Origin of the sequence: Prescottella equi, assembly GCF_020171745.1 — a bacterium.
In the GTDB taxonomy this organism is placed as follows: domain Bacteria; phylum Actinomycetota; class Actinomycetes; order Mycobacteriales; family Mycobacteriaceae; genus Prescottella; species Prescottella equi_A.
Window position 1 is genome coordinate 1 of the sequence record NZ_JAIVAH010000016.1, and the last position, 56,890, is coordinate 56,890.

At 68.9% G+C, this 56,890-nt stretch carries 52 protein-coding genes and 1 riboswitch (1 of these 53 cut by a window edge); of the genes, 25 read left to right on the forward strand and 27 right to left on the reverse strand.

All coding sequences use genetic code 11. The annotated features are described in order from the left end of the window. Window positions 1-159 precede the first annotated feature (159 nt). The 4 genes from LCL87_RS13265 (at window position 160) to LCL87_RS13280 (ending at window position 6,819) form a co-directional block, all read left to right on the forward strand. The gene (locus tag LCL87_RS13265) at window positions 160-1,731 is read left to right on the forward strand and encodes an alpha/beta hydrolase (protein ID WP_225020300.1); all 1,572 of its coding nucleotides are present in this window, start codon (window positions 160-162) and stop codon (window positions 1,729-1,731) included. A gap of 67 nt (window positions 1,732-1,798) precedes the next feature. Further along, window positions 1,799-3,139: a type I glutamate--ammonia ligase gene (gene glnA / locus LCL87_RS13270; protein ID WP_225020301.1), complete on the forward strand. Its 1,341-nt coding sequence runs from the start codon at window positions 1,799-1,801 to the stop codon at window positions 3,137-3,139. 97 nt (window positions 3,140-3,236) lie between these two features. Next, the gene (locus LCL87_RS13275) at window positions 3,237-6,251 is read left to right on the forward strand and encodes a bifunctional [glutamine synthetase] adenylyltransferase/[glutamine synthetase]-adenylyl-L-tyrosine phosphorylase (RefSeq protein WP_225020302.1); all 3,015 of its coding nucleotides are present in this window, start codon (window positions 3,237-3,239) and stop codon (window positions 6,249-6,251) included. 64 nt (window positions 6,252-6,315) lie between these two features. Next, on the forward strand, window positions 6,316-6,819 hold the full coding sequence (locus LCL87_RS13280) for a hypothetical protein (RefSeq protein WP_225020303.1): 504 nt from the start codon (window positions 6,316-6,318) through the stop codon (window positions 6,817-6,819). A gap of 159 nt (window positions 6,820-6,978) precedes the next feature. On the opposite strand, the gene LCL87_RS13285 is transcribed toward LCL87_RS13280, so the two are convergent. The 7 genes from LCL87_RS13285 to LCL87_RS13320 form a co-directional block, all read right to left on the reverse strand. Continuing rightward, complete coding sequence (locus LCL87_RS13285) at window positions 6,979-8,289, reverse strand: HNH endonuclease signature motif containing protein (protein ID WP_225020304.1); 1,311 nt, start codon at window positions 8,287-8,289, stop codon at window positions 6,979-6,981. 394 nt (window positions 8,290-8,683) lie between these two features. Beyond that, complete coding sequence (locus LCL87_RS13295) at window positions 8,684-9,394, reverse strand: hypothetical protein (protein ID WP_225020305.1); 711 nt, start codon at window positions 9,392-9,394, stop codon at window positions 8,684-8,686. Continuing rightward, complete coding sequence (locus LCL87_RS13300; protein ID WP_225020306.1) at window positions 9,391-10,026, reverse strand: hypothetical protein; 636 nt, start codon at window positions 10,024-10,026, stop codon at window positions 9,391-9,393. The genes LCL87_RS13295 and LCL87_RS13300 overlap by 4 nt, the downstream gene beginning before the upstream one ends. Beyond that, entirely contained in the window at window positions 10,023-10,808 is a 786-nt protein-coding gene (locus tag LCL87_RS13305) for an ABC transporter ATP-binding protein (RefSeq protein ID WP_225020307.1), read from the reverse strand. The genes LCL87_RS13300 and LCL87_RS13305 overlap by 4 nt, the downstream gene beginning before the upstream one ends. Further along, entirely contained in the window at window positions 10,801-11,862 is a 1,062-nt protein-coding gene (locus tag LCL87_RS13310; protein ID WP_225020308.1) for a FecCD family ABC transporter permease, read from the reverse strand. Before LCL87_RS13310 ends, LCL87_RS13305 begins: the two co-directional genes overlap by 8 nt. Beyond that, window positions 11,843-13,000: an ABC transporter substrate-binding protein gene (locus tag LCL87_RS13315; protein ID WP_225020309.1), complete on the reverse strand. Its 1,158-nt coding sequence runs from the start codon at window positions 12,998-13,000 to the stop codon at window positions 11,843-11,845. The genes LCL87_RS13310 and LCL87_RS13315 overlap by 20 nt, the downstream gene beginning before the upstream one ends. A gap of 186 nt (window positions 13,001-13,186) precedes the next feature. Next, complete coding sequence (locus LCL87_RS13320; protein WP_225020311.1) at window positions 13,187-13,873, reverse strand: GntR family transcriptional regulator; 687 nt, start codon at window positions 13,871-13,873, stop codon at window positions 13,187-13,189. A gap of 119 nt (window positions 13,874-13,992) precedes the next feature. On the opposite strand from LCL87_RS13320, the gene LCL87_RS13325 reads away from it, so the two are divergent. The 5 genes from LCL87_RS13325 to LCL87_RS13345 all read left to right on the forward strand — a co-directional run bounded on the left by LCL87_RS13325 (window position 13,993) and on the right by LCL87_RS13345 (window position 18,205). Continuing rightward, window positions 13,993-14,895, forward strand: a complete 903-nt coding sequence (locus LCL87_RS13325; RefSeq protein ID WP_225020313.1) for a rhodanese-like domain-containing protein — start codon at window positions 13,993-13,995, stop codon at window positions 14,893-14,895. Between the two features lie 59 nt (window positions 14,896-14,954). Then, window positions 14,955-15,803, forward strand: a complete 849-nt coding sequence (thiM, locus tag LCL87_RS13330; RefSeq protein WP_225020315.1) for a hydroxyethylthiazole kinase — start codon at window positions 14,955-14,957, stop codon at window positions 15,801-15,803. After that, a complete protein-coding gene (locus LCL87_RS13335; protein ID WP_225020317.1) occupies window positions 15,800-16,909 on the forward strand; it encodes an LLM class flavin-dependent oxidoreductase in 1,110 nt (369 codons plus the stop codon). Before thiM ends, LCL87_RS13335 begins: the two co-directional genes overlap by 4 nt. A 115-nt stretch (window positions 16,910-17,024) precedes the next feature. Next, a complete protein-coding gene (locus LCL87_RS13340) occupies window positions 17,025-17,327 on the forward strand; it encodes an antibiotic biosynthesis monooxygenase (RefSeq protein ID WP_225020318.1) in 303 nt (100 codons plus the stop codon). Window positions 17,328-17,704: 377 nt separating this feature from the next. Beyond that, window positions 17,705-18,205, forward strand: coding sequence for a C40 family peptidase (locus LCL87_RS13345; RefSeq protein WP_225020320.1), 501 nt, complete (start codon window positions 17,705-17,707; stop codon window positions 18,203-18,205). A 75-nt stretch (window positions 18,206-18,280) separates the two neighbouring features. Here LCL87_RS13345 and LCL87_RS13350 read toward each other — a convergent pair whose 3' ends face one another. Together LCL87_RS13350 and glnA (LCL87_RS13355) are read right to left on the reverse strand one after the other, a co-directional pair. Continuing rightward, window positions 18,281-19,318: a beta-ketoacyl-ACP synthase III gene (locus LCL87_RS13350; RefSeq protein WP_225020322.1), complete on the reverse strand. Its 1,038-nt coding sequence runs from the start codon at window positions 19,316-19,318 to the stop codon at window positions 18,281-18,283. Between the two features lie 180 nt (window positions 19,319-19,498). Then, window positions 19,499-20,935, reverse strand: coding sequence for a type I glutamate--ammonia ligase (glnA, locus tag LCL87_RS13355; protein ID WP_225020324.1), 1,437 nt, complete (start codon window positions 20,933-20,935; stop codon window positions 19,499-19,501). 251 nt (window positions 20,936-21,186) lie between these two features. Between glnA (LCL87_RS13355) and LCL87_RS13360 the strand changes: the two genes are divergently transcribed. Then, the gene (locus LCL87_RS13360) at window positions 21,187-21,660 is read left to right on the forward strand and encodes an RDD family protein (protein WP_225020326.1); all 474 of its coding nucleotides are present in this window, start codon (window positions 21,187-21,189) and stop codon (window positions 21,658-21,660) included. A gap of 101 nt (window positions 21,661-21,761) precedes the next feature. On the opposite strand, the gene LCL87_RS13365 is transcribed toward LCL87_RS13360, so the two are convergent. From LCL87_RS13365 to sucB, 5 genes are all read right to left on the reverse strand, one after another. Continuing rightward, window positions 21,762-22,517 (reverse strand): DUF4191 domain-containing protein, encoded by a 756-nt coding sequence (locus tag LCL87_RS13365; RefSeq protein ID WP_225020328.1) that lies wholly within the window; start codon window positions 22,515-22,517, stop codon window positions 21,762-21,764. Between the two features lie 60 nt (window positions 22,518-22,577). Next, entirely contained in the window at window positions 22,578-23,594 is a 1,017-nt protein-coding gene (gene lipA, locus LCL87_RS13370; RefSeq protein ID WP_225020330.1) for a lipoyl synthase, read from the reverse strand. A gap of 52 nt (window positions 23,595-23,646) precedes the next feature. Then, a complete protein-coding gene (gene lipB, locus LCL87_RS13375; RefSeq protein WP_225020333.1) occupies window positions 23,647-24,420 on the reverse strand; it encodes a lipoyl(octanoyl) transferase LipB in 774 nt (257 codons plus the stop codon). A gap of 56 nt (window positions 24,421-24,476) precedes the next feature. Continuing rightward, a complete protein-coding gene (locus LCL87_RS13380; protein WP_225020335.1) occupies window positions 24,477-25,367 on the reverse strand; it encodes a TIGR01777 family oxidoreductase in 891 nt (296 codons plus the stop codon). Window positions 25,368-25,475: 108 nt separating this feature from the next. Continuing rightward, the gene (sucB, locus tag LCL87_RS13385) at window positions 25,476-27,218 is read right to left on the reverse strand and encodes a 2-oxoglutarate dehydrogenase, E2 component, dihydrolipoamide succinyltransferase (RefSeq protein ID WP_225020337.1); all 1,743 of its coding nucleotides are present in this window, start codon (window positions 27,216-27,218) and stop codon (window positions 25,476-25,478) included. 305 nt (window positions 27,219-27,523) lie between these two features. Between sucB and LCL87_RS13390 the strand changes: the two genes are divergently transcribed. Continuing rightward, on the forward strand, window positions 27,524-27,886 hold the full coding sequence (locus LCL87_RS13390; protein WP_225020339.1) for an oxidoreductase: 363 nt from the start codon (window positions 27,524-27,526) through the stop codon (window positions 27,884-27,886). Window positions 27,887-27,953: 67 nt separating this feature from the next. On the opposite strand, the gene LCL87_RS13395 is transcribed toward LCL87_RS13390, so the two are convergent. Further along, window positions 27,954-29,480, reverse strand: coding sequence for a leucyl aminopeptidase (locus tag LCL87_RS13395; protein WP_225020340.1), 1,527 nt, complete (start codon window positions 29,478-29,480; stop codon window positions 27,954-27,956). A gap of 102 nt (window positions 29,481-29,582) precedes the next feature. Here LCL87_RS13395 and gcvT point away from each other — a divergent pair, with 102 nt between their 5' ends. The 4 genes from gcvT (at window position 29,583) to LCL87_RS13415 (ending at window position 33,546) form a co-directional block, all read left to right on the forward strand. Next, window positions 29,583-30,683, forward strand: a complete 1,101-nt coding sequence (gene gcvT, locus LCL87_RS13400) for a glycine cleavage system aminomethyltransferase GcvT (RefSeq protein ID WP_225020342.1) — start codon at window positions 29,583-29,585, stop codon at window positions 30,681-30,683. 53 nt (window positions 30,684-30,736) lie between these two features. After that, window positions 30,737-31,840: a branched-chain amino acid aminotransferase gene (locus LCL87_RS13405; protein ID WP_225020344.1), complete on the forward strand. Its 1,104-nt coding sequence runs from the start codon at window positions 30,737-30,739 to the stop codon at window positions 31,838-31,840. A gap of 97 nt (window positions 31,841-31,937) precedes the next feature. After that, entirely contained in the window at window positions 31,938-32,141 is a 204-nt protein-coding gene (locus tag LCL87_RS13410) for a hypothetical protein (protein WP_225020346.1), read from the forward strand. A 79-nt stretch (window positions 32,142-32,220) separates the two neighbouring features. Beyond that, window positions 32,221-33,546, forward strand: a complete 1,326-nt coding sequence (locus LCL87_RS13415) for a lipase family protein (protein WP_225020348.1) — start codon at window positions 32,221-32,223, stop codon at window positions 33,544-33,546. 21 nt (window positions 33,547-33,567) lie between these two features. Here the strand turns inward: LCL87_RS13415 and LCL87_RS13420 are convergent, their stop codons facing one another. From LCL87_RS13420 to LCL87_RS13435, 4 genes are all read right to left on the reverse strand, one after another. After that, on the reverse strand, window positions 33,568-34,329 hold the full coding sequence (locus tag LCL87_RS13420; RefSeq protein WP_225020350.1) for an adenosylcobinamide-GDP ribazoletransferase: 762 nt from the start codon (window positions 34,327-34,329) through the stop codon (window positions 33,568-33,570). A gap of 2 nt (window positions 34,330-34,331) precedes the next feature. Then, the gene (gene cobT / locus LCL87_RS13425; protein WP_225020352.1) at window positions 34,332-35,447 is read right to left on the reverse strand and encodes a nicotinate-nucleotide--dimethylbenzimidazole phosphoribosyltransferase; all 1,116 of its coding nucleotides are present in this window, start codon (window positions 35,445-35,447) and stop codon (window positions 34,332-34,334) included. Further along, on the reverse strand, window positions 35,444-36,040 hold the full coding sequence (cobU, locus tag LCL87_RS13430; protein WP_225020354.1) for a bifunctional adenosylcobinamide kinase/adenosylcobinamide-phosphate guanylyltransferase: 597 nt from the start codon (window positions 36,038-36,040) through the stop codon (window positions 35,444-35,446). Before cobU ends, cobT begins: the two co-directional genes overlap by 4 nt. A gap of 70 nt (window positions 36,041-36,110) precedes the next feature. After that, the gene (locus LCL87_RS13435; RefSeq protein ID WP_225020356.1) at window positions 36,111-36,791 is read right to left on the reverse strand and encodes a DUF3043 domain-containing protein; all 681 of its coding nucleotides are present in this window, start codon (window positions 36,789-36,791) and stop codon (window positions 36,111-36,113) included. 108 nt (window positions 36,792-36,899) lie between these two features. On the opposite strand from LCL87_RS13435, the gene LCL87_RS13440 reads away from it, so the two are divergent. The 3 genes from LCL87_RS13440 (at window position 36,900) to LCL87_RS13450 (ending at window position 39,501) form a co-directional block, all read left to right on the forward strand. Further along, on the forward strand, window positions 36,900-37,988 hold the full coding sequence (locus LCL87_RS13440; RefSeq protein WP_225020358.1) for a glycerate kinase family protein: 1,089 nt from the start codon (window positions 36,900-36,902) through the stop codon (window positions 37,986-37,988). Between the two features lie 59 nt (window positions 37,989-38,047). Further along, the gene (locus tag LCL87_RS13445; protein ID WP_225020360.1) at window positions 38,048-38,398 is read left to right on the forward strand and encodes a HesB/IscA family protein; all 351 of its coding nucleotides are present in this window, start codon (window positions 38,048-38,050) and stop codon (window positions 38,396-38,398) included. A 128-nt stretch (window positions 38,399-38,526) separates the two neighbouring features. Further along, complete coding sequence (locus tag LCL87_RS13450; protein ID WP_225020362.1) at window positions 38,527-39,501, forward strand: carbohydrate kinase family protein; 975 nt, start codon at window positions 38,527-38,529, stop codon at window positions 39,499-39,501. 73 nt (window positions 39,502-39,574) lie between these two features. Here the strand turns inward: LCL87_RS13450 and asnB are convergent, their stop codons facing one another. Next, window positions 39,575-41,500, reverse strand: coding sequence for an asparagine synthase (glutamine-hydrolyzing) (asnB, locus tag LCL87_RS13455; RefSeq protein WP_225020363.1), 1,926 nt, complete (start codon window positions 41,498-41,500; stop codon window positions 39,575-39,577). A gap of 301 nt (window positions 41,501-41,801) precedes the next feature. Here asnB and ctaC point away from each other — a divergent pair, with 301 nt between their 5' ends. Then, complete coding sequence (gene ctaC / locus LCL87_RS13460; RefSeq protein ID WP_225020365.1) at window positions 41,802-42,866, forward strand: aa3-type cytochrome oxidase subunit II; 1,065 nt, start codon at window positions 41,802-41,804, stop codon at window positions 42,864-42,866. A gap of 35 nt (window positions 42,867-42,901) precedes the next feature. Next, on the forward strand, window positions 42,902-43,318 hold the full coding sequence (locus LCL87_RS13465; protein WP_005512476.1) for a cytochrome c oxidase subunit 4: 417 nt from the start codon (window positions 42,902-42,904) through the stop codon (window positions 43,316-43,318). Between the two features lie 77 nt (window positions 43,319-43,395). Here LCL87_RS13465 and LCL87_RS13470 read toward each other — a convergent pair whose 3' ends face one another. The 5 genes from LCL87_RS13470 to ctaE form a co-directional block, all read right to left on the reverse strand. Continuing rightward, window positions 43,396-44,847, reverse strand: coding sequence for a carotenoid oxygenase family protein (locus tag LCL87_RS13470; protein ID WP_225020367.1), 1,452 nt, complete (start codon window positions 44,845-44,847; stop codon window positions 43,396-43,398). 166 nt (window positions 44,848-45,013) lie between these two features. Then, window positions 45,014-46,660, reverse strand: a complete 1,647-nt coding sequence (gene qcrB / locus LCL87_RS13475) for a cytochrome bc1 complex cytochrome b subunit (RefSeq protein WP_510850759.1) — start codon at window positions 46,658-46,660, stop codon at window positions 45,014-45,016. Beyond that, entirely contained in the window at window positions 46,657-47,793 is a 1,137-nt protein-coding gene (gene qcrA / locus LCL87_RS13480; protein WP_225020369.1) for a cytochrome bc1 complex Rieske iron-sulfur subunit, read from the reverse strand. The genes qcrB and qcrA overlap by 4 nt, the downstream gene beginning before the upstream one ends. Then, window positions 47,790-48,653: a cytochrome bc1 complex diheme cytochrome c subunit gene (gene qcrC / locus LCL87_RS13485; RefSeq protein WP_225020371.1), complete on the reverse strand. Its 864-nt coding sequence runs from the start codon at window positions 48,651-48,653 to the stop codon at window positions 47,790-47,792. The genes qcrA and qcrC overlap by 4 nt, the downstream gene beginning before the upstream one ends. Before the next feature lie 63 nt (window positions 48,654-48,716). Then, window positions 48,717-49,328, reverse strand: a complete 612-nt coding sequence (ctaE, locus tag LCL87_RS13490) for an aa3-type cytochrome oxidase subunit III (protein WP_022596569.1) — start codon at window positions 49,326-49,328, stop codon at window positions 48,717-48,719. Window positions 49,329-49,454: 126 nt separating this feature from the next. Between ctaE and LCL87_RS13495 the strand changes: the two genes are divergently transcribed. Both LCL87_RS13495 and trpD read left to right on the forward strand, forming a co-directional pair. Further along, window positions 49,455-49,898, forward strand: a complete 444-nt coding sequence (locus LCL87_RS13495) for a hypothetical protein (protein WP_225020373.1) — start codon at window positions 49,455-49,457, stop codon at window positions 49,896-49,898. Window positions 49,899-49,977: 79 nt separating this feature from the next. Next, a complete protein-coding gene (gene trpD, locus LCL87_RS13500) occupies window positions 49,978-51,069 on the forward strand; it encodes an anthranilate phosphoribosyltransferase (protein ID WP_225020375.1) in 1,092 nt (363 codons plus the stop codon). A gap of 15 nt (window positions 51,070-51,084) precedes the next feature. On the opposite strand, the gene LCL87_RS13505 is transcribed toward trpD, so the two are convergent. After that, the gene (locus tag LCL87_RS13505) at window positions 51,085-51,360 is read right to left on the reverse strand and encodes an Lrp/AsnC ligand binding domain-containing protein (RefSeq protein WP_225020376.1); all 276 of its coding nucleotides are present in this window, start codon (window positions 51,358-51,360) and stop codon (window positions 51,085-51,087) included. A gap of 9 nt (window positions 51,361-51,369) precedes the next feature. After that, a complete protein-coding gene (locus tag LCL87_RS13510; protein WP_225020378.1) occupies window positions 51,370-53,103 on the reverse strand; it encodes a DEDD exonuclease domain-containing protein in 1,734 nt (577 codons plus the stop codon). 480 nt (window positions 53,104-53,583) lie between these two features. Beyond that, a riboswitch (cyclic di-AMP (ydaO/yuaA leader) is annotated at window positions 53,584-53,751 on the forward strand. 14 nt (window positions 53,752-53,765) lie between these two features. Between LCL87_RS13510 and LCL87_RS13515 the strand changes: the two genes are divergently transcribed. From LCL87_RS13515 to LCL87_RS13525, 3 genes are all read left to right on the forward strand, one after another. Beyond that, the gene (locus LCL87_RS13515; protein WP_225020380.1) at window positions 53,766-54,374 is read left to right on the forward strand and encodes a C40 family peptidase; all 609 of its coding nucleotides are present in this window, start codon (window positions 53,766-53,768) and stop codon (window positions 54,372-54,374) included. 268 nt (window positions 54,375-54,642) lie between these two features. Further along, the gene (locus LCL87_RS13520) at window positions 54,643-55,668 is read left to right on the forward strand and encodes an NlpC/P60 family protein (protein WP_225020382.1); all 1,026 of its coding nucleotides are present in this window, start codon (window positions 54,643-54,645) and stop codon (window positions 55,666-55,668) included. 180 nt (window positions 55,669-55,848) lie between these two features. Further along, window positions 55,849-56,890, forward strand: partial view of a hypothetical protein gene (locus tag LCL87_RS13525; RefSeq protein WP_510850761.1) — the 5' portion only. It continues 245 nt past the right edge of the window; the window shows 1,042 of its 1,287 coding nt (coding positions 1-1,042); its start codon is at window positions 55,849-55,851; its stop codon lies off the right edge, out of view.

Here is a 56,890-nt window from a genome sequence, read left to right on the forward strand (position 1 = left end):
CGGTGTGGTGGAAGGCGCTGCTCGCGCTGGTCGTCTCGCTGGCGTTGATCATCGGCGTCAACTTCGCCACTTGTCGCGACGGGTCGCCGCGCCCGGTCGCGACAAGTGCGCAAAACGCGGGTCAACTGGGGGTTCAGGGTGGCGTGGCACGATCGAGGTATGCAGTCCAGACCCCGCTTACTCACGGCCGCTGCGATTGGGACGGTGGCCGTTCTGGCGGCCGGTTGCAGCTCAGCGGACAGATCGGACACCATCGTCGGGACCCCTGTGGCCGAGGCTGTCGCGGGGGCGGGGGAGGTGCCCGCCGGGCTCGAGACGTTCTACACGCAGCAGATCACGTGGGGCTCGTGCGACGGGTTCGCGACCGGCGGGGACGAATTGAGCCCGTCGCTCGAGTGCGCGAAGGTCACCGTGCCGCTCGACTACGCCGCGCCGGCCGGCGACACCGCGCAGATCGCGATCTCCCGGGCCCCGGCGACCGGCGCCCGGCTCGGTTCGATCCTCGTCAATCCGGGAGGCCCGGGGGCGTCGGGTCTGAGTTCGGCGTCGATTCCCGAGGGCACCGAGCTCGCCGAGCGATTCGACATGATCGGCTTCGACCCGCGCGGAGTCGGGGCGTCGACCCCGCAGGTGCGGTGCCAGACGCCGCAGGAGATCGACGCCGAACGGCGCGACCCGGACGTCGACATGAGCCCGGCCGGCATCGCGTACGTGGAGGGCAAGAACCGGACGTACGCGGCCCGCTGTGCGGAGCGGTCGGGGCTGCCGATGCTCGCGCACGTCGGGACGCGGGAGGTGGTGCGCGACATGGACGTCATCCGGTCGGTCCTCGGCGACGCGAAACTGAACTATCTCGGGTTCTCGTACGGCACCCGGATCGGCACCCAGTACGCCGAGACGTTCCCACGGAACGTGCGGGCGATGGTGCTCGACGGTGCCCTCGACCCCGAGCAGGATCCGGTCGAGGAGGTCGTGCTGCAGGGCGCGGGCTTCCAGCAGGCGTTCGACGCGTTCGCCGCCGAGTGCGCGCAGACGTCGAACTGCCCGCTCGGCACCGACCCAAGTGGTGCGAACGCGCGCTTCCGGGCCCTCGTGGATCCGTTGGTCGCGCGGCCGGCCGCCACCACCGACCCGCGGGGGCTCAGCTATTCGGACGCGATCACCGGGGTCACGCAGGCGCTCTACTCGCCGAGCCTGTGGAGTTCGCTGCGAGGCGGGCTGTCGAGCCTCGCCGACGGGAACGGCGACACCCTGCTGCTGCTCGCGGACCTCTACGAGGGGCGGGCCGACGACGGCAGCTACTCGAACATCAACGACGCCTTCAACGCGATCCGCTGCGTCGACGACCCGCCGCTCACCGACCGGGCCGTGGCGGGTGAGGCCGACATGCGGTACCGGGAGGCGGCACCGTTCCTCGACGACGGCCGCGGCACCGGCAACGCTCCGCTCGACGCGTGCGCGTTCTGGCCCGTGCCGAACACCGGTGCGCCGCACACCATCGACCCGGCGTCGATCGAGGGGCTGCCGACGCTCGTGGTGGTGTCGACGACACAGGACCCCGCGACGCCGTACCAGGCGGGCGTGGACCTGGCCAAGCAATTGGACGCCGCGCTCGTCACGTACCGCGGTGCGCAGCACACCGCGTCGTTCGACGGCGTCGCGTGTATCGACGATCCGCTCACCCGATACTTCGTCGATCTCACCGTCCCGGACCCCGACCTGACGTGCTGAGCTGCGCCGACGAGACCGATTTCACGATGTAACACAGATTTAACGCGATGTGCTTACGCTCGCGAGCATGGATCGCCAAAAGGAGTTCGTGCTACGCACCCTCGAAGAGCGAGATATTCGGTTCGTGCGACTGTGGTTCACCGACGTTCTCGGCTACCTCAAGTCGGTGGCGATCGCGCCCGCCGAACTGGAGGGTGCGTTCGAGGAGGGCATCGGGTTCGACGGCTCCGCGATCGAGGGTTTCTCGCGGGTCTCGGAGGCTGACACCGTCGCCAAGCCGGACGCTTCGACGTTCCAGATCCTGCCGTGGGCGCACAAGGACGGCGCCCAGCATTCCGCGCGCATGTTCTGTGACATCGCGATGCCCGACGGCACGCCGTCGTGGGCCGATCCGCGGCACGTGCTGCGGCGCCAGCTGGCGAAGGCCAGCGACCTCGGCTTCTCGTGCTACGTGCACCCCGAGATCGAGTTCTTCCTGCTGGAGAACGGCCCGATCGACGGAAGCCCGCCGATCCCGGCCGACAGCGGCGGCTACTTCGATCAGGCCGTGCACGACCGGGCCCCCAACTTCCGTCGCCACGCGATCGACGCGCTCGAGTCGATGGGCATCTCGGTGGAGTTCAGTCACCACGAGGCCGCGCCGGGTCAGCAGGAGATCGACCTGCGCTACGCGGACGCGCTCTCGATGGCCGACAACGTGATGACGTTCCGGTACGTCGTCAAGGAGGTCGCGATCGACGAGGGCGTGCGGGCGTCGTTCATGCCCAAGCCGTTCGGCGATCAGGCCGGCTCCGCGATGCACACCCACATGAGCCTGTTCGAGGGTGACACCAACGCCTTCCACAACCCGGACGATCCGAACCAGTTGTCGGCGACCGGCAAGGCGTTCATCGCCGGCATCCTCGAGCACGCCAACGAGATCAGCGCCGTCACCAATCAGTGGGTGAACTCGTACAAGCGTCTCGTCCACGGCGGCGAGGCGCCGACGGCCGCGACGTGGGGTCCGTCCAACCGGTCCGCACTGATCCGAGTCCCGATGTACACGCCCAACAAGGCGTCGTCGCGACGGGTCGAGATCCGCAGCCCCGACTCGGCGTGCAACCCGTACCTGACGTTCGCGGTCCTGCTCGCCGCCGGTCTGCGCGGCATCGAGAAGGGCTACGAACTGCCCGCAGAGGCCGAGGACGACGTGTGGGCGCTGACCGGCGCCGAGCGTCGCGCGATGGGCTACAAGCCGCTGCCCGGCAGTCTGGCAGAAGCCCTGGCCGAGATGGAGAAGTCCGAGCTGGTCGCCGAGGCGCTCGGTGAGCACGTGTTCGACTTCTTCCTCCGCAACAAGCGTCGTGAGTGGGAGGAGTACCGCAGCCAGGTCACTCCGTTCGAGCTGAAGGCCTACCTCGGCCTGTAGGGCCGATCCGACCAGGAACATCCCGAGAGGTGACGCGCGTGCCCCGTCCGGCCAGTCCATGTTCTGCTGGTGACGACGTCTGGATCGGGGTGATCCGGTGAAGCCCCCGTACGCCCGATCGGCCGTTCCTGGGGTGGGCAGGCTCGGCCTCGTCGAGCCCACCGCGCCGGACGAGCTCAAGGCCATCGGCTGGTCGAAACTCGACTCCGTCGAGCTGCTCTGGTCGCTGTCGCGGGCCGCGAACGCCGACCTCGCCCTGCGGACGCTGGTGCGGATGCAGGAGGGGCTCGGCGACGCGTGGGCCGAACTCGACAGCGCGCTGCACACCGACAAGGGGTTGCGTGGCAGGCTGCTCGGGCTGATCGGTGCATCCAGTGCGTTCGGCGACCACCTGGTCGCGGACCCGTCGTCCTGGAAGCTGCTCGCGGGCGACATGACGCTGCCGTCCAAGGACGAGCTGACGCGTCGGCTGCTCGCGAGCGTCGGGGCCGTGCCGGAGACGGGGCCGAACGAGTCGGCGATGCTGTACCGCGCCGCCCTCACCGGGCCCGAAGCGATTGCAGCGCTGCGCAAGTGCTACCGCGACCAGATGATGGTGCTGGCCGCGGCCGACCTCGCCGCCACCGTCGAGAACGAGCCCGTAGTCCCGTATCAGACCGTGGGACACCAGCTTTCCGACATGGCCGACGCCGCACTCACCGCGGCGCTCGCGGTGGCCGTCGCAGCGGTGTGCCCGGACGAGCCGTGCCCGGCGCGCATCGCCGTCATCGCGATGGGCAAGTGCGGTGCGCGCGAACTGAACTATGTGAGCGACGTCGACGTCGTGTTCGTCGCCGAACCGTCCAATGCGGTCTCGAGCCGGATCGCCGGCGAGATGATGCGCGTCGGCTCGGCCGCGTTTTTCGAGGTCGACGCGGCCCTCCGGCCCGAGGGCAAGCGGGGCGAGCTCGTCCGCACGCTGGACTCGCACATCGCGTACTACAAGCGCTGGGCCAAGACGTGGGAGTTCCAGGCGCTGCTCAAGGCCCGGCCGATGACCGGCGACCTCGACCTGGGGCGGCAGTACACCGATGCCCTGGGCCCGATGGTGTGGACGGCGTCCGAGCGTGAGGACTTCGTGCCCGAGGTGCAGGCGATGCGCCGGCGCGTCGAGAATTCCGTCCCGCCCGAGCTGCGCGAGCGGGAACTCAAGCTGGGGCGCGGCAGCCTACGCGATGTCGAATTCGCCGTCCAGCTCCTGCAATTGGTGCACGGCCGGGCCGACACCTCGCTCCGGGTCAAGAGCACCGTCGACGCCCTGACCGCCCTCGCGGCCGGCGGATACGTCGGCCGCGACGACGCCGCGAACCTGACGGCGTCGTACGAGTTCCTGCGCCTGCTCGAGCACCGCCTGCAGTTGCAGAGGCTCAAGCGCACCCACACGCTGCCGCCGCCGGACGACGAGGAGGCGCTGCGCTGGCTCGCCCGCGCCGCCCACATGCGTCCCGACGGGCGCAACGACGCACTCGGTGTGCTGAACGCGGAGATCAAGCGCAACTCGCACCGGGTGCGCCGCCTGCACGCCAAGCTGTTCTACCGCCCGCTGCTCGAGTCGGTGGCGCGGATCGACAAGGAGGCGCTGCGGCTGGGCCCGGACGCAGCGGTCCGGCAGTTGGCGGCCCTCGGCTACTCGGCGCCGCAGAATGCCCTCGGGCACCTCACCGCGCTCACCAGCGGGGCGTCCCGCAAGGGCCGCATCCAGGCGCTGCTGCTGCCGACACTGCTCGAATGGCTCGGCGACACACCGGACCCCGATGCCGGACTGCTCGCGTACCGGCGGCTCTCGGACGCACTGGTCGACGCCACGTGGTTCCTGCGACTGCTGCGCGACGAGGCGTCGGTGGCGCAGCGCCTGATGACGGTGCTCGGCTCGTCGGCATACATCCCGGACCTCCTCATCAAGGCCCCCGACGTGATCCGGCTGTTCGCGGACGGCCCGTCCGGTCCGCGGCTGCTCGAGCCGCAGCCAGAGGACGTCGCCCGCGGCATCCTCTCGTCGTCGGCGCGATACGTCGATCCGGTGCGCGCCGTCGGCGCCGCCCGGTCGCTGCGCCGGTACGAACTGGCCCGCGTCGCGAGCGCCGACATCCTCGGCATGCTCGACGTCCCGCAGGTGTGCAAGGCGCTGTCGTCGGTTTGGGCCGCGGTGCTCAACGCGTCGCTGGCCGCGGTGATCCGCGCCAACGAGGCCGAGGCGGGCGAGCCCGCGCCGGCACGGTTCGCGGTGATCGGCATGGGCCGGCTCGGCGGCGGCGAACTCGGCTACGGCTCGGACGCCGACGTGCTGTTCGTGTGTGAGCCCCACGAGGGCGTCGACGAGACGCGAGCGGTCAAGTGGGCCAACCTGATCGGTGATCGGGTGCGGACCCTGCTCGGCGCGCCGAGTACCGACCCGCCGCTCGAGGTGGACATCGGACTGCGGCCCGAGGGTCGCAGCGGGCCGTTGGTGCGGACGCTGACGTCGTACGAGGCGTACTACGCGCAGTGGGCGCAGGCCTGGGAGGTCCAGGCGCTGCTGCGGGCGCACGCCGTGGCCGGTGACGCCGACCTGGGGCTGCGATTCCTGCACATGATCGACAAGACCCGCTACCCGGAGGGTGGCGTGTCGGATGCGGCGGTCCGGGAGATCCGGCGGATCAAGGCCCGCGTCGACTCCGAGCGGCTGCCGCGCGGCGCCGACCCGGCCACGCACACCAAGCTCGGCCGCGGCGGCCTCGCCGACATCGAGTGGACCGTGCAGCTCATCCAGTTGCGGCACGCCCACGAGATCCCGGCGCTGCACAACACGTCGACGCTCGAGACGCTCGACGCGATCGGTGCGGCGGAGTTGTTGAGCGAGACCGACATCGAACTGCTGCGCGACGCCTGGCTGCTCGCCACCAAGGCGCGCAACGCGCTGGTGTTGGTGCGCGGCAAGCCCACCGATCAGCTGCCCGGCCCGGGCAAGGTGCTCGCCGCCGTCGCGCAGGTGGCCGGCTGGCCGGGTGGCGACGCGAACGAGTTTCTCGACAACTACCTGCGCGTCACGCGTCGGGCGAAGGCCGTGGTGCAGCGGGTGTTCGGGGGAGAGTAGTTCGGGGACAAGGGGTTCGGGGACGCACACCCACCGGGCCCGTGTTCGAGGGAGAATGGTCGGCATGTCCACGCAACTCGACGTTGTCGATCAGGGGGCGTCGCTGACGTTCACCTTTGCCGATCTGATGAAGTACCACGGCCCGAACGCGCCCGGCGGTGTCGCGCACGCGCTCCAGGTCCTGGGGCGCGCGCTGCCGCTGCTCGACGACGGCCGCCCGGTCGAGCGTCGTGAGGTGGAGATCGCCACGGCGCACGGGGGACCGGGCGTACGGGACGCGTTCGAGATGGTGCTGCGTGCAACCACCGGCGACCGTTACGTCGTGGATCCCGCACTGGCACGGCCGGAGCGGGGAAACACGCTCGCCAACTATGTCTTCCGGCTCACCTACCGGGGTCGCACCGTGACACTTCAGGTGCGTGACGGCTTCGTGGCGGACGAGTTCATCGAACTGGTGAACAAGAGCGGGCGCACCGATGCCGACGAGGTGCGCTTGGTCGTGCTCAAGCAGGAAATGACCGACCGGTTGCTGGCAGTGCCGGCCACCGAGGTCTACGACGTCGACTGAGGAAGCCCCCGGTCTGAACTGCTCCCTGGAAGTTCAGCCCTGCAGCGCGCTGCACGACTCGGGACTCAGGACGAGCGCGTCGCGACTATGCGCGATTTGGTGTCGAACCGAGAACCACCCCGCGGTGACCGGCACCCAGTTCGAGTGCCGGCTGCAGCGTCACGCGGCGTGTGGTCCCGCCCGATTGTGGGCGGGAATGGGCTTCTTGTAGGGATCGACGGTGCTCGGTGGTGTGAACCAAGGGGTTCGATCGGCGCCGATCTTGACTCGCCAGTGTGAGTGGTGCAGCAACCCGTGGTGGAAGCGGCACAACAGCACGAGGTTGTCGAGGTCGGTGGGTCCGCCGTCTGCCCAATGAATCACGTGGTGGCCTTCGCAGTGGGCGGGTGGTGCTCCGCAGCCGGGGAAGGCGCAGCCGTGATCGCGGGCGACCAACGCCCGACGCTGCTTCTTGGACACGGTTCTGCTCGTGCGTCCGAGGTCGATGGGCACGCCGTCGCTCATGACGATCGGCGTCAGGTGGCAGTCGCAGGCCAGTCGTCGCGCGGTCGCGATGGAGATCGGTCCCATGTGTGGCATGCGTGCGGTGTCTTTGTCGCCGAACAGGTCCTGATCGTCACCCGCATCGTCGCCCGAACCCGTCCACTCGTGGGCGGCTTCGCTGCGGGCAAGGTCGGCGGCGTTCACATGCAGGGACAGGTGGGGTCGTTCGCCGCCCTCGATCGGCGCGTCGCCGGAGTCGAGGTAGCGGCGCAGGATTTCGGCGAACGCATCGGCCCGCTGCCGCGCCGGGGTGCGGGAGCCTGCAGGGTCGTCGATCGGGTTTCGTGGCTTGGTCAACGCCGACAGCGCGGTCAGGAGCATCTCTCCGGTGACGGCGTCGAGATCCCCCTTCACGGCGACGCGCCCGTTGAGTGTCTTGGATGCGTGGAACTCGTTGCGTTCGGTGTCTTCGCTCGGAGGTAGTTCGTCGGATTCGAAGATCCGCTCGAGCTTGCTGATGCAGGTCTGGACGGTTGCGGTGGTGGCGGTGGGTCCGGTGGCGCTGTCCAGCAACACTTTCCGGCACGAGTCCAGTGCCTCGTTCGGCATACCGCGGGGCGGGGTTTCGCAGAACTTGCCGATAAGGGCGGCGTGCTCGGCGGAGATAGTGCCGGCGTTGTAGGCGTCGGCGATCTCGGGTTGCCGGCCGAGCATGCGCCCCAACGTGAGGATTCGTCCCGCGGTCGACACTTCCAGGAGTGTGTTGGCGGCGAGCCATTGTTTGACGCTGCGGAATCCGAGGGTGTCGAACGAGACTGCGCGCTCGTCGATTTCGGCGATTGTGGCTGCACGTAGTGCTTCGAGTTGTTCGATCGCGTGGCAGATGTCGAGGCCTGTCTGCAGCAGCAGGATTTCGGTCAGCGTGTGCACGTCTTCGGGTTGTGGCGCGCTGACTGCGACGAGCGAATTGAGTCCCCCCGGATTCATGACACTAGTTTAGTTCGAATATATGTTCGAGTCAATGGGTCTCTCGTGCGTCAGGCCTTCTGGCAGGCTTTCGGCTTTGTATGCGGAGCTCGATGATCCGGGTCTCGACGTCGGCTGCGGTTCGGGTCGGGATCGTGTGTGGGCGGGAGGCCCGATCGTGCAACCCGGCATCGCCCCGGCCTCGTAGCGGGCCACCCAAGTGGAGACGCATTTGCGGGAAATCCCCGTTGCGCTGGCGGTATGCGCTTTGGGTCAGCCGTCCCGATAGCGCTCGACGATGAGCACTCTGCAGAGATGTGTGGTGCGGGTGCCGGACCGGGAAATGAGAACCTCCGAGTGGGGTGTGCCGTGGAGAAGACGCACCCGACTCGGAGGTTCTCTTCACTTCAGGCCGTCACGCCCGCTTCCGATCAGGACACACGCTCTGGTTTCCGGTGTTGTCCAACCAGCGCAGCAGCGCGTAGAGGAAGCGCGTCGATCCCGGCATGAAGTTGTTGCCGTGGTGGTACGTCGGGTCCAGGGTGGTCGCGATGATCCGGCCCGGCGTAGAGACGGTGTCCTCGAACAGCATCATCCCGGCGTCGCGGAGGTCGCCGTTCTCGTCGGGCTCCTCCGACACCAGCAGCGGTACGACGTCGGCGTCGGTGTGCAGCAGGCCGTGGTGGTGCCAGATCACCGACTTCGTCGAAAGGTATTCCCACGCCTCGTGTTCGGGACTGCGGGTGCGGATCAGCGGATCCTCGCCCTCGAGCCACCACCAGAAGTTGGTGGGGCGCGCCGTCCACGTCACTCCGGGCAGCCAGGTGTGCGCCGCATTCTCACCGAGGACCACGAGCGTCCCGCCGCGTTCGGCGACCGCGAGGATCTGCGCGGTGTGTCGGCGGAGCAACTCGGGATGCAGGCGGTCGGCGAGGACAACGGTGTCGAACGCGTCGAGGTCGCCGTCGGCGAGGTCCGCGAGGTACAGGAACTCGGGCTGGTGCGCGATCACCGCCGGGTCCTTCAGCGTCTGCAGATGGAAGTGCGATCCGCCGTGCACCAGTGCGAGTCGACGTCGGGAGCGGGGTGCGCGATCGGTGCGGGCGAAGGGTTCGATGGTGGTCATGCCTGTGCCTCCTGCTGGGCCAGCCACGTGAGCAGCTGCGGGAAGATACGCGCGGAGGTGTTCGGATCCTCCTGGTAGACGGCGAGATCGATGCCGCCGTGCACCAGCACCTGACCGGCGCCGAGTGGGTACACGTAGTCGACGGGCAGCGCGTGTCGGCCGATGCAGTTGGTCACGACGGCGCCGTCGGGCAGCTTCTGGCTGTAGCCGCGGCCGTAGAAGCCGGACACCCCGCGTCGGAAGCTGACGTCGGCGGGATCGACACCCTCCCACACCGGATGCGGGTCACCGGCGGCGATCGCCAGATCCTTGGGGCCCGAGTACTGCAGCTTGCGCCACTGGCCGAGGCCGGGCAGGAAGTCGGTGAGCGGGTGACCCATGATCGCGATGCGCCCGCCGGCGGTGACGAAGTCGGTGAGCAGATCGCGTCGGCGTTCGAGGAAGATCTGGTCGCAGTTGCCGTTGACCAGCAGGCCGCGGACGCCGTCCAGGTTCAGGGTGTCGAGGTCGTACAGGTCGACGGGCTGCACGCGCCGGGCGGCGGTGGTGCCGCCGGACATGCCGGTGTTCGTGCCCATCACCAGGTGTAGAACAGGTGGAAGTGACTGCGGCGCAGTCGTGTCGAGATTCATCGTGAAACCTTCTGAAGGGTGGCCGCGGGTTCGGCGGCCGCGAATGTGTCGTAACGGGTGTAGAGCACGGTGCGAGGAGCGCCGCGGTCGTCGACGGTGGCGCTCACCACCTCGATGCCGTACAGATCGGTGAGCATGTCGTCGGTGACGAGATCGGCGACGGGGCCGAGCCGGATGTCCTCGGGCGAGCGCATCACGATCGCGCGTCCGCCCAGATGTAGCGCGTGATCCGGGTGGTGCGTCGTGAGGAGGATGCCCATGCCGTCCGAGGCGAGATCGCGCAGCAGCTCGAGCACTCGCGCCTGGTTGCGCAGGTCCAGCGCCGAGACCGGCTCGTCGAGGATCATGAACGCGGCGTCCGACGCCAGCGCTCGCGCGATGAGCACGAGTTGCCGCTGGCCGCCGGACAGTTCGGCGAAGCTACGGGTGGCCAGGTCGGTGATGCCGACCCGGTCGAGGACCTCGCGGGTGCGGGAGATGTCGGCCCTGCCGGGCACCGAGAACGCCGAGACCTTCTTCGCCCGGCCCATCAGGACCATGTCGAACACCGAGTACGCGAAGCTCGACAGGCTGGCCTGCGGGACATAGCCGATCGCGGTGTCCCGCTCCACCCGTCCCTCGCGCAGCGGCGTCAGCCCGGCGATGCACCGCAGCAGCGTCGTCTTGCCCTGGCCGTTGGGGCCGAGGATCGACGTGATGCCGCCGTCGATGCGCAGGTTCGCGTGCCGGAACACCCAGTCCCGGTGCGGGTAGTGGAAACCGGCGTCCTGAATCTCAAGCATCGATGAAGGCCTGTCTACGCGAATTCCGGAGCAGCAGAACGAACACCGGGGCACCGATGATCGCGGTGAGGATGCCGAGCGGGATCTCGCCGGAACTGACGGTGCGGGAGAGCGTGTCGATGATCGTCAGGTACGCGGCACCGAGCACGAACGTGGTCGGCATCGAGATCCGGTGGTCGGGGCCCACCCACAGCCGGGCGATGTGCGGAACCACCAGGCCCACCCAGCCGATCACGCCCGACACGGCAACCGCACCGGCGGTCATGAGCGCCACCATCGTCAGCAGCAGCGCCCGTAGCCGTCCGGGGTTGACCCCGAGCGAGGCGGCGTCGTCGTCGCCGAGCGAGAGGATGTTGATCCGCCAGCGCAGCCCGATGATGACGGCGGAGCCCGCGAGGATCGGGATCGCCGCGATCAGCACCTTCGCCATGTCGGCGGTGGCGAGGGAACCCATGAGCCAGAACACGATCGACGGGAGTGTCGTGTACGGGTCGGCGACGTACGTGATGAACGACACCAGTGCCGAGAAGAACGCACTCGTGACGACGCCGCCGAGCACGATCATCAGGAGCGCGCCGCCCGACCGGCTCCGGCCGATCAACAGCACCATGCCGAGCGCGGCGAGACCGAACAGGAATGCGCCGCCGACCAGGAACGTCGAGCCCAGCCCGAACATCAGTGCCAGCACACCGCCGAACGACGCACCCGAGGACACGCCCAGGATCTGGGGGCTCACCAGCGGATTGCGGAACGCGGCCTGCAGCGCGGCACCACCGAGGGCAAGGCCACCGCCGACGAGCATCCCCAGCAAGACCCGTGGAAGCCGCACGCCCAGAACGACGTTGGATTCGGCCTCGGTCCACGTTCGGGGGAGCGAGATCACCTCGTTGATCAGGATGCGGGCCACCTCGTTGACCGGGACCGTGTAGCGGCCCACGGACAGCGAGATCAGCCCGACCGCGACGATCCCGACGGTGAGTACGACCGGCACCAGCAGCCGCGACGACCGCCGCGTCGGCTGCTCGGTCGCGGTCTCAAGCGCGGAAGGCGTCATAGCCTGCGCTGCCCGAGTTGGCCGACATCTGGAGAATGCGGTCGACGTCCGCATCGGTGACGTCGTACGCGTACAGCGTGCGGTACGTCTCCCGGATGCGCTGGCGCAGTCCGTGGTTCACGTCCGGGAAGAACACCGAGTTCACCCACAGCCACATCAGGTTCGACTCGTTGCATGGCGGATCCCACGAGAAGCCGCCGATCGGGGCCTTGTAGACCCGCTTGTTCTTCACCGCGGACAGCGACGCCCACTTGGGGTCGGCATAGACGTCGGCGGGGGTCGTCGGCTCGAAGTTGCCGAGGATCAACACCTCCGGGTCCCAGCCGAGCACCTGCTCTCGGGTGACACCGAGGCTCGAGCCGCTACCCGCGCCGGACGCGACGTTCTTGCCGCCGGCGAGCTTGATCCAGAAGTCCATGTAACTGTTGTCGGCGCCGACCTTGATCTCCGGCGCGTTGTACAGGTACATCACCTTCGGGGCGGTCGACGCGTGCGCCGCGGCGGTCTTCTCGACCAGCGCGCGGTCGTCGGCCATCTTCGCGAGCACCGCGTCGGCCTCGGCCTTCTTGCCCAGCAGTTCACCGAAGATCTGGATCCAGGCCTCGAGATCCTCCTGCGTGCCGTACTTGAGCAGGATCACCTTCAGGCCGGCGTTGCGCAGCGGCGCGACGATGTCGTCGCCCTTGTCGCCCCACTGGATCACGACGTCCGGGTTCAGGCTGAGGATGTGCTCGACGTTCGGCACGAAGTCGTTGCCCGCCACCACCGGGGTGTCGAGGAACTGCGGGAACATCGTGCCCAGCATGCCCTTCGAGGCCATCGAGATCGCGACCTGGTTGACGCCGACGTTGCGGGCGGTGGACTGGTCCGAACCGATGATCATCGATGGCACCGGGATGATGGCCGACGCGATCCGGCCGACCGGGGTGTCGAACGTGACGGTGTTCCGGTACTGGTCGACGATCGTGATGGGTCCACCGGTGGCGGCGTCCGCGGCCGTCTCGGTGACGGTCTCGCGGCTCGAGCACGCGGTGATGCCGAGAGCGCCGAGGGCGAGCGCTGCGACCCCCATCGAGCGCATGAGGTCTCGGCGCGTGAGCGCGGCGGTGAAATTCGGGGAAGTGGGAGGGGTCGACATGGGGCTCCGAAGGCAAAAGTTGTTGGCTCGGTGGCCGTTCGGGGAACGGCGGCAACCCTCCGGGATCGGAAGGTTAGGCGAGCATACAATAACTAATGTAAGCCTTACCTGAGTGCCCTTTGTCTGGTTCTGAAACGACGAGGTCCGCGGACGAAACGCCCGCGGACCTGTGGGGGAGTGTCGGCCTCAGCCGTTCGCGAAGAGGTGGATCCGCTGTTCGCGGCTGCGCTCGAGGTGGGTACGCATGTGCTCGCGGGCGGCCCGCTCGTCCCGGGTGCGGATCGCCTCGAGGATGTTGCTGTGCTCGGCGTTGAGCAGGTCGGGTTCGCCGTAGTTCGACGGCGGCCCGCTGTCGTAGATCCGCAGCTGGGTCGTCAGCCGGACCAGCAGCGTCATGATCGTCGTGTTGTGGGCGGCCTGCCACAGCGCCTCGTGGAAGCGGAAGTTGTCGGTGCGAACCTCGTTGTCGTCCTTGGCGCCGCAGCACGAGTTGTGCAACCGGTCGAGGCGGGCCATGTCGAGGTCGGTGTGCCGGATGGCGGCGGCGCCGGCGGCCTCCGATTCGAGCGCTACGCGGGCGGCGTAGATCTCGATGACGTCCTCCGGGGTGCCGGAGCGGACCCGGAAGCCGCGCGCGGCGCGTTCGAGCAGGCCGTCGTGCGCGAGCCAGTTCAGAGCCTCGCGGATCGGCGTGCGGGAGGCGCCGTACTTCTCGCTCAGCTGTGTCTCGTGCAGTGCGGCACCCTGCGGGAACTTGCCGGCGAGGATGTCGGCGCGCAGGTGCAGGTACTGCCTGGACGTCTGATCGGAGCGGCCGGCGGCGTCGGTGGGTATGAGCGCGCCGAGTTCCGTCAGGTCGTCCCCGTGTGTCATCGGTGCCCCATCTGTCGTTTCTGCCTCGGACTCGCTGATTATGCCACCGACGCCAGTCGGATACTTGCGTATACGCACGTCGTCATTTAAGTTCGTGGGCGCTGATCGTCGTAGTGAGGATGTACAAGTTGTCGAGCGTTGCGTGGCCCCTGATCCAGGCGGAGGAACTCGCCGCCCTTCTCGGGGAGGAACCGGAGCCCGTTGTGCTGGACGTCACGGTCCTGCTCGCGCCGGCCCGCTTCGACGGCGACTACCGGCCCGAGTCGGGGGTGTCCGGGTGGCGGGAGGCGCACGTGCCGGGGTCTCGGCACCTCGATCTGTTTGCCGCGCTCTCGGACACCGGCAGCACCCTGCACTTCTCCCGGCCTCGCGTCGAACGGCTCGTGGAGGATCTCGCCGAGTTGGGCATCGCCCCGGACACCGACGTCGTCCTGTACGACCAGGGATCGATGACGTGGGCAGCGCGAGTTTGGTGGCTGCTCCGCAGCATCGGATTCGACGCACGCGTCCTCGACGGTGGCCTCGCCCGATGGCGGACGCTCGATCTTCCGGTCGCGACCGGGGACGACGCACCGGACCGGCCGGCCGCGGCGCCCCTCGCCGTGACGGGATACCGCCCGGCGTGGGCGGATCGCGACGATGCGATCGCGATCGTCGAGGGGCAGGCGCAAGGCACCCTGGTCTGCGCACTCGCGCCGGCGCAGTTCTCCGGCGCCGAGAAGACCCGCTACTCGCGCCGCGGCCACATTCCCGGCAGTCGCAACCTGTCGGCGAAGAGCCTGCTCGACGACACCGGCCGACTCCGGTCGGTCGACGAACTCCGTGCCCTCGCGTCCTCGGCGCTCGCCGGCGCCGACGATCCGGTGGTCCTCTACTGCGGCGGGGGCATCTCGGCGTGCCTCTCGGCGCTCGGTCTGGTGCTCGCCGGCCGCGACGACATCAGGATCTACGACGGATCCCTCGAGGAGTGGACTGCCGACCCGGCACTACCGCTCGTGACCCTGCCCGGCGGTGAACTGTGACCCGATGTCGTAGGTCCTGACGCCGTCCGCCCGAACTCGCTCTTCTCCCAAGGATTTCCATGACCCGCACCGTCACCGGCGACGACCTCGCCGGCGCTCTGGACGCGCTGCGCACCCAGGTGCCGCTCGTCCACTCGCTCACCAACATCGTGTCCGCGAACTTCCTCACCAACGTGGTGCTCGCGGCCGGGGCCAGCAACGCCCACATCGACAACGCCCACGAGGCAGCGGGATTCGCCCGCATCGCCGGCGGTGTGCTGGTCAACCTCGGCACCCCCGACGACGGCACCGCAACGGCGTTCACGCTCGCGGCCGAGGCCGCCCACGACGCCGGCACCCCGTGGGTGCTCGACCCGGTCGGCGTAGGCGGGCTGCCGTGGCGCAGCGGGCTCGCGGTCGACCTGCTGAAGCATCGGCCCACCGCGATCCGCGGCAACGCGTCCGAGATCATCGCGCTCGCCGGACTCGGCGGCGACACCCGCGGCGTCGACAGCTCCGACGACCCCGCGGCGGCGGTGCCCGCGGCCGTCGCCCTGCTCGAGCACGCCGAGGTGGTCTCGGCGTCCGGCCCGGTGGACCACCTGGTGGGCCGAGACGCGCACGGCGCCGTCGTCGGGGTCCGGATCGGCGGCGGCAGTGACCTGCTGCCACGGGTGACCTCGACCGGGTGCTCGCTCGGTGGCCTGGTCGCGGCCTACCTCGCGGTGGCGCCGACCCCGCTCGTCGGGCTGGCCGCCGCGCACGCGCACGTCGCGGTCGCGTCGGAGATCGCGGCCGAGAAGTCCTCGGGCCCCGGCTCGTTCGCGGTCGAGTACCTCGACGCGCTGGCCGCCGTCGACGCGGAGACGCTCGCCGAGCGTGCCCGCATCGAGTCGATCGACCTGGCGATCGTGGGTGGAATCCGATGAGCATCAAGACTTTCTGGTACCTCACCCAGGCTGACGGCGACTTCCCGTGGAGCCCGGGCGGGCTCTACCCGGTGGACGGGGCGCGGCAGATCGAACTCGCCAAGACCATCGACGACGGCGGCTTCGACGGCGCCCTCGTCGCCACGTGGTCCAACGATCCGTTCGCCTCCGCGGCCTGGGCGGCGTCGCACACCAGCCGCATGAAGTTCCTCGTCGCGATCTACGCCAACATGATCCCCGCGCGCCTGCTCGCCGAGAAGGCGCTCACGTTCGACGCCTTCACCGGTGGCCGCCTCATGATCAACTCGGTGAACGGACGCGACAACATCCTCACCAAGTACGACATGAACGTCGAACACGACCGCCGCTACGAACTGGGGGAACAGTACTGGGCGGACTTCCGGCGGTACTACCGTGAGGGCACCGAGTCGAACTTCCCGAACACGCCGCTGCGTATCGACGGGCCGGCCGACCACGACGTTCCACTGTGGGGTACCGGCGACTCCCCGGCCGGCCTGGCGAACTCGGGCAAGGTGCTCGATGCGTACCTGGTGATGCTCCGCGAGACGTCGTTCATCGAGGACAAGTTCGCCGGTGCGCGGGCTGCCGCGGCCGCCGCAGGACGCGAGTTCACCGATTTCGGCGCGCTGTCCGGCGTGATCGTCCGCCCGACCCGGGACGAGGCGATGGACCGGTTCCGGTCGCTGTTCGAGAAGGCCGGGATCGACCAGATCGCCGACGTCCTCGACAAGGCGGTGCGCCGCCGCACCGGCGGGCAGCAGGACCTGGCGACCTTCACCGCCCGCGACGCGCAGCGCCAGGGCTGGGTCGACACCATCGTCGCCGGCAAGATCCCGGAACCGAACGATCTCTACCTCGGTGACGGCCTGTACGCCGGCATCACCGCGTGGTCGCCGCTCGATATCTTCGCGACGGGGTCGTCCGCCGTCTACTACGTCGGCGCACCCGACGAGATCACCGACCACGTCCGGGTGCTGAAGCAGCGGACGGGGCTGACGTCGCTGATCCTGGCCGGTTGGCCGCTGATCGACGAGGCGAAGCAGGTGGCCGAGCACCTGATTCCGCGGTTCGCCGACCTCGACTGAGACAACCCGCGAGCGGGCGTCGTGACCTCCTTGTCGCGGCGCCCGCTCCTCGTTGACTCGGCCTGCACGCGCGAGAACAGTGAGTGGTACCGGGAACGATCTTCGGAGGTGCCGAATGGTTCGCGCAGCACTGTTGGTACGAGTGGAGGCGAAACGCGGCAAGGAGGCTGCCGTCGCCGAGTTCCTCGAGAGTGCGCTGTCGCTGGTGCAGGAGGAACCGGACACCACCGCGTGGTTCGCGCTGCGCTTCGGCCCGGCGACGTTCGGCATCTTCGACGCCTTCCCCGACGACACCGGGCGCCAGGCGCACCTTGCCGGCAAGGTCGCGCAGGCTCTCATGGCGCGTGCCGACGAACTGTTCGTCGCGCACCCCACCATCACGAAGGTCGACGTGCTGGCGAGTAAGTTGCCGGGCTGAGGCATCGCCCGGAACCCGTCACGATCGTCGGTGGCCTAGACGAAAACGTGACCATCGGGCCGTTACTTCGAGCCCGATCCAGTGGCCGAGGGCCGGGTCACAGTGTCCGAGTTGTCGTGTGGATCACGAACCGCGCAGTCGCGACGATCTAGGTGACGATGCTCGGCTGTCATGAATAACTGCTGTTCAGCGCCATTTTCCTGACCGAACCGCAGTCCCGCGCCGAGTCGAACCACGTATACCCGCATACCCGAACAGGTACCCCTGCGCGTACTTCTACGGATGTATCGAATCCATAACGACGGAACTCTGGGTTGTGCCCGAACACCGATGCCAGACCAAGTGTCGGACCACAGCAAGACTCGGAGGACCCTCGAATGGCCCTGAAGAACACCCGCCTGACCCGTACCACCCGCGGCCTGCTGCTCGGCGCTGTCGCCGCCGGCGCCGTCATGATCCCCGCCGCTCCCGCCATGGCGCAGCCGTTCACGGCGCCCAGCTGGGGCAGCAGCTCCATCGAGGCCACCCCGGTCGCGAGCTCGAATCAGGCCGTCGCGAACGCCGCCCAGTCCAAGGTCGGCTCGCCGTACGTGTGGGGCGCCACCGGCCCCAGCTCCTTCGACTGCTCCGGTCTGGTCCAGTGGGCCTACAAGCAGGCCGGAAAGTCCGTTCCGCGCACCAGCTACGACCAGGTCGGCGGCGGCACCTCGGTGTCCAAGGCCAACCTGCAGCCCGGTGACGTCGTCGCCTTCTACGGCGCCGAGCACGTCGGCATCTACATCGGCAACGGCAGTGTCGTCCACGCCCCCACCGAGGGCGAGAACGTGAAGATCTCGCCGCTGGACTCGATGACCTTCTCCGGCGCGAGCCGCTACTGAGCCTCCGGCTCCGCACCAGTGCAAACGAGCCCGTCACCCCGAAAGGGGTGACGGGCTCGTTGCTGTAGTCGCTACCTACGTGATCGCGGGTAGCTGAACGACCTGCCCGGCATAGGCGAGTCCAGCACCGAAGCCGAGCAGCAGCGCGGTGTCACCGGGGCGGGCCTCGCCGGAGCGGAGCAGCTGATCCATCGCCATCGGGATCGACGCGGCGCTGGTGTTGCCGCTATCGGCGATGTCCCGTGCCACGGCGACGGTATCCGGGAGTCCCAGTGTCCGGATCAGGGCATCGGTGATGCGACTGTTGGCCTGGTGCGGCACGAAGGCGTCCAGATCGTCCGCTGCGACGCCGGCCTTCTCCAGGGCATCGCGGCATGCCTTCTCGAGGAACGTGATCGCCCAACGGAAGACGGCCTGACCGTCCATCCGGATGTACGGGCGCTCCGTGCTGCCACCTTCGGCTTCGGCGGCCGCGACCTCGGCGAAGTACTGCATGAAGTCCTTGTCCTGCTTGATCGCCGCGGTCTGGCTTCCGTCCGAACCCCACGCGACCGGACCGATCCCCTCGGAATCGGACGGACCCACGACAACTGCACCGGCACCGTCCGCGAAGATGAACGCGCACGTCCGGTCGGTCGGATCGAGCAGGTCGGACAGTCTCTCCACCCCGATCACCAGCACGTGACGGGCCTGCCCGGCTCGGACCAGGCTCGCGGCGTTCCCGAGTGCGTAGCAGAAGCCCGCGCACCCGGCGGAGACGTCGAAGGCGGCGGTGTCCTGCATGCCGAGCTCCGTGGCCACTACCGCCCCGGCCGACGGCCCGAGCACCATCTGCGACGAGGTCGCCAGCACGACGGCGTCGATCTGCTCGGCGACCAGGCCGGCCGCGGCGAGCGCGTCGCGCGCGGCCGCCACGCTCATCGAGACGACGGTCTCGTCGGGCTCGGCCCAGCGACGCGCCCGGATGCCGGAACGGGTCCGGATCCATTCGTCGGACGAGTCGATGAGGTCGACGATCTCGGAATTCGGGACCACGCGTCGGGGCCGGTACACGCCGAGGCCCAGAAGGCCCGCGTGTGCGACGGGAGTTGCGGTGGCAATGGGGGCAGGCACGGCATCCTCTCCATGTGGAACCGATCGGACCACATGCTCAGATCTAACATCACCGGGATCGTCGTCGTCCGGTTCAGGGCCCGACACAGACGAATCGACCCGCTCGGCGATCGTTTCGGTGATCGGGGAGCGGGTCGATTCGGGAAATACTGACGCGACGGTGTCAGCGCGTCATGCGACTCAGCAGTCGTAGTACAGCGAGAACTCGTACGGGTGCGGACGCAGGTTGACCGGGGCGATCTCCTGCTCGCGCTTGATCGCGATCCAGGTCTCGATCAGGTCGGACGTGAACACGCCACCCTCGGTGAGGTAGTCGTGATCCTGCTCGAGGCGGTCGATGACGGCCGACAGGCTGGTGGGGGCCTGCGGGATGTTGCGGGCCTCCTCCGGCGGGAGCTCGTAGAGGTCCTTGTCGACCGGGGCCATCGGCTCGATCTTGTTCTTGATGCCGTCCAGGCCGGCCATCATCTGCGCCGCGAAGTTCAGGTACGGGTTGCCCGAGGAGTCCGGTGCGCGGAACTCGATGCGCTTGGCCTTCGGGTTGTTGCCGGTGATCGGGATGCGGACCGCGGCGGAGCGGTTGCGCTGGCTGTACACCAGGTTGATGGGGGCCTCGTAGCCCGGCACCAGACGGTGGTACGAGTTGATCGTCGGGTTCGTGAACGCCAGCAGCGACGGCGCGTGGTGCAGGATGCCGCCGATGTACCAGCGAGCGATGTCGGACAGGCCTGCGTAGCCGGCCTCGTCGTGGAACAGCGGCTTGCCGTCCTTCCACAGCGACTGGTGCACGTGCATGCCCGAGCCGTTGTCGCCGAACAGCGGCTTCGGCATGAAGGTGGCGGACTTGCCGTACTGCCAGCAGGTGTTCTTCACGATGTACTTGAACAGCTGCAGGTCGTCGGCAGCGGCAAGCAGGGTGTTGAACTTGTAGTTGATCTCCTGCTGACCACCGGTGCCGACCTCGTGGTGACCGCGCTCGAGCTCGAAGCCCGCGTTGGTGAGGTTCGTGGAGATCGCGTCACGCAGGTCGACGTAGTGGTCGTACGGCGCGACGGGGAAGTAACCACCCTTGGCGCGGACCTTGTAGCCCAGGTTGGGGGAGCCGTCGGCGTTGACGTCGTTGCCGGTGTTCCAGGAGCCCGAGATGGAGTCCAGCTCGTAGAACGCACCGTTCATCGCCGAGTCGTAGCGGACCGAGTCGAAGATGTAGAACTCGGCCTCGGCACCGAAGAACGCGGTGTCGGCGATGCCGGTCGACTTCAGGTACTCCTCGGCCTTGCGCGCGACGTTGCGGGGATCGCGGCTGTAGGCCTCGCGGGTGAACGGATCGTGGACGAAGAAGTCCATGTTCAGCGTGCGGGCTTTGCGGAAGGGGTCGATCCGCGCGGTGGAGACGTCGGGGAGCAGCATCATGTCGGACTCGTGGATCGACTGGAAGCCGCGGACCGAGGAACCGTCGAACGCGAGGCCGTCCTCGAACACGTCCTGGTTGAACGCGGAGGCCGGGATCGAGAAGTGCTGCTGGACGCCCGGCAGGTCGCTGAACCGGATGTCGACGTATTCGATGTCCTGCTCGGCGATGTATTTGATGACCTCATCGGCCGTGGTGAACGCCACGTTGGTGCTCCTTAAGTCGGTTACCTGCCGGTCGGGTTGCGGCGGCTTCGTCGAGGCAAGACGGTAGAGAGCCGGTGTTGCCCGTTAATCAAGCCTATGTTTCGCCAGTGTTACACGTCGGGATTCGGGGCGTGGACGGGGTGTGAATGTGACCATTCCCACCGGTCGCCCCGCTGCCGCGGGTGTGACGGACAGCACCGCGGGCGCCGGGGCCGGTCGGAACCCGCACGTCGACGCCTATCCTGGACGGCATGGCACGAATGATGGGTTCCTGGCTTTCCGGACCGTCCGCGGCGCTGCCGAAGGACCAGACCGAGGCGCAGGCGTACCGAGGCGAACTTCTCGGGCTTCCGGCCGACGGCCCCGGATCGCTGGCGACCACCGGTCGGCGCATCGGGGCCATCGTCATCGACTGGTTCATGTCCGCGGGCGTCGTCATGCTGTTCATGCAGCAGGCCCCGTGGGACTCCTACGTCTCGACCTACACGCTCGGACTGTGGTTCGTCATCGGCATCGTCTGCGTCACGCTGTTCTCCTTCACTCCGGGGCAGTACGCGATGGGACTGCAGGTGGCCCGCATCGACGGCCCCGTCCCTGTCGGATTCGTGCGCGCCCTGGCCCGCCAGGCACTGATCGTCTTCATCGCGCCGGCCGTCATCACCGACGTCGACGGCCGCGGCATGCACGACCGCGCCACCGGCACCGCGCTGGTGCGCACGCGCTGATCTCTCACCCCGTCCGGTAGAACGGGCCCGTAAACGCCGAATGTCACATCAGTTCAGTCCGACTGAACCGATGTGACATTCGGCGTTTGTGCGTGGTGAGGTCAGCGACGGCGGATGGTGCGCTGCATGCCCTTCATCCGCGCGCCGGGGGGCAGCGGACCCTTGGGCATCGCCGCACCGCTGCGGCTGCCGAGCGCGGCAAGGCGCGACTCGATGGAGTCCATGCGCTTGGTGTCGATGTTGCGAGGCAGCTTGTTGAGGTACTTGACCAGCTGCGACAGCGGGACCTGGCCCTCGTCGTTGCCGATGACGATGTCGTAGATCGGGGTGTCGCCGACGAGGCGGGCCGTCTTCTTCTTCTCCTGCGCGAGCAGACCCTTGACGCGCTGGGGCGAACCCTCGGCGACCAGGATGACGCCGGGACGGCCGATCACCCGGTGCACCGCATCGAGCTGAGCGGTGCCGGTGACGGCGTTCTTCACGCGCCACGCGCCCTGCATGTTCTCGAGCGCCCACGCGGCGGCACCGGCCTGGCCCTCGGCCTTGCCGTACACCGTCTTCTGGACTCGCTTGCCGAAGATGATGAAGGCCAGCAGCACGCCGACGAGGACGCCGATCGGCAACAGGAACCACTGGATGCCGAAGATGAGGCCGACGAGGAAGAACACCAGCGCGCTCGCGACGAGCGCACCGATCATCATCGGCAGCAGCAGCTTGTCTTCCTTGCGCTGCATCTGGAACGCCTGCCAGAGCTGAGTCCGGCGTTCCTTGGACGCCTGCTTGCGGGCCGCCTTCGCCGCAGCCTTCGCTTCCTTGCTTGGTTTGCCCGCTTTACCGGACTTACTGCCGTTCGCCATACCTCACAGGATACGACCCTCACCGCGCACTATCGCGCGCGCGGTGAGGGGGAGAGCACGTCAGGCGCGGGCGGCGAGGCGCTCGAGGACCGAGCTGGCCTCCTGGGAGGCGCTGCCCTCCTCGGCAAGGTGGGCCTGACCCTCGGGGAGTGCGCGGCCGTGGCGGGCCATCGCCTGTGCGTAGAGGCGTCCGGCGCGGTACGACGAGCGCACCAGCGGACCTGCCATGACGCCCGCGAAGCCGATCTCCTCGGCGGCCTTGGAGTGCTCGACGAACTCCTCCGGCTTGACCCAGCGTTCGACCGGATGGTGCCGCGGCGACGGGCGCAGGTACTGGGTGATCGTGATGATGTCGCAGCCGGCCTCGTGCAGGTCGACCAGCGCCTGCTGGACCTCCTCGGGGGTCTCGCCCATGCCGAGGATGAGGTTGGACTTGGTCACCAGGCCGAACTCGCGGGCCGCGGTGATCACGCCGAGCGAACGCTCGTAGCGGAACGCCGGACGGATCCGCTTGAAGATGCGCGGCACCGTCTCGAGGTTGTGCGCGAGCACCTCGGGGCGGGAGTCGAACACCTCGGCCAGCAGATCGGGCTTGCCGTTGAAGTCGGGGATCAGGTTCTCGACACCGGTGCCCGGGTTCATCGCGTGGATCTGGCGCACCGTCTCCGCGTACAGCCACGCGCCGCCGTCGGGCAGATCGTCGCGGGCGACACCGGTGATCGTCGAGTAGCGCAGGCCCATCGACTTGACGCTCTCGGCGACGCGGCGCGGCTCGTCACGATCGAGCGCGGACGGCTTGCCCGTGTCGATCTGGCAGAAGTCGCACCGCCGCGTGCACTGCTCGCCGCCGATGAGGAACGTCGCCTCCCGGTCCTCCCAGCATTCGTAGATGTTGGGGCAGCCGGCTTCCTCGCAGACCGTGTGCAGGCCTTCGTTCTTCACCAGGCCCTTGAGCTCGGTGTACTCCGGGCCCATCTTCGCGCGGGTCCGAATCCAATTGGGCTTGCGTTCGATCGGAGTTTCCGCATTTCGGGTCTCGATGCGGAGCAGCTTCCGTCCTTCTGGGGCGACAGTCACGCCGTTGATCGTACGCCTGACCGAACCGTCGCTCCGGGCTGGGCGGCAGGCCTCAACCGAACCGCACGGTGGTGAACTCGGGGGTGGCCACGGCGGTGTCGAAGGTCACGCGTTCGATGTCGTGGGCGGTCACCGGAAGCGCCCCTTCGAGCGCCGCCTGTACCGCCGCGACGACGGCGGGGGCGACGTCGTCGATGGTCACGTCGCGCCCGAGTTCACGCGACAGGGTCGTCACACCGGCGTCGGTGATGCCGCACGGGACGATGTTGTCGAAGCCGTCGAGTTCGGCGTTGCAGTTCAGGGCGAACCCGTGCATCGTGACGCCGCGCTGCACGCGCACCCCGATCGCGGCGACCTTGCGTTCGGGCAGCCAGTTGCCGGCGACCAGCGCGGCCGGAAGCCACACCCCGGACCTACCCTCGACCCGACCGCACGTCAGACCCAGGTCGGTGCACACCGCGATGAGCGCCTCCTCGATCCGGCGGACGTAGCCGACGACGTCGACCGGTTCGGCGAGCTTGACGATCGGGTAGCCGACCAGCTGACCCGGGCCGTGCCACGTGATCTTGCCGCCGCGGTCGACGTCGATCACGGGAGTGCCGTCGGCGGGACGATCCTCGGGGGCGGTGCGCCGGCCCGCGGTGTAGACCGCGGGATGCTCGAGGAGCAGCAGGGTGTCGGCGCCCCCGTCGTCGGCCCGCGCCGCCGCGAGCACCCGCTGACGATCCCACGCCTCCATGTAGTCGATGCGGCCGAGACGCTCGACGACCATCGGCTGCGAACTGAAACGGGCCGTGCCGGTGGCCGCCGGGAAAACGCTGCTCATGATCGGAGACGTTACGCCGGAGGGCCTACCCGTCGCGCCCTCGGTCCGGTGAGCGGTCAGCGGGTCAGTGCGTACGCGAGTCCGTCCTCGATCGTGCGGTGCCGGAACTCGAAACCGGCGTCCGTCAGCACCTTCGGTACGGCCCGCTGCCCGGTGAGGACGGCCTCCCGGGCGAACTCGCCGACCAACGCGGACGCCGCGAAGCCCGGCACGATCCACGGCGTCGGCCGGTGCAGGGCGCGGCCCATCGCGGACGTGAAATCCGCGTTGGTGACCGGTTCGGGCGCGCACAGGTCGACCGGGCCCCGCACGTCGTCGCCGGTGAGTACGAACCCGATCGCGGCCACCTCGTCGGGGAGGGAGATCCACGACAGGTACTGGCGCCCGCTGCCCAGGCGCCCGCCGAGACCGAGCGAGAACAGCGGACGCAGTTTGCCCAGCATGCCGCCCGTGGGGGAGAGCACGGTCGCGGTCCGCAGGTTCACGACGCGGGCGCCGGCCTCGCTCGCCCGCGCGGTGGCCGCTTCCCAGTCCCGGCACAGCGCAGCCAGGAACCCGGCGCCGGACGGCGAGCGCTCGTCGACGATCCGGTCACCGGTGTCGCCGTAGTAGCCGACAGCGCTGCCGTTCACGAGCACCGGGACGCCCGCCTCGGCGACCGCGTGGGCGAGGACGTCGGTCGTGGTGAGCCGGCTGTCCCGGAGCGCCTGCTTGTAGGCGCCCGACCAGCGTTTGTCGCCGATCCCGGCGCCGCACAGGTTCACGACTGCGTCGACGCCGCGCAGCACCCCGCCGTCGAGTTGCCCTCGGCCGGGATCCCACTGCGACTCGTCGGCGTTCGAGGGTCGTCTGCGCACCAGTCGGGTCACCTCGTGGCCGCCTGCCTGCAGTGATGTGACGAGCGCGTTCCCGATCAGTCCCGACGATCCGGCGACGACGATCCGCATGTGTTCTCCTCCTCCGACGACTCCTGCCGATACGCCGAGGGGCACCACTTCTCGTGGAAGTGGTGCCCCTCGGCGGTCATTCGTGTTGCGTTCGCGATCCGCGGGACCTTACAGGCCCAGGTCGGCCTCGAACGACGCGTCCTCGAGACGCTGCTTGATGGTGGTCAGGAAGCGACCCGCATCCGCACCGTCGACCAGACGGTGGTCGTAGGTGAGCGGCAGGTAGCACATCGAGCGGACGCCGATGGACTCGTTGCCGTTCTCGTCCTGGACCACGACCGGGCGCTTGACGATCGCGCCGGTGCCCAGCATCGCCGCCTGCGGCGGAACCAGGATCGGGGTGTCGAACAGGGCGCCCTGGCTGCCGATGTTGGTGATGGTGAAGGTGCCACCGGACAGCTCGTCCGGCTTGAGGCCACCGGTGCGGGCGCGCTTGGCGATGTCCGCGATCGCGCGGGCCAGGCCGGCCAGCGACAGGTCGCCGGCGTTGTGGATGACCGGCGAGAGCAGACCCTGCTCGGTGTCGACCGCGATGCCCAGGTGCTCGGCAGCGTGGTAGGTGATCTCCTTGGCGCCCTCGTTGTAGCTCGCGTTCACATTCGGGTGAACCTTGAGAGCCTCGACGACGGCCTTCGCGAAGAACGGCAGGAACGTCAGGTTGACGCCCTCACGCTCGGCGAAGTCGGCCTTGGCCTGTGCACGCAGCGCCGCGATCTTGGTGACGTCGACCTCGAAGGTCTGGGTCAGCTGCGCGGTGGTCTGCAGCGACTCGCGGGTCTTGACGGCCGTGATCTGACGGATCCGGTTGACCTTCTGCGTGGTGCCACGCAGGTGGGCCAGCTCGGGACGCACGCCGGCGGTGGCGGCGGCCGGTGCTGCAGCAGCGGGAGCGGCGGCGGCCGGAGCGGCAGCCGGTGCCTTCGCAGCGTCGGCGGCGGCGAGGACGTCCTGCTTGCGGATGCGGCCACCGACACCGGTGCCCGAGACCTTCGACAGGTCGACGTTGTTGTCCGCGGCGAGCTTGCGCACGAGCGGCGTCACGTACGGGGCGTTGTCGGCAGACGGAGCAGCAGCGGCCGGAGCCGGCGCAGGCGCGGGGGCAGCCGGTGCCGGGGCAGCAGCGGCCGGAGCCGGCGCGGGTGCGGGGGCCGCAGGAGCGGGAGCCGGGGCAGCGGGAGCCGGGGCAGCGGGGGCCGGGGCAGGTGCCGGAGCAGCCGGAGCCGCGGCGGCCGGAGCGCCGGAGCCGATGACTGCGAGCCGGCCGCCCACGTCGACGACGTCGTCCTCCTGTGCGCTGATCTCGAGCAGCACACCGGCGACGGGCGACGGGATCTCGGTGTCGACCTTGTCCGTCGAGACCTCGAGGAGCGGCTCGTCGACGGCGACCTCGTCACCGACGGCCTTGAGCCAGCGGGTGACGGTGCCCTCGGTGACGGACTCGCCGAGCTCGGGCATCGTGACCGGGGTGCCGGACGCGGAACCGGCGGGAGCGGCGGCAGGTGCAGCGGCGGGCGCGGGCGCGGCGGCCGGAGCCGGGGCAGCCTCGGCGGCGGGAGCCGGAGCCGGCTCGGCGGCAGCAGGCGCGGGAGCAGCGGCGGGGGCGGGAGCCTCGCCGGCCTCACCGATCACGGCCAGCTCGCCACCGATGTCGACGACATCGTCCTCCTGCGCGACGATCTTCGTCAGGACGCCGGCGGCGGGCGACGGGATCTCGGTGTCGACCTTGTCGGTGGAGACTTCGAGCAACGGCTCGTCTAGTTCGACCGTGTCCCCTTCCTGCTTGAGCCACCGCGTGACAGTTCCCTCGGTGACGGATTCACCCAGGGCTGGCATCTGGACGGAGAAGGCCATTTCTTTTGACTCCTCGACAGTTGTGTTCGGGTTGTTGAGTTTTGTCGACTTGTGGTCGAAAACCATTGTGCTCGAGAAGCACGGTTCCGGCGGCGTTGTACGACGTTTCCGAGGCGCCTCACTCCGGTGGTGTGCTGCGCTTCGGAACCGTCGTGCGGCGCCTTCCGCCCATCCTTTCATTGATGCCCAGAGCGCGTCGTGCGAGGGGCGTGTCATGTGAATTTCCTCGTCGCCGCCGCCTCCTCCTGGCAAAATCGGACAGATCGCTGCGGAGTCGTCCGCGTTGCGCCGGGAGGAGAGTTCACGTGGGGTTGTTCGACCGATTCACGCGCAGGGGTGGGGCGCGTCCGAGGGCGGGGGTCGAGTCCGACGCGCGTCAGCTGGCGGACTGGGCGGCTACGCACCGGGGCGTCGAGGCCTACATCGAGCCGGAGACCACCGTCACGGAGCTGACCGTGGTGCTCGTCGCGTACGACGGCGAATGGACCCGGCGCAAGGTCGGCGGCGAGCGCGGCGCCCGCAAGCTCGGCCAGGACCTGAAGATCCCCGTCTACGACGTGCGCAAGACCGGGTACCCGCAGCGAATGCGTGACTACGACAACCGCCGCCGGATCGAGCGCAAACGCGAACGTCAGCGCGAACTGCTCCAACGCGACCGGGACCTGTGACCCCGGCCTTGCCCGGGGATCCGTCGAACGTCGACGGATCCCCGGGCACGTGCTGCCTTGCGGTGGGCTAGCCGTTGGCGGCGATGTCCTCGATCACCGAGATCATCGTGCGGACCGGGACACCGGTGCCGCCCTTGCCGATGTACCCGAACGGGCCGCCGGTGTTGAACGCCGGGCCGGCGACGTCGAGGTGCGCCCACTGCACGTCGTCGGCGACGAACTCCTTGAGGAAGATCGCGGCCGCGAGCATGCCGCCCCAGCGGTGCGGGGTGACGTTCGCGAGGTCGGCGACCCGGGAGTTCAGGTCGGCGCGCAGCTCGGCCGGCATCGGCATCGGCCACGCGTTCTCGCCGATCTCCTGCGAGATCGTCGCGACCCGGTCACGGAAGTCGTCGGTACCCATGACGCCGGCGGTGCGGTTGCCGAGCGCCACCATCTGCGCGCCGGTCAGCGTCGCGGTGTCGATGAGGTAGTCGGGGTTGTCCTCGCACGCTCGGGCGATCGCGTCGGCCAGGATCAGGCGGCCCTCGGCGTCGGTGTTGATGACCTCGACGGTGGTGCCGCCGTACTGGGTGAGCACGTCGCCGGGACGCTGCGCCGTCGACGACGGCATGTTCTCCGCCATCGGCACCCACGCGGTGACGTCGACCGGCACGCCCAGCTTCGCGGCGAGCACGACGGTGGCGACGACGGCCGCCGCACCACCCATGTCGGAGGTCATGTTCTCCATGCCGGCGGCCGGCTTGATGGAGATGCCACCGGTGTCGAACGTGACGCCCTTGCCGACCAGCGCGACCTTCTTGACGCCGCGGCGCTTGCCGGACGAGTAGGTCATCTGCACCAGGCGCGGCGGGCGCGACGAGCCCTGGCCGACGCCGACGATGCCGCCGAATCCGGCCTTCGCGAGGGCCTTCTCGTCGAGGACCTTGACCGTGAGCCCGGCGGCGGTGCCGAGGGCCTTGGCGCGGGCGGCGAACTCGGCCGGGAACAGGTGACTCGGCGGGGTGTTGACGAGTTCGCGTGCGGTGGCGACGGCCTCGGCGATCGCGGTCGACCGGGCCAGGACGTCCTTCGTCACCTTCGTGCGCGGCGACTCGACGAGCAGTTCGACGCGGGCCAGCGGCCGCGCGCCGGCGCCCGGCGCCGACTTGGCCTTGAATTCGCTGTACGCGTAGGCGCCCAGGAAGAAGCCCTCCGCGGCGGCACCGAGATCGACGGCAGAGAGCGTGGTCGCGGCGGTCGCAACACCGGACAGCGCGCGGGCGGCAACACCGGCGGACTTGCGGACCTGCTCGCCGTCGATCTTGTCGGCGGCGCCGAGCCCGACGGCCAGCACGCTCGACACCGGCAGTGCGGCGGGGGCAGGTACCCGAGTGAGTTCCTCGGCCTTGCCGGTCGCGCCGACCGCCTGCAGGTCGTCGAGCAGCCCCGCGAGCACCGCCTCGTCCACGCCGGCGCCGACGAGCGCCTCGGGCCCGTCGGATCCGGTCGTGAGACCGATCACGAGCACGTCGGCCCGCTTTCCGATCGATCCGGCCAGTGCCAGTTCGGGGCCCAGGGGGCGAATGGGTGACGAGGTTGCGGGCACGGGCATCTCCTGCGGTGGGGAAGTCGGTAAAGGGGGTTACCGAAATCCGATGTTAGTGCCCGGATTGCGGTACGGAGGTGCGGGCGGCGTCGGCTAGCGTTGTCGCCCATGAGCGACGAGCAGCTGCTGCAGGGCCCCATCCATTCCGTTCACGTCGACCTCGGCGCCACCTTCGCCCCGTTCGGCGGGTGGGAGATGCCCGTCTCGTACGCCGGCACCGTCGCCGAGCACACCGCGGTCCGTGAGGCGGCGGGCCTGTTCGACGTCAGCCACCTCGGCAAGGCGCTCGTCAAGGGCGCCGGTGCCGCCGACTTCGTCAACGCGACGCTCACTGCCGACCTCGGCAAGATCGGCCCGGGCCAGGCCCAGTACACGCTGTGCTGCACCGAGACCGGCGGCGTCGTCGACGACCTCATCGCCTACTACGTCGCCGACGACGAGGTGTTCCTCGTCCCGAACGCCGCCAACACCGCCGACGTCGTCGCGCGCCTGCGGGCCGCGGCGCCCGCGGGACTCGAGATCACCGACCAGCACCGCGACTACGCCGTGTTCGCGGTGCAGGGTCCCAAGTCGGGCGAGGTCCTCGCCGCGCTGGGACTGCCGACCGACATCGAGTACATGGGCTTCGTCGACGCGGACTGGAATGGCGTGCCGGTGCGGGTGTGCCGCAGTGGCTACACCGGTGAGCGCGGCTTCGAACTGCTGCCGCGCTGGGCCGACGCGGAGGCGCTGTTCCGGGCGCTGATCGACGCGGTCCGCGCGCAGGGCGGCGAGGTGGCCGGTCTCGGAGCCCGCGACACACTTCGTACCGAGGCGGGCTACCCGCTGCACGGGCACGAACTCTCGCTCGACATCTCGCCGTTGCAGGCACGTTGCGGGTGGGCGATCGGCTGGGCCAAGCCGCAGTTCTGGGGCCGCGACGCGCTCACCGCGGAGAAGGCCGCCGGTCCGGCCCGCCGGATGTGGGGCATCAAGGCGCTCGACCGGGGTGTTCTGCGGCAGGGACAGACCGTGTCGAAGGACGGCGCGGCGATCGGGGAGACGACGTCGGGCACCTTCTCGCCGACGCTCAAGGTGGGGATCGCTCTGGCGTTGCTCGACACCGCGTCCGGGGTGGCGGCGGGCGACGAGATCACCGTCGACGTGCGCGGGCGTAGCCTCCGATGCGAGGTCGTCACGCCGCCGTTCGTGCCGGTCCACACCAAGTAACGCTCGGTACCAGGGAAAAAGCGGCGAAACTCCGTTAGATAGGATCACGGCTTATGACAGACGGCCTCGAATTCGCGCGCACCCAGCATCCTTCTCCCGCGACCGAAGAGGCGCGGCGTGAAATTCTGGAGGCGCCCGGGTTCGGTCGGTACTTCACCGATCACATGGTCTCGATCATGTACACCGAGGGCCGCGGCTGGCACGACGCCGAGGTGCTGCCCTACGGGCCGATCGAACTCGACCCGGCCGGCATGGTCCTGCACTACGGCCAGGCCATCTTCGAGGGCCTCAAGGCCTACCGTCAGCCGGGCGGCGGCATCTCGTCGTTCCGTCTGACCGCGAACGCCGAGCGGCTGCGCCAGTCGGCCCGCCGCCTCGCGATGCCGGAGCTTCCGGACGACCTGTTCGTCCGGTCGATCGACGCGCTGCTCGACGTCGACGAGGCGTGGGTTCCCGCCGCGGGAGGCGAGGACTCGCTGTACCTGCGCCCGTTCATGTTCTCCACCGAGGCGGGACTGGGCGTCCGCCCGGCCAAGGAGTACCGCTACCTGCTGATCGCGTCCCCGGCCGGCGCGTACTTCCCGCGCGGCGTCAAGCCGGTGAGCGTGTGGCTCTCGCGTGAGTACGTGCGGGCGGCACCGGGCGGCACCGGCGCCGCGAAGTTCGCCGGCAACTACGCCGCGTCGCTGCTCGCGCAGGCGCAGGCGTCCGACGAGGGCTGCGATCAGGTGGTGTGGCTCGACGCGATCGAGCGCAAGTACGTCGAGGAGATGGGCGGGATGAACCTGTTCTTCGTCTTCGGCTCGGGCCCCGACGCCCGCCTGGTGACCCCGTCGCTGTCGGGTTCGCTGCTGCCGGGCATCACCCGCGACTCGCTGCTGGCGCTGGCCGCCGACGCCGGCTTCTCCGTCGAGGAGCGCAAGATCAGCACCGACGAGTGGCGTGAGAAGGCTGCCTCGGGCGAGATCACCGAGGTGTTCGCGTGCGGCACCGCGGCTGTTATCACGCCGGTCGGCCGGGTCAAGTCCGCCGAGGGCGAGTTCACGATCGCCGACGGCGAGCCGGGCAAGATCACGATGGCGCTGCGCGACACCCTCACGGGCATCCAGCGCGGCACCTTCGCCGACACCCACGGCTGGATGACCAAACTGCGCTGAGTCGGCACAACGTTCGACATCGGGCCCTTCCGCTTCGGCGGGAGGGCCCGATCGCGTTCGCGCGCGGAAGCGGTGCGCCGCGAGCTAGCGTGACGGCATGTTCTGGCTCCAGGTGATCATTGCGGGTCTGCTCGTGGTCGGTGCCTACGTCGGGCTGGGTGTGCTGACCGCGATGGGTCAACTTCGTCGGGGAGGCGGTGTCCTCGCCGTGGCAACTGCGGTCCTGTTCTTCCCCGTGCACTGGGTGGCGTGGTACATGCGTGACGCACGGTCGTTCAGGCGCGCCTCGGAGCGAGGGTGATTATCGGGGAAAACACCTGACAGTCGGTTTTCGGGTGGCTACTCTGCGACCCATGCGCAGATCGAGGATCTTGGCGGCAATGGGGGCAATTTCAACTCTGGTGGCGGTGTGGGGTGGTGTTGTCACGCCTCCGGTGCTCGCGGGTGCCGCCCCGGTGCAGCCGAGTGTCGACGACTTCTACCGTGCGCCGGACGGATTCGAGTCGGCGGCGCCCGGCACCATCCTGCGCGACCGGCCCGTGCAACTGGCGTCGTACTCCGCGTTGCCGTTCAATGCGCAGGCATGGCAACTCCTTTATCGGACAACAGATCTCGCTGGCAATCCCCTGGCGAGCGTGACGACCGTGATACTGCCTGCCGGCGCACCGCCTGCCGGTGGACGCCCGTTGCTGTCGTATCAGATGGCAACGGACAGTATCGATCCCGGCTGCGCGGCCTCGGTCGCCATGCAGCCCGGATCCGGTCTCGAGGCGTTCACCACTCAGGGGCAGATGACCTTCGTCGGTCAGGCTCTGCAACAGGGCTGGGCGGTTTCGGTTCCCGATCACGAAGGTCCCACGCCGCGTGTGGGCACTCCACGAGAGCCTGGTTATATAACGCTCGACGGCATCCGCGCCGCGGAGCAGTTCGCTCCGCTCGGGCTCGCCGGGGCGCAGACTCCGGTCGGAGTGTGGGGCTACTCGGGCGGCGGACTCGCGTCCGCATGGGCCGCGCAGGTGCAGCCCACGTACGCGCCGGAGCTCAACATACGAGGATTCGCTGTGGGCTCGCTGTCGCCGGATCCTGGGGCGGTCGTCCACCGTCTCAGCGGAACGCCCTGGGCCGGGCTGCAGACAATGGTTCTCGCGTCGACACGGGAGATATTCCCCGACGCAGGACGTGAGATCGATGCACGCCTCACTCCGGAGGGCCGCGCGGCGTTGGCCGCTCCAGCTGATCAGTGCCTGGCATCGACGATCGCTACCAACCTCTTTCGCGACACCGCAGGCTACTGGACGGTCCCGTTGACGGAACTATTGCAGATGCCGGCAGTTGCCGCCGCCGTCGAGGAGACCAAGCTCGGTGGCACGGCACCTACGGCACCCGTGTATCTGTACAGCGGCGTGAACGACGAGATCGTTCCGATCGCCACCGTCGATCGCCTGGCTGAAACCTACTGTGCGGGCGGCACTCCGCTCACCTACCGCCGAGACGAGATCAGCCTGCACGCCACGCTCATCGTGACGGGCGCCGCGGACGCGCTGAACTGGCTGGGGGACAGGATCGATGGTGTGCCGAGCGCGTCGGGTTGCAACACTCAGACTCTGACCTCGACCCTGCAGGCGCCGGGTGCCGCGGAGACCTACGTGTCGACGACCCTGGGGATGGGCGACATCCTCATGGGCCGACCGATCGGGCCCCGGTAGATCGCCGGGTTCCTGCTCGGTTCAGCCGCCGAGCAGGAACCCGACAGCCGTCGCGGCGACCGTGAATTCGATCGAGGCGCCGAGGACGTCACCGTTGATGCCGGCGAAGCGGCGCACGCAGTGCCGGACCAGTAGTGCCGCCGCGGCCAGTACGACCACGATCACGACAGGTCCCTGCCACCACCGGCCGGGGACCGCCCACAGCGAGGCGACGGCCAGGATCAGTCCCCACAGCACCGCGACCCACAGCGGCTGCGAATCCGCCACCAACGCACCGAAACCGCGCGGGCTCGACGCGGGAATGCCGCGGCGACAGGCGAATACTGCGGACACCCGTCCGGCGGCGACTGCGACGGCCACCCCGATCCAGGCATCGCTCACGCCCAGCGATCCGAAGGCCAGGGCCTGCACGCCGAACGTGACGATCAACGCGGCCACGCCGAACGGCCCGGCGCCGCCGCTGCGCATCACCTCGCGGGCCCGCTCCGGCGGGCCGTAGCAGCCCAGGCCGTCGGCCGTGTCGGCGAGACCGTCGACGTGCATCCCCCGGGTGGCCAGGGCCAGTGCGCCGACCGTGAGCAGCCCCGCGAGCATTGGGTCGAGACCGGCCCACAGCAGAACCCACAGCACTCCCGCCGCGGCCGCGCCGAGCAGCGCCCCGACGACCGGCGCCGCGGCGATCGCTCGCCGGCCCTCGACGCGGGCGATGTCCTGTGGGCCGCGCACCGGCAGCACCGTCAGCCAGGACAGCGCCGTCGCCAGGCCGGTGACCGCGGCGCGCACGTTCAGTCCGATTCCGGTGCGGTGTCGGCGTCTTCGGTGTCGGATTCCGGATCGGTGTTGTTGCTCACACCGGCGGAATCGAAGGTGGCCATGTGCGCGAGCGTCGCGACTGCACCCTGGAGGATCGGCAGCGCGGCGACGGCGCCGGAGCCCTCGCCGAGACGCATGTCGAGGCCGAGGATCGGGTCGAGTCCCAGGTGCCGAAGTGCGATCGAGTGCGCCGGCTCGGTGGAGCGGTGCCCGGCCACCCACCACTCCCGCGCGCCGGGCGCGAGTGCCTCGGCGACGACGGCGGACGCGGTGACGACGAGGCCGTCGACGATCACCGGTGTCTTCCGCGCCGACGCCTGCGCCAGGAAACCGGCCATCGCGGCCAGGTCGGCGCCGGACACGGTGCGGAGCAGCCCCACCGCGTCGCGGACGTGCGGGCGGGCCCGGCGCAGGGCGTCACGGATCGCGGCGGTCTTGCGCATCCATCCGGCGTCGTCGACGCCGGTGCCGCGGCCGACGGCGGCGACGGGTTCGGTGTCGGTCATCGCGGCGATGAGGACCGTCGCGGGCGTGGTGTTCCCGATGCCCATCTCGCCGGCGATGAGCAGGTCCGCGCCCGAGTCGATCTCCTCGTCGGCGATCGCCCGACCCGCCGCGACCGCGCGCAGCGTCTCCTCGTGCGTGAGAGCGTCCTCACGGTCGATCGATCCCGACGAACGACGGATCTTGTAGGCCGAGACGACCGGATCGGTGTCGGCGTCGACGGACAGGTCGACGACCCGCACCGATGCGCCGGCGACGTCCGCGAGCACGTTCACGGCCGCGCCGCCGCCCTGGATGTTGGCGACCATCTGGGCGGTCACCTCGGGTGGGTACGCGGACACGCCGTTTCGGGCGATGCCGTGGTCCCCGGCGAACACCACCACGCGCGGACGGGCGAAGATCCGCGGCGGGCAGACGCCCTGGCAGGCCGACGCCCACACCGACAGTTCCTCGAGCCGGCCGAGCGCGCCGGTCGGCTTCGTCAGCATCGACTGGCGGGCCAGCGCCTGCTCCCGCACCCCGGCGTCCGGCGGGGTGAGTGGCTCGTAGAGGGGAGCGGACGGGCTCACGGGTTCGCTTGTCACGCTAAGCCTTTCATATCGGCACGGGTCGTTTTGAGGGTCAGGGGAAGGCCGGCGACCACGAGGATCACGTCGTCGCACACGTCGGCCAGGCGAGCGTTGAGGGCGCCGATCTCGTCGCGGAACAACCGGCCCGAGCGATGCTCGGGGATGACGCCCATGCCCACCTCGGGACTCACCAGCAGCAACCGATCCGGATACGACGCCACCGCGTCGACGAGTCCGTCGGTGCGGGCCGCGATCGTCCCGCGGGGCGCGTCCCAGGCGTCGGCGGCGTCGAGTTCCCCGGTGATCCACGTGCCCAGGTCGTCGACCAGTGTCGGGGGATGTGGGCCGGTGGCGCTCAGCAGGGCGACGAGGCTGCCGTCGTGTCCGGTCTCGACCGTCGACCACGCGTCGGGGCGTCGGCGCCGGTGCTGGTCGATGCGGGCGTCCCAGTCCCGGTCGTCCGGGTAGCGGCGCGCGGTGGCCACGTACCGGACGTGCGAGCCGGGGGCGAGGTCGTCGAGCAGGCCCTCGGCGTGCGCCGACTTGCCGGACCGGGCACCGCCGAGCACGAGGGTGCGGCGGGCGCGGGGCGAATCGGGGGAGAGCACGAGGGTAGACGCTACCAACCGCGTCGGGCCGGCCCCCGCAGTGCGAGGACCGGCCCGAGATGGCGGTGGGTCAGACGGCGTCGCCCGGCTTGACGCGGGGCGCGGGCGCGCGCATCTTGCGGATCTGCGATGCGCGGACGAAGGAATACCAGCCCAGCTTGAAGCCGCCGTCGATGCTGTCCGGGAAGCGCTCGCGCACCTTGTTGTTGATCATCCGGCCGAGGAAGTAGCCCTCGCCGGCCATGAACAGCATCATCACGAGCATCGCCAGCGTGACGTAGTTCTGGATGACCGGGCTCAGGAACATCGCCATGATCAGCACGAGGGCCAGGGGCATGAAGAGGCCGACGAGGTTGCGGCGGCTGTCGACGAGATCGCGCGTGTAGGCGCGGGCCGGGCCCTTGTCGCGCGGCAGCAGGTACTTCTCCTCGCCGGCGAGCATGCGGGCGCGGCGATCGGCGGACTCGGCGCGGCGCTCGGCGGCGGCGACCTTGCGTTCGGCCTTGTTGCCGCGATTGGCCTTGCGGCGGGCGCGGGCTTCCTTGGAGGTGAGCGGGGCGGGTGCCACGGGGCCGCGCTTCCGGGCCTCGGCCTCGCGACGCTTGGGGGTGGCGCGGCCCTTGCCCGGCGTGGATGCGCCGTTGCCGTCGGGTGTCCGGGACTCGTCAGTGGTGGTCTCCGCGGTCGACTCGATGACCTCGACGTCGCGCTTGTCGGAATTGTCGGAGTCGCCTCGGCGTAGCAGCTTCACGTCACCAGGCTATGGGATAACTGCCGTCCAGTCGAAACCGACCACCCGTCGAACCGCCAGGACGCGCCTCGAAATGCCGAGGTCGGGTGCTCGCCATACACTGCGCTGATGCGCGTGCTCATCGCCCCCGACTCGTTCGGTGAAACCCTCACTGCGGTACAGGCGGCCGAGGCGATGGCGGCCGGATGGGCGGCCGCGCGGCCCGACGACATCGTCGTGCTCGCACCGCAGTCCGATGGCGGACCAGGCTTCGCCGATGTGATTTCCGCGACTACCGGCGGGATGCGGTCCTCGAGCGTTGCGGGCCCGCTCGGGACGCCCACCGCGGCGCGCTGGGTGCTCGCCGACGGCACCGCGTACATCGAATCGGCGCAGGCGGTCGGCCTGGGACTGCTCGGCGGGCCGCCCAGCCGGGCCACGGCGCTCGCCGCGCACAGCCGCGGGGTCGGCGAACTGATCGCCGCGGCGGTCGACGCCGGTGCGCGCCGGATCGTCGTCGGCCTCGGTGGATCCTGCTGTACCGACGGCGGGCGCGGCGCAGTCGAGGCCCTCGGCGGCCTCGACCAGGCGCGGGAACGTCTCGAGGGTGTGACGCTCGTCGCCGCCACGGACGTGGAGCACCCGCTGCTCGGCGAGCACGGCGCCGCCCGCGTGTTCGGGCCGCAGAAGGGCGCCGACGAGTCGGCGATCGAACTCCTCGAGCAGCGCAACACCGCCTGGTCACGCGATTTGGAGCGCGTGTGCGGATCGGGCGTCGCCGACCGGCCCGGCGCCGGTGCAGCCGGTGGCCTCGGTGCCGCGCTGCTCGCGCTCGGCGCGGTCCGGAAGTCGGGCGCGGAGGTGGTCGCCGCCTGCACCGGTCAGGCCGACCAGCTCGCGGCGGCCGACCTCGTACTGACCGGCGAGGGCCGATTCGACCACCAGTCGTTGCGCGGCAAACTCGTCACCTCGCTCGCCGCCGCGGCCCGCCGCCTCGGGGTGCCGACCGTGGTCGTGGCCGGGCAGGTGGCGGTGGATCGCGACACCGTGCGCGGCGCGGGCATCGTCGCCGCCTTCTCGGTCGCGGAGTTCGCGGGATCCGTCGAGCGGGCCATGACCGAGGCCGCGGACCGGCTCGAGGCTCTGACGTCGTGCGTCGCCGATGGTTGGCGCGGCGCGGCGGGTGCTGCGCGGTGCGCCCCGATACATGAGGAATAGCGGAGCGCAGAGTACCGTTGAAGCGATCACGGGTTTGGCACGAGCGACAGGGAGAGCCCATGACTGTGCAGAACGAGACCGCCACTCACGGCGTCACGATGACCGAGACCGCTTCCGCGAAGGCGAAGGCGCTGCTCGACCAGGAGGGACGCGACGACCTCGCGCTGCGCATCGCCGTGCAGCCCGGTGGCTGTGCCGGCCTGCGTTACCAGCTGTTCTTCGACGACCGCAGCCTCGACGGTGACCTCGTCGTCGACTTCGGCGGCGTCAACCTCGCCGTCGATCGCATGAGCGCTCCCTACGTCGAGGGCGCTTCCATCGACTTCGTCGACACCATCGAGAAGCAGGGCTTCACGATCGACAACCCGAACGCCACCGGGTCCTGCGCCTGCGGCGACTCGTTCAACTGAGTCCCGTACAACCTTCTCGACGCACTCTGACGCGGAGTCTGCCTCACCGGCGGGCTCCGCGTCAGACTGCGTTGCGCCCCCGACTGGCGTCCTGACCGACGACGCCACCCGAGCTGAAAGGCACCCGCGTGACCATTGCGGTAACCGGTTCCATCGCCACCGACCATCTGATGCGGTTTCCGGGCCGCTTCGCCGAGCAGCTGCTCGCCGACCAGCTCGCGCACATCTCGCTGAGCTTCCTGGTCGACGACCTCGTGATCCGCCGCGGCGGCGTCGGCGGCAACATCGCATACGCGATGGGTGTGCTGGGCGGCTCGCCGCTGCTGGTCGGCGCGGCAGGTGCCGACTTCGCGGAGTACCGCACCTGGCTCGAGTCCAACGGTGTCGACTGCAGTGCGGTCCGGGTGTCGGACAGCGCGTACACCGCCCGCTTCGTCTGCACCACCGACGAGGACATGGCGCAGATCGCCTCGTTCTACCCCGGCGCGATGAGCGAGGCCCGCGAGATTGAGATCGCCGCGGTCGCCAAGGCGGCCGGCAACCTCGATCTGGTGCTGGTCGGCGCCAACGACCCCGACGCGATGCTCCGCCACACCGACGAGTGCCGCCTGCTCGGCATCCCGTTCGCCGCCGACCCGTCGCAGCAGCTCGCGCGCCTGTCCGGTGACGACGCCAAGAAGCTGATCCAGGGCGCGAAGTACCTGTTCACCAACGAGTACGAGTGGGGCCTGCTGCAGCAGAAGACGGGGCTGTCGGAGGAGGAGATCCGCGCCCAGGTCGGGCTGCGCGTCACCACGCTCGGCGCCAAGGGCGTCGAGATCGTCGACGCCGAGGGCAACTGGGTCCGCGTCGGCGTCGTGCCCGAGCGCGGCAAGGTCGACCCGACCGGTGTCGGCGACGCGTTCCGTGCCGGCTTCCTGCTGGCGCACTCGGCCGGGCTCAGCCTCGAACGGTCCGCCCAGCTCGGTTCGCTCGTCGCCGTCTACGTCCTCGAGACCGTCGGCACGCAGGAATGGACGTTCCAGCGCGACGACGCCCTCAAGCGGCTCACCGAGGCGTACGGCAAGGACGCCGCGGACGAGATCGCGGTGCTGCTGCCGTAAGGCTTCCCAGGCGACTCCGCCCGGGTTCCTCTTTCGAGGAGCCCGGGCGGAGTGCGTTTCGGGTGGAACGTGGCTAAAGGCTGACCGGGTACACCGGCTCCTGGATCTGCGGCACGATGCGCTTCTCGACGAAGATGCCGTGCCACACCATGAAGCACAGGACCGTCCACAGCCGACGGCTGTGATCGGACGCGCCCGCGCGGTGCTCGTTCAGCATCCGGGTGACGGCGGCCTTGTCGAAGATGTGGTCGGTGCCCGACTCGGCGATCTGCTGGTGCGCCCAGTCGAACAGTTCGGTGCCGGCCAGCCAGTGCCGCAGCGGCACCGGGAAGCCGAGCTTCGCGCGATGCAGCACATGCGGCGGCACGATGCCCTCGAGCGCCTGGCGCAGCGCGAACTTGGTGGTGTCCTTCGTGATCTTCTGATCCAGCGGTACGCGGGACGCGACGTCGAAGACCTCGGGGTCGAGGAACGGCACCCGCAGCTCGAGCGAGTTGGCCATCGTCATCTTGTCGGCCTTGACCAGGATGTCGCCGCGCAGCCACGTGAACAGGTCCAGGTGCTGCATGCGTGCCACCGGATCCCAGTCGCGGGACTGCGCGTAGATCGGCGCGGTGACGTCCTGATGCGTCCATTCCGGGCGGAAGTCGCGCAGCACGGCCCGCAGTTGCGCGTCGTTGAAGCTGCGGGCGTTGCCGTAGTAGCGCTCCTCGAGGGTCATCGATCCCCGGTTGAGCAGGCTCTTGCCGCGGGTGCCTTCCGGGATGCGCTCGGACAGCTTGCCGGCCGCGCGGCGCAGCGCCGCCGGAAGGTACTCGAACGGCTTGAGTGACAGCGGTTCCCGGTAGATGGTGTAACCGCCGAACAGCTCGTCCGCGCCCTCGCCGGAGAGCACCACCTTGACGTGCTTGCGGGCTTCCTTCGCCACGAACCACAGCGGCACCAGCGCCGGGTCGGCGACCGGATCGTCCAGGTACCAGATGATCTCGGGGATCGCGGCCGCGAACTCGGCGGGGGAGACGACCTTGACCACGTGCCGGGCACCGATCGCCGCCGCGGACTCGGCCGCGACGTCGACCTCGGAGTAGCCCTCACGCTCGAAACCGGTGGTGAAGGTGATCAGGTTCGGGTTGTGCCGCATCGCGAGCGCCGCGATGGCGGTGGAGTCGATGCCGCCGGACAGGAACGAGCCGACGGTGACGTCGGCGCGCATGTGCTTGGCGACCGAGTCCTCGAGGGCCTCCGCGATCTCCCGGTAGCGGGACGCCTCGCTGCCGGGCGTGAACGGCACCGCCGGGAACTTCGGCGTGAAGTAGCGCGTCATCTCGGGAGCCTTGCCCGGCATCAGGCGCGCGTAGCAGCCGGACTCGAGGCGGCGGATCTGCGCGTGCAGCGTCTCGGGCTCGGGGACGTACTGCAGCACCGTGTAGTGCTCGGTCGCGCGCGGATCGAGGTCGGTGTCGATGCCGATGACGTCGGCCAGTTCGAGCAGGCTCTTCTTCTCGCTGCCGAACGCGGTGCCGCCGGTGCCGGTCGCGATGAACAGCGGCTTGATGCCGAACGGGTCGCGCGCCACGAACAGCTCACGGGTCTCGGTGTCCCACACCGCGAACGCGAACATGCCGCGCAGCCGGCGGACGGCGTCGGCGCCCCAGTAGTGGTACGCCGCGACGATCGCCTCGCTGTCGCCCTCGGTGCGGAACTTTGCGCCGTGGTCCTTCGCGAGCTCCGCCCGGATCTCGAGGTAGTTGTAGATCTCACCGTTGAAGGTGAGGGCGTAGCGCTCGGGGTTCTCCGGCGGGCCCCACCGCAGCGGCTGGTGGGAGTGCTCGATGTCGATGATCGACAGCCGGTTGAAACCGAAGATCAGGTCGTCGTCGTGCCACGTGCCGTGCTCGTCCGGGCCGCGATGGCGCAGGCAGTGCATGGCCGCATCGACGCGGGCGACGGCGTCGTCGCTGGTGCCGTCGGTGGTGAGTAGTCCGAGCAGTCCGCACACAGCGTCCAGTACCTCGTTTCAGAGTCGGTTGTCGGGCGGAGACCGGTGGTCCGTGGGGGCTCGCCGATTTCCCAAGGAAGTATGCCGCAGTTTCCTGAGGGGCACCGTCGCCGGACCGGGAGTGCGCGCTGCGATCTCAGCTGAATCCCAGGTAGGGCGCGTACTGTGGAGGGCCATTGGTCCCGACTGCAACACGGGCGTCGACCCGACAGTGGAGGATCGGCGCGCTTGGTCTACGCTGCGTAGTAATTGGGCCTTCCCTTCGGGTGTGCCCTAGTGGAATTGCGGCGATCAGGAAGGCGTGAACGTGGCGCAAGGTCGGATCCTTCGGCGAGCCGGGCTGGCAGGCTCTTTGGGCATAGCTGCCATGCTGTTGTCGGGATGTTCAATCGACAACTCGGTACTTCGCTTCGGGTGGCCCTCGGGAGTTACCCCGCAGGCAGAACGTATGCGCGAACTGTGGACGTGGTCGGTCATCGCCGCCCTCGTCATGGGTGTCATCGTGTGGGGCCTCACCTTCTGGGTGGTTGTGTTCCACCGTAAGAAGAAGGACTCGCCCGAGTTCCCCCGTCAGACGGCATACAACGTGCCGTTGGAGCTGTTCTACACGGCAGTTCCGTTCGTGATCATCGCTGTCCTCTTCTACTTCACGGTCGTGGTGCAGAACTACGTCACCGAGAAGAAGGACAATCCGAACGTCGTCGTCGATGTGACGGCGTACCAGTGGAACTGGAAGTTCGGTTACCGCAGCATCGATCTCGGTAACGGCACCGCCAAGTACGAGGGCATCGACGAGGCCGCCACCGAAGCCGCGCTCGCTGCGTCGAAGCCCGAGGGCCTCGACGAGCACGGCAAGGAGAAGATCGGCGCGATCCACGGTAAGAACCCGCAGGATCTGTCCTACCTGGCATACGACAAGATCGAGACCGTCGGCACCAGCAACGAGGTTCCGATCCTCGTCCTGCCGACCGGCAAGCGTATCGAGTTCGTCCTGGCGTCCTCCGACGTCATCCACTCCTTCTGGGTTCCCGAGTTCCTGTTCAAGCGTGACGTGAACCCGAACCCGAAGGAGAACCACTCGGACAACGTCTTCCAGATCAGCGAGATCGAGAAGGAAGGCGCGTTCGTGGGCCGCTGCGCCGAGATGTGCGGCACCTTCCACGCGATGATGAACTTCGAGGTCCGCGCGGTGTCGCCGGAGAAGTTCGACCAGTACATCCAGGCCCGCAAGTCGGTCGAAGAGGGCGGCAAGGGCATGAACACCGGCGAGGCGCTGGCGTCGATCGGCGAGTCGCCCACCGCGACCTCGACCTCCCCGTTCAAGACCGATCGCACCGTGCGCGAGGCATCGGCCAACGGGAACTGACGCCCGAGAACCACTGACCAAGGACAAGAACTGATATGAAGATCGAAGCCAAGCTCTTCGAGATCCTGACGGTGTTCTTCATTCTCGTCGCGATCGTCTACGGTGTCTTCACCGCGATGTCGCGGACCGGAATCGAGTGGGCCGGCCTCACCGCGATCATCCTGTCGGCAGGCCTGAGCCTGATCGTCGGTACCTACTTCCGCTTCGTGGCGCGTCGTCTCGACACCCGCCCCGAGGACTACGAAGAGGCCGAAATCTCCGACGGCTCGGGCGACCTGGGCTTCTTCAGCCCCGGTAGCTTCTGGCCCATCCTGCTGGCCGGTGCGGCCGCCTTCGCGGCCATCTCGCTGGCATTCTTCCAGCCGTGGATGATCGTCGTGGCCGTGGTGCTCGTCCTGACCGCCGCTGCCGGCCTGGTCTTCGAGTACCACCTCGGACCCGAGAAGCACTAGCTCTCACCCAGATCGACGCCGAAGGCGCCGAACCCCTCACCGGGTTCGGCGCCTTCGCCGTTTCCGGATGACCCGAATCAGTGTGCCGAGTCCGAATCCGGTATCCAGTTGCCGTGGAAGCCGGCCGGGACGCGTTGCGGCAACGCGACCGCCGCCCGGTCCTCGAGAGTCCGGGCGTCCAGGATGCGCAGTTCCGTCGAGCTCTCCGCGAGGTCCGTCACCAGGCCCATCACGACGCCGTGGCCCTCCGGACTGTCCGGAGACTCCGGATGGAACACGAACTCGCCCACCGACGAGTGCGGACCGAAGTCGCGCATCGCGGCGACGCCGTCGGTGCGATCCGTGCGGATCAGCCGGTGCTCGCCGGACAGGTCGTCGGAACCCATCACGAGCCAGCAGTCGCGGTGGCGCGACGTGGCGTACCGCTCGTCGAATCGGGGAAACTCGACGTGCTCGTCGGCGAGCCGGGTCCGCCGGACGCGGCAGCTCACTCGCGGTTCCAGTTCCCAGCGCTCGAGACGGGGCCGGCCCTCCGACGGTCCCGTCCGGTCCGCGTCGAACACCCGCTCGTGCACGACGAGGTCGACGACGACCCGGCCGTCGGTGCTGGTCGCGTTCACCGGATGGAAGACGTAACTCGGCTCGACCTCCAGCCAGTGCGGCGTCGGATCACCGTGCCGGGGGATCAGCCCGACCCTGGCGGGATAGCGCTCGTTCCACCGGTACGGGAAGCTCCCGGCCCGGGTCGGCGGCAGGCGGTCCAGGAGCGGACGCGGAACACGGACCCGCCCGATGGTGGCACCGAGCGCAAGAGCGGCGAGGGGACGGAGCGGTCGTGCGACGTTCGCACTGACCGCGCTGCGGACGTCGAATGTCACCGGGAGGTCGTAGACCACGAGGTAGTCGCGGGTCAGGGAGAAGGCGTGCATCATCGGGCTGCCGCCGACCCGGATCGGCACCTTCCGGCGGAGCCGGCCGTCCGGGCCGATGACGGTGTACTGGACGGCGTTGCCGCGGCCGAAGTGGTACGAGACGGCGTGGAGCTCACCGGTTTCCGGGTCCACTATCGGGTGCGCGGTGTAGCCGCCGCGAACCGTGCCGTCGAAATCGCAGACGTCGACGGTTTCGAGTTCGTACGACAGCTCGGCACACGCCACACCCGCCTCGACCAAGGCCAGTGTCCGTCCCGCGAAACCGATGACGTTCGTGTTCGCCGACGGTCCGTGCAGCGGTGACCGCCCTCGTTCGGGAGGAGCCGTCCGATGCAGGGCCGCGGACGTGACGTCCGAGTCGACCCAGCGGTTGCGGTACCACAGGGCGCGTCCACCACTCAGTCGGACACCGTGCACCATGCCGTCGCCGGTGAACCAGTTGTACTCGTCCGGGCGCACGTCGGCGATCGGGTTGGGGCCGTTGCGGAGATACCGTCCGTCGAGCCACTCCGGGATCGTGCCGCGCACCGGCAGGTCGAACTCGGTGACCTCGGCGCGGACCGGCGCATAGCGTTCGTCGACGAAACTCGTGGACATCGGACGGACCCCTCCCGTTGCGGTGTTGCCCGCGACGGTAGAGGCTGTGGGCGCCGGCGGGGTGGTTTCCGCTGGAGTTCGGTGCGGGGGAGTGGCCGACAGAGCAAGAACGAGGAAGGCCCCCGAACCGATCGGTTCGGGGGCCTTCCTCTGCAGTCTCGGCGAACTAGTGCGCTTCGCCGTTGCCGGAGCCGTTTCCGCGGATGCGGTCCTGGTACTCCGTGAGCATCTTCAGCTGCTCGTGCTCAGCCTTGTGTTCGGCTGCCTCGAGCGCCTGGCTCTGCTCGACCGGGTCCGGGGTGACCCAGCTACCGGAGCCGGGCTTGCCGGCGGAGCCGAGCTTGTTCATCTTCTTCGGGATCGCAGCACCCTGGTACTCCAGCGGGAGCGGGTGACCGTGATCGTCGACCGGGCCGAGCGGCTGGTGGATCTCGACGTACTCACCGTGCGGCAGGCGCTTGATGATGCCCGTCTCGATGCCGTGCTCGAGCACCGCGCGGTCGCTGCGCTGCAGACCCAGGCAGAACCGGTAGGTGACGTAGTACGCGATCGGAGGCAGAACGACCATGCCGATGCGACCGATCCAGGTCATCGCGTTGAGCGAGATGTCCAGGTGGTACGCGATGATGTCGTTGATGCAGGAGATCGTCAGCACCAGGTAGAACGCGATGGACATCGCGCCGATGCCGGTGCGGACCGGGACGTCACGCGGACGCTGCAGCAGGTTGTGGTGCGCGTCGTCCTTCGTGAACTTCTTCTCGATCCACGGGTAGGCGATCAGCAGTGCGAACACCAGGCCCATGATCACCGCGACGGCGAACACCGCGGGGATCGTGTAACGGTCGAAGAGGTAGATCTCCCATGCCGGCCACAGACGTGCCAGGCCGTCGGTCCACATCATGTAGAAGTCGGGCTGCGAGCCTGCGGAGACCTGCGACGGGTTGTACGGGCCGATGTTCCAGATCGGGTTGATCTGCAGCAGGCCGCCCATGAGGGCCAGGACACCGAACGTGAACGCGAAGAACGCGCCGCCCTTGAGGGCGAACACCGGGAGGATGCGAACGCCGACGACGTTCTTCTCGGTGCGGCCGGGGCCGGGGAACTGCGTGTGCTTCTGGTACCAGACCAGCGCCAGGTGGGCGGCGATCAGGGCCAGGATGATGCCGGGCAGCAGCAGGACGTGCGCAACGTACAGACGCGGGATGATCAGGGTGCCGGGGAAGTCGCCACCGAAGATCAGCCAGTGCAGCCAGGTGCCGGCGACCGGAACACTCAGGGTGATACCGGAGAGCGCGGCGCGCAGGCCCGTGCCGGACAGCAGGTCGTCGGGCAGCGAGTAGCCGAAGAAGCCCTCGAACATCGCCAGGATCAGCAGCAGCGAGCCGATGACCCAGTTCGCCTCACGCGGGCGACGGAACGCGCCGGTGAAGAAGATGCGCAGCAGGTGCACGATGATCGACGCGGCGAACATCAGTGCGGCCCAGTGGTGGATCTGGCGGACGAACAGACCGCCGCGAACCTCGAACGAGATGTCGAGGGTCGTTGCGTAGGCGCGCGACATCTCGACGCCGCGGAGCGGCTCGTAGGCGCCGTTGTACGTGACCTCGGCGAGCGACGGGTCGAAGAACAGCGTCAGGTAGACACCCGAGATCAGCAGGATGACGAAGCTGTAGAGCGCGATCTCGCCGAGCATGAACGACCAGTGCGTCGGGAAGACCTTGTTGATCTGCCGCTTCATACCTGCCGCGAGGTGGTAGCGGGAGTCGACTCCCTCTGCCTGGGCGGCAACTCTGGATTGAGTGGTAGTGGTCACGGTCGACGCTCCCAAAATGCCGGGCCGAGGGCTTCGATGAAGTCACCGTTGGCGACGAGGTAGCCCTCTTCGTTCACTGTAATAGGCAGCTGCGGAAGAGCACGAGCGGCGGGACCGAAAAGCGGCTTGCCGTACTGCAGGGCGTCGAACTGCGACTGGTGGCAGGGGCACAGGATTCGGTTGGTCTGCTGCTCGTAGAGCGAGGTGGGGCAGCCGAGGTGGGTGCAGATCTTCGAGTACGCGAAGTAGTCGCCGTAGTTGAAGCTCTCCTGGCCCTTGCGCTTGATGGCCTTCTGGGTGTCCTCGGTGCGCAGACGGATCAGCATGACCGAGTTGCGGATGCCACGCAGAGCCTTGAACAGCTCCTCGTCGTTGCCGCGCTCGGACTCACGGAACGGGAAGACCGTCTCCATGGCGCCGGCGTCGAGATCCTCGGGGCGAACCAGCACGATGTCGTGCGGACGTCCGGTGTCGCGACGCAGGTAGATGGTCTCGCCCTCGTAGCGCGGGGTCCAGCCGGACACCCACAGCGGGGAGTCGTCGCCCTTGGCCCACGGGTTCTTGATCATGCCGCCGAGGGGCATGACCGACATGACGCCGATGGCGCCGCCACCGAAGATCAGGCTGCGCTTGATCATCTTGCGGCGACCGATCGTCGAGGAGTCCAGCGTGTCGCCGAGCTGTGCGACGAGGGTGCGCTTGTCGACCTCGGACGAACCGCCGTCGTGGCGGTCCTGGATCGAGACCTCTTCGGGGACGAACTTCTTGGTGAACTTCACCGCGCCGACGCCGACACCGAGGATCGCGAGACCCATGGTGAGACCGATCAGCGGGGTGTACAGGTTGTACGCCGAGTAGGTGTCCTCACCCGGACCGGCGTACTCCCACGGCCAGAACAGGAAGATCGCGATGAACGCGATCGCGGAGACGCCCGCAAGGATGAACCAGAAGGCCACCGAGCGCTCTGCGCGCTTCTCGGCCTTCGTGCCCTTGACCGCCCAGCGGTCCTTGCGGAACGCGACATCGACGCCGTCGAGGTTGGTACCGAGCGTGACGAGTTCGTCACGGCTCATACGGTCGAGTTCCTCGTCCGTGTACTTCTTCGGCGTATCGCCGCTGCCGGCGTCGCTCATGACCTTGCTCCGATCCACAGTGCTGCACCGACGACAGCGACGATGCCGACGACCCACATCGCGAGACCCTCGGAACCCGGTCCGATTCCACCGAGGCCGTAGCCGCCGGGGTTCTTGTTCTCGCTGGACTGCTTGACGTAGGCGATGATGTCCTTCTTCTCCTCGATCGTCAGCTGACGATCGGAGAACTTGGGCATGTTCTGCGGGCCCGTGACCATCGCGGCGTAGATCTGCTGCTCGCTGGCCGGGTCCAGAACGGGGGCGTACTTACCGGACGACAGCGCACCGCCGCGGCCCGTGAAGTTGTGGCACGACGCGCAGTTGAGACGGAACAGCTCGCTGCCGCGGGCGACGTCGCCGCCGCGCAGCGAGGACTGAGCGATCTCGCCGTTCTCGTCGCGGATTACGGTCGGGCCGCCACCCTGGGACTGAACGTAGGCGCCGATGGCGTCGGTCTGGCGGGCGTCGAACTTGGCCGGCTTACGAGAAGCCTGTGCCTCGTTGCGAGCGGCCGGCATACGACCGGACGACACCTGGAAGTAGACGGCTGCCTCGCCGACACCGATCAGGCTGGGGCCGCGATCCTGGACACCCTGCAGGTTCGCGCCGTGGCACGTGATGCAGGAGGTGTCGTAGAGCTGCTTGCCCTCGCGGATCAGCGCAGCGGAGTCGTCGCTCGCCGTGGCGACCTGCGGGGCAGGCGTCAGGGCGGAGGCGAGGAATCCGGCGCTCACGAGACCCAGCATGAGGATCAACGCGCCGGTCACGCGCCGGCGCAGCTTGCGCTGGCGGCGCGCCTTGGCGGCTGTGGTGCGGTCGGGCATGTCACCCTCGAATGCGGGAGGGGGGGATGAACTCATCTGTATCCCTTTGGTATGTCGGGACGACTGAAGCGTCAGGGGGCTGCCTGGTCGTTCAGCTGGCTAACGGATGAAATAAATCGTGGCGAACAGGCCGATCCACACAATGTCGACGAAGTGCCAGTAGTACGAAACGACGATCGCCGCAGTGGCCTGCGCAGGCGTGAACTTGCTGACCTTGGTGCGGACGATCAAGAAGACGAACGCGATCAGACCGCCGATGACGTGCAGTCCGTGGAAGCCGGTCGTCATGTAGAAGACCGATCCGTACACGCTGCTCGAAATCGTCGTGCCCTCGTGAACCAGGTGGTAGTACTCGTAACCCTGGCCGAGCACGAAGAACGTGCCCATGGCAAGAGTCACCAGGTACCACCGCCGGAGACCGAAAACGTCGCCCTTCTCTGCCGCGAAGACACCCATCTGGCAGGTGAAGGAAGATGCAATCAGCACCAGTGTCACCGGCACGGCCAACGTGAGGTTCAGCTCCGTCGGCTCCGGTGGCCAGTTCCCATTCGCCTGTGCTCGTGCAACGAAATACATGGCGAAGAGCCCTGCGAAGAACATGAGCTCGCTTGACAACCACACGATGGTGCCGACGCTGACCATGTTTGGCCGGTTCAGCGAGTGCACGCGCTGGGTGATTGCCGATCCTGAAGTCCCTACTGCGCTCGTCACGCTGAGAAGTATGACGCTTCGTCGTAAAGGAAAGCCACCCGGGTCCGGTCTCGGCGCGTCGGCCCACGTCAGAGGCTATTACGCGGCCGTATCGGTGGTGGTCGGCGGACGTGACAAAGTAGGCACATGGAACTCAGGGGCGGTGTCGCTCGTTGGATCGGTGGTTTTCTGTCCAGGCGCTCTCCCGCGCCCCTCGATCGGACACGCGCGGACCTCGTCGTGGTGGTGTCCGGATTTGACGACGTCGAGGCCTGCTCGACGACCCTCGAACGGGGTGCCGCCGGCGAGCCGGGGTGGGTGCCGGACGCCGAGGCCGTGCTCCGGCACCACCTGAGACTGCCGTCCGATCGTGTGCAGGAGGCGGTGGATCTGGCCGGCCAGGACGACTACGTGCTCGCGGGTGCCCCCGTCGTCGGTGAGGACGATGTCGCGACGTTCCTTCTCGAGCGGGTCCAGGTTCTCGATTCCCTGCACTGCTCGCAGGAGCGCTCGCGGATGGCGGGTCTTGCTCAGCGGCTCGGGGGAACCGCGCTGGGCTGGGAGGGGCTCCAGCCGCCGTCCGCGGTGTGATCGGAGACGGGCGCACTAAGCTGCGGAGCGACAAATCTCCGCCCGACCGGTTGGTGGGCGTACAGCAGAAGGGGTCGTCATGGTGCGGCAGTCGGCAGCGCAGGCAGTGGATCGAGTGGCGGGCGCGGCCGATCGGACCTGGCCGGCGATCCTGGGCGCGCTCACCGACGGTAGGGACCTCACCGCCGACGACGCCGCGTGGGCGATGGACGAGATCATGTCCGACAATGCCACCGCCGCGCAGATCGCCGCGTTCGGTGTCGCGTTGAAGATGAAGGGTGCGACACCGCCCGAGCTGCGTGGGCTAGCGGACGCGATGCTCGGCCACGCGAAGAGCGTGCCGGTGTCCCCGGACGTCGTCGACGTCGTCGGAACCGGCGGTGACCGCTCGAACACCGTGAACATCTCCACGATGGCGTCGGTCGTCGTGGCGGCGGCGGGCGTGCGGGTCGTCAAACACGGCAACCGCGCCGCCTCGTCGAAGAGCGGTGGCGCCGACGTCCTCGAGGCGCTGGGCGTGCATATCAACCTCGGTGCCCAGGAGGTCGCGCGTTGCGTCGAGGAGGTGGGGATCGGGTTCTGCTTCGCGCCGGTGTTCCACCCGGCCCTGCGGTTCGCGGGAGCGCCCCGCAAGGAGATCGGCATCCCGACGGTGTTCAACGTCCTCGGACCGCTGACCAACCCCGCCCGCCCGCGCGCCGGACTCATCGGCTGCGCGTTCGAGGACCTCATCGAGGTGGTCGCCGGTGTGCTCGCGGAGCGCGGCAACTCGGCGCTGGTGGTGCGCGGCGACGACGGGCTCGACGAGCTGACCACGTCGACGACGTCGGTCGTGCACGTGGTGTCGGGTGGCACCGTGCGCACACAGAAGCTCGATCCGACGGATCTGGGGATCGCGCGGGTGCCGCTGGACGCGCTGCGCGGCGGCGACGCCGAGGCCAACGCGGCGGTCGCGCGGGGTGTGTTCGCGGGCGACGAGGGGCCGGTCCGCGACGCGGTGCTGCTCAACGCGGCCGGTGCGCTGGCGGCGTTCGACGGCGTCGGCGACAGCCTCGAGGAAGCGCTGGCCGCGGGTCTCGAGAAGGCCGCCCGGGCGATCGACTCGGGCGCGGCCGCGACGGTGCTCGAGCAGTGGGCGGCGCTCACCACGGAGCTGGCCGCCCACCGCTAGGCGTGCGGGGGCCGCCTACTCGCCGAGCGAGAAGGCGGCCTCGATGTCCGCGCTGGAGTACGACTGGAAGGCGATGTGTGTCGCCGTCTTGGTGACGCCGCGCACCTTGTTGATGCGCTCGGTCACGACCTCGGCGATCTGCGCGTGGTCGCGCACCTTGACGATCGCGATCAGATCGATGTCGCCGGCGCACGAGTAGACCTCGGAGACCCCACCCAGGTCGGCGACCGCCTGCGCGGTCTCGGGGATCCGGTCGGCCTCGGCGTGGATCATGACGATCGCGTTGATCATGGCGCTCCTTCAGCTGTGCTGTCGTTCGACAGACACAGTAGGCGCTCGGGCGGTGCGGGCGAGCGCGCACCAGTCCTCCCACGAGCCGGCGCCGTGGGCGGGCTCGCACCAGCCGTGGCTCGTCCGGACGATCCGTACGCCGTCGGCGTCGAGCCACCGCGCGATGACGGCCAGTTCCTCGGGGGAGGCGCCCCGCAGCGGAACGGCGTCGGGCAGGACCGTTTCCGCCGAGGCGACCAGTGCGTCGACGACCGGCATGGGGGCGACGCCGCGCCTCGAGACACCGGCGGATGCGAGCCGTCCGGCGCGGATGACGGCGAATTCCCACCCGCCCTCCACGGCCGGCCGGGCGGCGATCAGCTCGTCGATGGCGGCGAGGGCGGCGAGCCGCTGCATGCGGCGCAGGGCGAGACCGAGGGCGGCGACGCGGTCACGCAGCCGCGCCGCGCTCTCGAACAGTTCGCCGGCCGCAAGTTCCTCGATGCGTGAGCGCATGAGCCGGAGCGACGAGTCGTCCTCGCCGCGCATCAACGCGCGCGCGCGTTCGGGCGCGATGCGGTAGCCCTCCTCGTCGTCGGCGACGGCGGAGCAGCCGCCGATGTCCCGCGGTGGGCACTTGGGTCCGTGCGGCGTTCCCTTGGCGATCCGCGTCGTGCAGGTGCGCAGTCCGCAGAACTCGGCGACCGTCGCCGCGGCGTCGGCGGCGTCCGTCCGGGACCGGAAGGGGCCCATGCAGTCCGCCGTCGGCGTACGGACCACGGAGAGGCGCGGAAACGCCTCTGTGGTGAGCGTGACCCACCAGCCGCGCATCGGGAACTTGGAGCGGCGGTTGTAGGGCGGCACGTGGGCGCGCAGGAGGCGGAGCTCGCGCACGCCCGCCTCGAGTGGATGTGCGCACTCGACATGGTCGACCCGGGTGGCGAGGGCGACCATCTCCTTCATCCGCCCGCGGGTCTCGGATCCGGTGAAGTAGTTGCGCACACGCCGTCGGAGATCCGATGCGGTCCCCACGTAGAGCACCTCGTCGGACGGGCCGCGGAACAGGTACACGCCCGGGGAACGCGGAAGGTGGCTCGCGAGCGTGCGTTTGGCCCGTTGCTCCGGGGACACCCTCGGGATGTAGTCGAGCAGTTCGGGCAGGCTGTGGACGCCCTGATTCCCGACGCGTCCGATCAACGCGTGCAGGACGTCGACGGTGGCGCGCGCGTCGTCGAGGGCGCGGTGCGACGGCGTGGTGTCGGCGCCCAGCAGTGCCGCCAGCGCCGACAGCTTGACCGAGGGGGCCTCGTCCCGGCCCAGGACCCGCCGCGCGAGCTTGACGGTGCACACCACCTGGAACTTGGGCCACGGCAAGCCCTGCCGGGCCGCAGCCGCTTTGAGGAATCCGACGTCGAACCCCGCGTTGTGCGCGACGAGCACCGCGCCGCTCGCGAATTCGAGGAACGCAGGCAGCACCGCGTCGATCCGGGGTGCGCTGCGCACCATCGCCGTCGTGATTCCGGTGAGCTCGACGATGTACGGCGGGATCGCGCGACCGGGATCGACGAGCGTGCCCAGTTCGCCGAGTACCTCGCCGCCCCGCACCTTGACGGCGCCGATCTCGGTGATCGCGTCGTTCTCGGAGCTTCCGCCGGTGGTCTCGAGGTCGACGACCACGAAGGTGATGTCGCGCAGTGGGGTGTCGAGTTCGTCGAAGCTCAGTTGGTCGCCGTCGGCGGTTCGGGCGTTCGGCGGTCTGCTCACGACAGCAGACCTTAGAGAGCCCCTCCGACAGCGAGTCCGCGTAGCGCGTCGGACCCGGTTCCGGGCGCGGAGAGACGAGGATCACACCGCCTGTTTCGTGGCCCGGATCGAGTCGTGCGCGATCGGCGTTGGGGGAGTAGGGGTTCGAGTCGTCGCGATGTCGCCACGGCGGGCCCGGCTCGGTCTCCGGGTGGCTCGGGAGGCCGGCGGTCGATCTCGCGCTGACCAGTGGCGACCTGTGCGAGATGCGTTGCCGGACGCTTCCGCGGGCGGTGCTCCCGCATTTCGGGCCGAGCAGTCGGTTCCGCGACAACCGAACTGGTTGTTATCCATCCGTGACGTTGGCGCCGATCGGGGCGCGGCCGGACCCGCCAAACGGTTGAAAAGCATGGAATCGGCGCGTCCGAGTCGACACAAGGGATGCGCTTTCGTAATCTTCTCGAGACCTAGCGGAGTCTTGCCGTCCCACCCGGAACGGCATCGCTGGGCCCGCCTAATCGAAACCTCCTCGGAGGGGACGTGCCGGGAACCCAAGTTTCCTTTGGGGTGAATCCCGTCGAAGCCGCGATGTGCGGTGTCGACGGGTAGGGCTGATCTTCCCAGCCCGAACCCGTCAGCTAACTCGGTCGGCGGACGAACGGAAGAAACGGAGTTCCTTTCTCGTGGCGTCACCCAATCTCAAGCGTTCCGCGCAGCGCGCAGCCGTCGCCGGCGCACTTGCCATCGGAGCCGTCGCGGTCACCGCGGCACCGGCCATTGCCGATCCGATCAACGTCCCCGGCGTCGGCACGGTCGAGGTCCCCGGTGTGACCCAGGCGCAGGTCGATGCTGCGATCGCACAGATCGCTCCGATCGTCGCGCCCGCGCTGCCCACCGGCAGTGCCGATCTCGCTCCCGCCCCGCCCGCATCGGTCGCTCCGATCCTCAGCGCGGGCCAGAAGGCGCTCCAGGCGGCCGAGAGCAAGCTCGGCTCCCCCTACGTCTACGGTGCGGCCGGTCCGGACGCCTTCGACTGCTCGGGCCTCGTGCAGTGGGCCTACAAGCAGGCCGGCCTCAACCTCCCGCGCACCAGCTACGACCAGGCCGTCGCCGGCTGGTCCGTCGCGCGTGACGACCTGCAGGTCGGCGACGTCATCTCGTTCTACGGTGGCAGCCACTCGGGCATCTACGCCGGCAACGGCAACGTCATCCACGCGTCGACTTCCGGTCAGCCGGTCAAGCTCGCGCCGGTGTCGTCGATGCCGTTCGACGGCGCTCGTCGCTACGCCTAGTCGACACGACTGTTCTCGGTTCTCGGGGCGGGTCCGTAATCGGACCCGCCCCGAGTCGTTTGCAGGGGGGAGTCCGGACCGACCGTTCTGTGGCCTTGGTGACTGTATGGCGAATTGTCCTACTGTCGGGTAGACACGGACATATACCCTTCCGTAACCTATTCGAGACATTACGGAGCCCATCGCCTCGCGATGGAGACTGAATCCAGAAACGGAGTGTCGCGCAGCTGTGCCCGGTGACAAGTCCTCGCTGAAGATGAAGCGCTCGATGTGTACTGCTCTCGCGACGGGGGTGCTGTCCCTGACCCTCGTGGGGCTGCCCGCCGGTTCCGCGGGAGCCGACCCCGTGCTGAGCAACCCGACCGCGGCGCTCGACCGCCTCGCGGAGCTGTCCCGGGAGTCCGAGCGGACCACCGAGGCCCTCCACAACGCTCAGATCGATCTCGACGGCAAGCAGGCCGTGCAACGGGATGCGGAGGCGCGCCTCGCGGGCGATCGGGACGCCCTCGCGGCCGCCGAATCGCAGATCGACCAGTTCCGTCCCGCGGTCGGCAAGCTGGCGGCCGCCAGTTACCAAGGCGCGCGGACCAATCGGCTCTACGCGCTGATGCTGAGCGATTCGCCGCAGCAGATGCTGGACCAGATGGCGGCACTGGACGCGATTTCGAACGAGACCACCAAGGCTGTCGTGGGGTTCAAGCAGGCGTCGGCCGCCGCCGCGGCCGCCGCCGAGGCCTCCCGGGTGTCCGCCGACGAGGCGCGGTCGGCCACCGACCAGGCCAAGCTGGTCAGCGACGACCTGCAGAACAAGCAGAGCGAGCTGCAGAAGCAGATCGAGTCGGTGACCCAGGCGTTCGACCGTCTCACCGGCGCCGAGCGGGCCCAGCTCGCCGGCAGTTCCTTCCCGCCCGGGGTCGATGCGGGGCGAATCCTCGCGAACCTGGGGTCGGGCGCGGGGTCCGCGGCTCTGCAGGCCGGCATGACGCAGATAGGAAAGCCGTACAGCTGGGGTGCGACCGGGCCCGACGCCTACGACTGCTCCGGGCTGGTCGTGTGGGCCTACAAGCAGATCGGCAAGTCGCTGCCGCGCTCGAGCCAGGCGCAGGCGGGCGGTGGCGCTCCGGTTGACAAGAGCCAGTTGCAGCCGGGTGACGTCGTGCTGTTCTACGACGACGCATCGCACGTCGGGCTGTACGCGGGAGACGGCAACGTCCTGCACGCCTCGACCTACGGCACGCCCGTGAAGGTGGACTCGATGGCGTCGATGCCGTTCTACGGTGCGCGCCGGTACTGACCTGTAGAACGACCCGGTCGATACACGGCCCTCGAACGGACCCGATACCCAGGGGTATCGGGTCCGTTGTCGTCCGTGGCTCATACACTCTCGGACGTGCCCGCTGAAGATCATTCGTCCCCTGCCACGCCGCGGCGGCGTGTGCGTCGGTGGGAGTGGGCGGGGCTTGTGGGGCTCGGGGTGGCCGTTGCCCTGGTGTTGAGCCTGTCGGCGTTCGATCACGGCGACGACGAACCTGGAGCTCCGACGGGAGCCGCGCCGGTGGCCAACCCCTACGAGGATGGGCGACGGGCGGGCGCGCAGGCGCTGCTCGACGACTGGGCTGCCGCGGTGCGTACCGGTGACACCGATGCGCTGCCCGCCCTGTTCGATCCGAACGCCGATCCCGGATTCCTCGAGTCCGAGATCCGGCGTGCGAACAACGCTGCCGGCGTTCCCTTCGGCGAGTTCGCATACGACATCGGGGCGGAACCGGAGACGCCGGTGGCGTCCGCGACCGCCGACGAACTCGGGGCGTCGGACGTGTGGGCGCCGACGGTGTACCTGCGCTACTCGATCGCGGGAGCCGACACGCAGTCGACCCGCAAGCCGGTTGCGCTCCTTCTCGCCCGGCACGGCGACGAGTGGAAGCTTGTCAGCGATTCCGACGTTCCGGGATCCGATCGTGAGACATGGCGTGGCCCTTGGGATTTCGGTCCCGTGGCGGTTCGTCGGGTGGACGGCGAGGAGGGGCGGCCGTCGTTCGTGCTGGGTCCGACGACGCAGACGCCGATGATCGATCTCCTCGCGACCGAGGTCGGTGACGCCGTCGCGCACGTCACGGACGTCTGGGGCGAGGACTGGTCGCGGCGGGCCGTCGTGATGGTCGCAGGCTCGCATGAGGAGTTCTCGTCCCTCGTCGGCTCGGATCACAGTGGAGTCGACATCGCCGCGGTGGCGGTGTCCGACGCGGTCGATCGGCGTTCGCGGACGGCGTCCGGACAGCGGATCGTGTTCAGCCCGGAGTCGTCCGGTCGGCTCACCGATCTGACCAGGATCTCGGTGTTGCGTCACGAGCTCACACACGTCGCCGCGCGACCGGTGACCGAGGACGGGTCGCCGATGTGGATGCTCGAGGGGTACGCCGACTACGTCGGCTACCGGGGGATCGAGGCGCAGTTCGGGCAACTCGCCCCCACCCTCGCGGCCGAGGTCGCGAAGTCCGGCCCGCCGAGCAGGCTGC

What these genes read in the sequence shown, in the direction of transcription:
- qcrC (WP_225020371.1), bottom strand. Translation starts at nt 48,653, where the DNA reads ATGAGTTCATCCCCCCCTCCCGCATTCGAGGGTGACATGCCCGACCGC.
- sucB (WP_225020337.1), bottom strand. Translation starts at nt 27,218, where the DNA reads ATGGCCTTCTCCGTCCAGATGCCAGCCCTGGGTGAATCCGTCACCGAG.
- LCL87_RS13365 (WP_225020328.1), bottom strand. Translation starts at nt 22,517, where the DNA reads ATGGCGAACGGCAGTAAGTCCGGTAAAGCGGGCAAACCAAGCAAGGAA.
- LCL87_RS13405 (WP_225020344.1), top strand. Translation starts at nt 30,737, where the DNA reads ATGACAGACGGCCTCGAATTCGCGCGCACCCAGCATCCTTCTCCCGCG.
- trpD (WP_225020375.1), top strand. Translation starts at nt 49,978, where the DNA reads ATGGTGCGGCAGTCGGCAGCGCAGGCAGTGGATCGAGTGGCGGGCGCG.
- LCL87_RS13295 (WP_225020305.1), bottom strand. Translation starts at nt 9,394, where the DNA reads ATGACCACCATCGAACCCTTCGCCCGCACCGATCGCGCACCCCGCTCC.
- LCL87_RS13300 (WP_225020306.1), bottom strand. Translation starts at nt 10,026, where the DNA reads ATGAATCTCGACACGACTGCGCCGCAGTCACTTCCACCTGTTCTACAC.
- LCL87_RS13380 (WP_225020335.1), bottom strand. Translation starts at nt 25,367, where the DNA reads ATGCGGATCGTCGTCGCCGGATCGTCGGGACTGATCGGGAACGCGCTC.
- thiM (WP_225020315.1), top strand. Translation starts at nt 14,955, where the DNA reads ATGACCCGCACCGTCACCGGCGACGACCTCGCCGGCGCTCTGGACGCG.
- qcrA (WP_225020369.1), bottom strand. Translation starts at nt 47,793, where the DNA reads ATGAGCGACGCCGGCAGCGGCGATACGCCGAAGAAGTACACGGACGAG.
- LCL87_RS13520 (WP_225020382.1), top strand. Translation starts at nt 54,643, where the DNA reads ATGTGTACTGCTCTCGCGACGGGGGTGCTGTCCCTGACCCTCGTGGGG.
- LCL87_RS13340 (WP_225020318.1), top strand. Translation starts at nt 17,025, where the DNA reads ATGGTTCGCGCAGCACTGTTGGTACGAGTGGAGGCGAAACGCGGCAAG.
- LCL87_RS13310 (WP_225020308.1), bottom strand. Translation starts at nt 11,862, where the DNA reads ATGACGCCTTCCGCGCTTGAGACCGCGACCGAGCAGCCGACGCGGCGG.
- LCL87_RS13320 (WP_225020311.1), bottom strand. Translation starts at nt 13,873, where the DNA reads ATGACACACGGGGACGACCTGACGGAACTCGGCGCGCTCATACCCACC.
- LCL87_RS13305 (WP_225020307.1), bottom strand. Translation starts at nt 10,808, where the DNA reads ATGCTTGAGATTCAGGACGCCGGTTTCCACTACCCGCACCGGGACTGG.
- LCL87_RS13440 (WP_225020358.1), top strand. Translation starts at nt 36,900, where the DNA reads ATGCGCGTGCTCATCGCCCCCGACTCGTTCGGTGAAACCCTCACTGCG.
- LCL87_RS13335 (WP_225020317.1), top strand. Translation starts at nt 15,800, where the DNA reads ATGAGCATCAAGACTTTCTGGTACCTCACCCAGGCTGACGGCGACTTC.
- LCL87_RS13280 (WP_225020303.1), top strand. Translation starts at nt 6,316, where the DNA reads ATGTCCACGCAACTCGACGTTGTCGATCAGGGGGCGTCGCTGACGTTC.
- LCL87_RS13325 (WP_225020313.1), top strand. Translation starts at nt 13,993, where the DNA reads ATGTACAAGTTGTCGAGCGTTGCGTGGCCCCTGATCCAGGCGGAGGAA.
- LCL87_RS13495 (WP_225020373.1), top strand. Translation starts at nt 49,455, where the DNA reads ATGGAACTCAGGGGCGGTGTCGCTCGTTGGATCGGTGGTTTTCTGTCC.
- LCL87_RS13285 (WP_225020304.1), bottom strand. Translation starts at nt 8,289, where the DNA reads ATGAATCCGGGGGGACTCAATTCGCTCGTCGCAGTCAGCGCGCCACAA.
- LCL87_RS13445 (WP_225020360.1), top strand. Translation starts at nt 38,048, where the DNA reads ATGACTGTGCAGAACGAGACCGCCACTCACGGCGTCACGATGACCGAG.
- LCL87_RS13360 (WP_225020326.1), top strand. Translation starts at nt 21,187, where the DNA reads ATGGCACGAATGATGGGTTCCTGGCTTTCCGGACCGTCCGCGGCGCTG.
- LCL87_RS13315 (WP_225020309.1), bottom strand. Translation starts at nt 13,000, where the DNA reads ATGTCGACCCCTCCCACTTCCCCGAATTTCACCGCCGCGCTCACGCGC.
- LCL87_RS13415 (WP_225020348.1), top strand. Translation starts at nt 32,221, where the DNA reads ATGGGGGCAATTTCAACTCTGGTGGCGGTGTGGGGTGGTGTTGTCACG.
- lipB (WP_225020333.1), bottom strand. Translation starts at nt 24,420, where the DNA reads ATGAGCAGCGTTTTCCCGGCGGCCACCGGCACGGCCCGTTTCAGTTCG.
- LCL87_RS13470 (WP_225020367.1), bottom strand. Translation starts at nt 44,847, where the DNA reads ATGTCCACGAGTTTCGTCGACGAACGCTATGCGCCGGTCCGCGCCGAG.
- LCL87_RS13265 (WP_225020300.1), top strand. Translation starts at nt 160, where the DNA reads ATGCAGTCCAGACCCCGCTTACTCACGGCCGCTGCGATTGGGACGGTG.
- LCL87_RS13505 (WP_225020376.1), bottom strand. Translation starts at nt 51,360, where the DNA reads ATGATCAACGCGATCGTCATGATCCACGCCGAGGCCGACCGGATCCCC.
- LCL87_RS13395 (WP_225020340.1), bottom strand. Translation starts at nt 29,480, where the DNA reads ATGCCCGTGCCCGCAACCTCGTCACCCATTCGCCCCCTGGGCCCCGAA.
- gcvT (WP_225020342.1), top strand. Translation starts at nt 29,583, where the DNA reads ATGAGCGACGAGCAGCTGCTGCAGGGCCCCATCCATTCCGTTCACGTC.
- glnA (WP_225020301.1), top strand. Translation starts at nt 1,799, where the DNA reads ATGGATCGCCAAAAGGAGTTCGTGCTACGCACCCTCGAAGAGCGAGAT.
- LCL87_RS13410 (WP_225020346.1), top strand. Translation starts at nt 31,938, where the DNA reads ATGTTCTGGCTCCAGGTGATCATTGCGGGTCTGCTCGTGGTCGGTGCC.
- LCL87_RS13465 (WP_005512476.1), top strand. Translation starts at nt 42,902, where the DNA reads ATGAAGATCGAAGCCAAGCTCTTCGAGATCCTGACGGTGTTCTTCATT.
- LCL87_RS13345 (WP_225020320.1), top strand. Translation starts at nt 17,705, where the DNA reads ATGGCCCTGAAGAACACCCGCCTGACCCGTACCACCCGCGGCCTGCTG.